Annotated in this window: 38 protein-coding genes (1 of these 38 running past the window's edge); 18 read left to right on the plus strand and 20 right to left on the minus strand. The window is 53.9% G+C overall.

Translation table 11 applies throughout. The features are described from left to right. The 9 genes from VK738_00715 to VK738_00755 form a co-directional block, all read right to left on the minus strand. On the minus strand, positions 1-646 hold a 646-nt coding region (locus VK738_00715; GenBank protein ID HTD21152.1), incomplete at its 3' end, for a hypothetical protein. Positions 647-1,446: 800 nt separating this feature from the next. After that, positions 1,447-2,460, minus strand: a complete 1,014-nt coding sequence (locus VK738_00720; GenBank protein ID HTD21153.1) for a Gfo/Idh/MocA family oxidoreductase — start codon at positions 2,458-2,460, stop codon at positions 1,447-1,449. A 34-nt stretch (positions 2,461-2,494) separates the two neighbouring features. Next, positions 2,495-3,697 (minus strand): redoxin domain-containing protein, encoded by a 1,203-nt coding sequence (locus tag VK738_00725; GenBank protein HTD21154.1) that lies wholly within the window; start codon positions 3,695-3,697, stop codon positions 2,495-2,497. Beyond that, positions 3,694-4,614 carry a sugar phosphate isomerase/epimerase gene (locus tag VK738_00730; GenBank protein ID HTD21155.1) on the minus strand — a complete coding sequence of 307 codons (921 nt, stop codon included), beginning with the start codon at positions 4,612-4,614 and terminating at the stop codon, positions 3,694-3,696. Before VK738_00730 ends, VK738_00725 begins: the two co-directional genes overlap by 4 nt. Positions 4,615-4,716: 102 nt before the next feature. Continuing rightward, positions 4,717-5,652 carry a VOC family protein gene (locus VK738_00735; protein ID HTD21156.1) on the minus strand — a complete coding sequence of 312 codons (936 nt, stop codon included), beginning with the start codon at positions 5,650-5,652 and terminating at the stop codon, positions 4,717-4,719. A 110-nt stretch (positions 5,653-5,762) separates the two neighbouring features. Beyond that, a complete protein-coding gene (locus tag VK738_00740; protein ID HTD21157.1) occupies positions 5,763-6,800 on the minus strand; it encodes a sugar phosphate isomerase/epimerase family protein in 1,038 nt (345 codons plus the stop codon). Continuing rightward, a complete protein-coding gene (locus VK738_00745; protein ID HTD21158.1) occupies positions 6,757-7,437 on the minus strand; it encodes a hypothetical protein in 681 nt (226 codons plus the stop codon). The genes VK738_00740 and VK738_00745 overlap by 44 nt, the downstream gene beginning before the upstream one ends. Positions 7,438-7,494: 57 nt before the next feature. Further along, positions 7,495-10,761 carry a TonB-dependent receptor gene (locus VK738_00750; GenBank protein HTD21159.1) on the minus strand — a complete coding sequence of 1,089 codons (3,267 nt, stop codon included), beginning with the start codon at positions 10,759-10,761 and terminating at the stop codon, positions 7,495-7,497. Between the two features lie 149 nt (positions 10,762-10,910). Next, positions 10,911-11,732: a VOC family protein gene (locus VK738_00755; GenBank protein HTD21160.1), complete on the minus strand. Its 822-nt coding sequence runs from the start codon at positions 11,730-11,732 to the stop codon at positions 10,911-10,913. Positions 11,733-11,984: 252 nt separating this feature from the next. On the opposite strand from VK738_00755, the gene VK738_00760 reads away from it, so the two are divergent. The 4 genes from VK738_00760 (at position 11,985) to VK738_00775 (ending at position 17,240) form a co-directional block, all read left to right on the plus strand. Further along, positions 11,985-13,289 carry a hypothetical protein gene (locus VK738_00760; GenBank protein HTD21161.1) on the plus strand — a complete coding sequence of 435 codons (1,305 nt, stop codon included), beginning with the start codon at positions 11,985-11,987 and terminating at the stop codon, positions 13,287-13,289. A 195-nt stretch (positions 13,290-13,484) separates the two neighbouring features. After that, positions 13,485-13,931 (plus strand): thioredoxin domain-containing protein, encoded by a 447-nt coding sequence (locus tag VK738_00765; GenBank protein HTD21162.1) that lies wholly within the window; start codon positions 13,485-13,487, stop codon positions 13,929-13,931. 262 nt (positions 13,932-14,193) lie between these two features. Continuing rightward, on the plus strand, positions 14,194-16,233 hold the full coding sequence (locus VK738_00770) for an alkaline phosphatase family protein (GenBank protein HTD21163.1): 2,040 nt from the start codon (positions 14,194-14,196) through the stop codon (positions 16,231-16,233). After that, on the plus strand, positions 16,230-17,240 hold the full coding sequence (locus tag VK738_00775) for a tetratricopeptide repeat protein (protein HTD21164.1): 1,011 nt from the start codon (positions 16,230-16,232) through the stop codon (positions 17,238-17,240). Before VK738_00770 ends, VK738_00775 begins: the two co-directional genes overlap by 4 nt. Before the next feature lie 94 nt (positions 17,241-17,334). On the opposite strand, the gene VK738_00780 is transcribed toward VK738_00775, so the two are convergent. From VK738_00780 to VK738_00790, 3 genes are all read right to left on the minus strand, one after another. Further along, on the minus strand, positions 17,335-18,927 hold the full coding sequence (locus tag VK738_00780) for a radical SAM protein (protein HTD21165.1): 1,593 nt from the start codon (positions 18,925-18,927) through the stop codon (positions 17,335-17,337). 260 nt (positions 18,928-19,187) lie between these two features. Continuing rightward, on the minus strand, positions 19,188-19,895 hold the full coding sequence (locus VK738_00785) for a hypothetical protein (protein HTD21166.1): 708 nt from the start codon (positions 19,893-19,895) through the stop codon (positions 19,188-19,190). Between the two features lie 23 nt (positions 19,896-19,918). Then, positions 19,919-24,427, minus strand: a complete 4,509-nt coding sequence (locus tag VK738_00790; GenBank protein HTD21167.1) for an alkaline phosphatase family protein — start codon at positions 24,425-24,427, stop codon at positions 19,919-19,921. Between the two features lie 319 nt (positions 24,428-24,746). Here VK738_00790 and VK738_00795 point away from each other — a divergent pair, with 319 nt between their 5' ends. Both VK738_00795 and VK738_00800 read left to right on the plus strand, forming a co-directional pair. Further along, positions 24,747-28,034 (plus strand): TonB-dependent receptor, encoded by a 3,288-nt coding sequence (locus VK738_00795; protein ID HTD21168.1) that lies wholly within the window; start codon positions 24,747-24,749, stop codon positions 28,032-28,034. A 479-nt stretch (positions 28,035-28,513) separates the two neighbouring features. After that, positions 28,514-28,912 (plus strand): hypothetical protein, encoded by a 399-nt coding sequence (locus VK738_00800; protein HTD21169.1) that lies wholly within the window; start codon positions 28,514-28,516, stop codon positions 28,910-28,912. A 120-nt stretch (positions 28,913-29,032) separates the two neighbouring features. Here VK738_00800 and VK738_00805 read toward each other — a convergent pair whose 3' ends face one another. After that, entirely contained in the window at positions 29,033-30,541 is a 1,509-nt protein-coding gene (locus VK738_00805) for an aldehyde dehydrogenase family protein (GenBank protein HTD21170.1), read from the minus strand. A 296-nt stretch (positions 30,542-30,837) separates the two neighbouring features. Here VK738_00805 and VK738_00810 point away from each other — a divergent pair, with 296 nt between their 5' ends. The 3 genes from VK738_00810 (at position 30,838) to VK738_00820 (ending at position 33,358) form a co-directional block, all read left to right on the plus strand. Then, positions 30,838-31,251: a cytidine deaminase gene (locus VK738_00810; GenBank protein HTD21171.1), complete on the plus strand. Its 414-nt coding sequence runs from the start codon at positions 30,838-30,840 to the stop codon at positions 31,249-31,251. 84 nt (positions 31,252-31,335) lie between these two features. Beyond that, a complete protein-coding gene (deoC, locus tag VK738_00815; protein ID HTD21172.1) occupies positions 31,336-32,016 on the plus strand; it encodes a deoxyribose-phosphate aldolase in 681 nt (226 codons plus the stop codon). Between the two features lie 31 nt (positions 32,017-32,047). Beyond that, positions 32,048-33,358 carry a thymidine phosphorylase gene (locus VK738_00820; protein ID HTD21173.1) on the plus strand — a complete coding sequence of 437 codons (1,311 nt, stop codon included), beginning with the start codon at positions 32,048-32,050 and terminating at the stop codon, positions 33,356-33,358. A gap of 9 nt (positions 33,359-33,367) precedes the next feature. Here the strand turns inward: VK738_00820 and VK738_00825 are convergent, their stop codons facing one another. Together VK738_00825 and VK738_00830 are read right to left on the minus strand one after the other, a co-directional pair. After that, positions 33,368-34,252, minus strand: coding sequence for a purine-nucleoside phosphorylase (locus VK738_00825; GenBank protein ID HTD21174.1), 885 nt, complete (start codon positions 34,250-34,252; stop codon positions 33,368-33,370). 77 nt (positions 34,253-34,329) lie between these two features. Beyond that, positions 34,330-34,704: a hypothetical protein gene (locus VK738_00830; protein ID HTD21175.1), complete on the minus strand. Its 375-nt coding sequence runs from the start codon at positions 34,702-34,704 to the stop codon at positions 34,330-34,332. A 103-nt stretch (positions 34,705-34,807) separates the two neighbouring features. Here VK738_00830 and VK738_00835 point away from each other — a divergent pair, with 103 nt between their 5' ends. Continuing rightward, complete coding sequence (locus VK738_00835; GenBank protein HTD21176.1) at positions 34,808-36,253, plus strand: hypothetical protein; 1,446 nt, start codon at positions 34,808-34,810, stop codon at positions 36,251-36,253. Positions 36,254-37,493: 1,240 nt separating this feature from the next. Here VK738_00835 and VK738_00840 read toward each other — a convergent pair. Next, a complete protein-coding gene (locus VK738_00840) occupies positions 37,494-40,742 on the minus strand; it encodes a TonB-dependent receptor (GenBank protein ID HTD21177.1) in 3,249 nt (1,082 codons plus the stop codon). Positions 40,743-41,379: 637 nt separating this feature from the next. Between VK738_00840 and VK738_00845 the strand changes: the two genes are divergently transcribed. From VK738_00845 to chrA, 3 genes are all read left to right on the plus strand, one after another. Beyond that, positions 41,380-42,609 (plus strand): nucleoside transporter C-terminal domain-containing protein, encoded by a 1,230-nt coding sequence (locus tag VK738_00845; GenBank protein ID HTD21178.1) that lies wholly within the window; start codon positions 41,380-41,382, stop codon positions 42,607-42,609. A 320-nt stretch (positions 42,610-42,929) separates the two neighbouring features. After that, entirely contained in the window at positions 42,930-44,360 is a 1,431-nt protein-coding gene (locus VK738_00850) for a multicopper oxidase domain-containing protein (protein ID HTD21179.1), read from the plus strand. A 7-nt stretch (positions 44,361-44,367) separates the two neighbouring features. After that, the gene (gene chrA, locus VK738_00855) at positions 44,368-45,546 is read left to right on the plus strand and encodes a chromate efflux transporter (protein HTD21180.1); all 1,179 of its coding nucleotides are present in this window, start codon (positions 44,368-44,370) and stop codon (positions 45,544-45,546) included. Between the two features lie 60 nt (positions 45,547-45,606). On the opposite strand, the gene galA is transcribed toward chrA, so the two are convergent. After that, on the minus strand, positions 45,607-47,940 hold the full coding sequence (gene galA, locus VK738_00860) for a beta-galactosidase GalA (protein ID HTD21181.1): 2,334 nt from the start codon (positions 47,938-47,940) through the stop codon (positions 45,607-45,609). A 340-nt stretch (positions 47,941-48,280) separates the two neighbouring features. Between galA and VK738_00865 the strand changes: the two genes are divergently transcribed. From VK738_00865 to VK738_00875, 3 genes are all read left to right on the plus strand, one after another. After that, entirely contained in the window at positions 48,281-49,339 is a 1,059-nt protein-coding gene (locus VK738_00865) for an aldose epimerase family protein (GenBank protein HTD21182.1), read from the plus strand. Between the two features lie 514 nt (positions 49,340-49,853). Further along, complete coding sequence (locus tag VK738_00870) at positions 49,854-50,282, plus strand: hypothetical protein (protein ID HTD21183.1); 429 nt, start codon at positions 49,854-49,856, stop codon at positions 50,280-50,282. Positions 50,283-50,376: 94 nt separating this feature from the next. After that, positions 50,377-51,762 carry a hypothetical protein gene (locus tag VK738_00875; protein HTD21184.1) on the plus strand — a complete coding sequence of 462 codons (1,386 nt, stop codon included), beginning with the start codon at positions 50,377-50,379 and terminating at the stop codon, positions 51,760-51,762. A 327-nt stretch (positions 51,763-52,089) separates the two neighbouring features. On the opposite strand, the gene VK738_00880 is transcribed toward VK738_00875, so the two are convergent. Both VK738_00880 and VK738_00885 read right to left on the minus strand, forming a co-directional pair. After that, positions 52,090-52,635: a cupin domain-containing protein gene (locus VK738_00880; GenBank protein ID HTD21185.1), complete on the minus strand. Its 546-nt coding sequence runs from the start codon at positions 52,633-52,635 to the stop codon at positions 52,090-52,092. Between the two features lie 104 nt (positions 52,636-52,739). Then, positions 52,740-53,630: a LysR family transcriptional regulator gene (locus VK738_00885; protein ID HTD21186.1), complete on the minus strand. Its 891-nt coding sequence runs from the start codon at positions 53,628-53,630 to the stop codon at positions 52,740-52,742. A 385-nt stretch (positions 53,631-54,015) separates the two neighbouring features. Here VK738_00885 and VK738_00890 point away from each other — a divergent pair, with 385 nt between their 5' ends. Continuing rightward, a complete protein-coding gene (locus VK738_00890; GenBank protein ID HTD21187.1) occupies positions 54,016-56,319 on the plus strand; it encodes a TIM-barrel domain-containing protein in 2,304 nt (767 codons plus the stop codon). Here VK738_00890 and VK738_00895 read toward each other — a convergent pair. Further along, complete coding sequence (locus VK738_00895) at positions 56,313-56,498, minus strand: hypothetical protein (protein HTD21188.1); 186 nt, start codon at positions 56,496-56,498, stop codon at positions 56,313-56,315. The genes VK738_00890 and VK738_00895 overlap by 7 nt on opposite strands. Positions 56,499-56,906: 408 nt before the next feature. Between VK738_00895 and VK738_00900 the strand changes: the two genes are divergently transcribed. Continuing rightward, a protein-coding gene (locus VK738_00900) for a phosphoenolpyruvate carboxylase (GenBank protein HTD21189.1) crosses the window boundary here: on the plus strand, positions 56,907-57,671 show its 5' end (the start). The gene runs 1,983 nt beyond the window's last position; the window shows 765 of its 2,748 coding nt (coding positions 1-765); its start codon is at positions 56,907-56,909; its stop codon lies off the right edge, out of view.

The raw sequence follows: 57,671 nt of genomic DNA on the forward strand, positions 1-57,671 counted from the left end.
AGCCAGTTTTTGAAGCGCGCTCTGGGCTTTCGCTTTGATTGGGTTGCCCGGCTCTTGGGTTCTCGATAGTTTTTGGCCCGGCGCTGGTCGCTGCGGGTTTCGCTTGTCTGGGTCCATCGGGATGCACCTCCGCGCCCGTTGCGTGCGCACCCGTTGGATGCCCGCCGGTTGCATGCCCGCCCGTTGGATGCGCGCCTGTTGAATGCGCGCCTGTTGAATGAAAGACCAGGCGCGGGAAAACCACATCGCCGGCGGAGCGCTGTCCCCGTTCCTCGTCGCGAACTTCTCTTCCCATGACTTGCAGCAGGACTGTGGTGAGATATCCGATGCCCATGGCGCCGCGGAAAACATCAACCTCGCCCTGGCCGAGCTGGTTCATGGCCTGGCGCAGGTAGTCGGCGATCTGCGAGGCGGTCTGCAGGGGGTTGGGCGGCAGGCAAAGCGTCTGCACCGGCTTGCGATTCCCTGCCCCGCCCGCGCCGCTGGCGGCCCTTCTCTTCTCTTGCAGTGCGGGGTCGTGGAAAAAACAATACTCGCTGCCTGTCCGGGGATGGGCCTTGCACTCCGCTCCGTCATTGCGTTTGTGGCAGCAACCGCGTTGCTGGCTGGAGTCCGTCTTCACTCCAAAAAGCTGGGTGATCTTCATAGATATTCCTCCCGTGTCCCTTTAAGAGATACCTGAGGATAATGATGGCATGGAATTGGCGAAAATCAGCAGAATGATATCAGAATGATATCATTTGTGGATTGGGTCATTGGGTCATTGAGTCATCGGGTCATCGGATCATTTTAGGGCTGTCATCCTGAGCGGAGCCGCGCTTCGCGGCGAAGTCGAAGGACCCCGAGAATATATCGGTCGCCCTTGCAGCCGAAAGGCATTCTCTAAAGAAATGTTGCGTCCGGGCATGGGTCATCGGATCATTTTAGGGCTGTCATCCTGAGCGGAGCCGCGCTTCGCGGCGAAGTCGAAGGACCCCGAGAATATTCCGGTCGCCCTTGCCGCATCAAGGCATTCTCTGAAGAACGTCAGCGGGTTTAATTTCCTTGGAGCCGGGGTGCCCCACTCGCGCGTCAGCGCGTGTGGGATGGTCGCGTTCGCTGGGTATCAGGATGACAACCCAAAAGATCTGCGTTGATCCGCGTTCATCAGCGGCGGAAAAGAAGATTTTCTAGAGTGATATCACTCTGATATCAAAAAGCCCGTTCTCCGAGGATTGTGGTTCATAATTGCGTGACGGCATTCAGCATGCCGCGTTGGTTTGAGGTCTTTGAAAATTCGCAAAACAGTCCCAGTTTGCCGACCCACGGCACGCCGGAACAGGTTTTGGGCCGTAGACGCAGGTCTGGAGGACTACTCCCTGCGGTCTTATCCTCCCCGTATGTCATTGAACATTAGTGGCTTATCGCCGCATGGACTACTCAAAGTAATGGGGGAGAGGGGAAGCACTACTCAAAAGGTACAGGCCGGCCAGAAAGTCGGTAAATCTCTTCAATCACAGCCAGGCTGCGCCGGCCGTCAGTGCCGTCGCAGCGCGGCTTTCCGTCCTCTCGAATGGCGCGAATGAAATCTTCAATGGCGCGTTGATGTCCGCGGACGTCGCTCACCAGGGGTGAAGAGGCGCTTGGGTTCTGGTCGCGCATGTTTTCGCTGATCAAGCCCTCAGGTTTTTTCCGCAGATCGGCGCTTACGATGCTGTCGTGTTCAAGAATGACGGTACCTTCAGAGCCTGTAATCTCCACGCGGCGAGGATATCCCGGATAGGCGGCCGTCGTGGCCTGCAGCACTCCCAGCGCACCACTGGAAAATTCGAGCAGAGCAAGAGCGGTATCTTCGGTCTCGATCTCATGCAGCATGGTTCGAGTGTTGGCTTTTATGTTTTTGATGTCTCCCATGAGCCAGAGCAGCAAGTCAACCGTGTGCACGCCTTGATTCATCAGTGCGCCTCCACCGTCGAGCGCCCAGGTCCCACGCCAGCGCGAGTCGCGGTAATACTCCGGAGGCCGGTACCACTTCACGCGCGCATCCGCCAGCAACGGCCGGCCTAATGCGCCGTCTTGAATGAATTGCCGAAGCCGGCAAATATCCGGCTTGAAGCGGTCCTGAAAGATTACCCCTAGCTTCACTTCCGCTTTCCTGCATTCAGCAATCAGCGCATCGGCGCGCTCGGTGCTGATATCAATGGGTTTTTCCACCAGCACATGCAATCCGTGATGCGCTGCCGCAATTCCCTGGCTGGCATGCAAACCCGAGGGGCCGCCAATGATCACCATCTCCATGGAAGGGTGCCCAAGAAATGTTTCGAAGTCGCTGTAAGCTGTGGCGCCCCAGTCGCGGCTCAGCTGATCAACTTTGTTCTTGTTCGCGCCATAGACGGCTGTGACTTCTACTCCAGCAATTGCGCGCGCGGCGCGGGCATGTGTATTGCTGATGTTCCCACCGCCGATCAAACCGATCTTCATCTATTAAGCGTACCTCGGCCTTCTGCAGTGCCCGTTAGAAAGTGCTGTTCCAATAAGCCTGCTGCCCAATGTAGCGGTCGTCCGGCAGGTTCTTGAGGATTGCACGCCGTACCTCCACGGCGTTTATGGCGCCCTGGGTTTTGAAAAGAACTTCGCCATTTGCGCCGATCAGTACCGTATAGGGAACGCCGCCGCTCCAACCGGTTCCGAACGCGGATACCGCGTCAGCCGAGTCGGTGCCGGCAAACAACAAGTTCCGGTTGATGGCGTGGTGCTCTTCCAGGAATGACTGCACGAACTTCTTCTCGTCTGGGTTGTTGATGCTGACTGTAACGATATCCACCGCGCGCTTCTTGTACTGACGAACCATCTTCTGCAGCTCGGGAAATTCCACGGCACAAGGTTCGCACCACGTGGCCCAGAAGTTCACCAGCAACAGTTTGCCGGTGCCGATGTTCGCCCGCAACGCCTTGATCTGATCAACCGAGGCCATCTCGACGTTCACCGGCTCCCGCTCAGATTCACCGATTTCTGCCTGTGCTCCCGCCTCTTTGTAAGCCCACTTGGTGGAGCAGCCCACAGCCGGAGCGCTGGTTACCGCCACCGGCTTTCCGGAAAGCAACGCCTCGATGGCATCTCTGGTCTCGTGCTTGGTCGCCAACTCTTCACGGGTACTGTTATCAATGCGGCCTTCGTACTGCAAGGTTCGCTGCGCGTCGAACACAAATGCGTGCGGGGTAGCCGTGGGTCCGTACTTCAGCGCGACCGCCTGGTTAACGCCGTCGGATAAATAAGGATAGTTGAAGTTGCGGTACTGGGCGCGAAGCTTCATATCTTCAAGCGAATCTCCCAGGTCGGTGTGGCCCATCTCGCTCAAGTGCACTGCCTTGGGATCGTTGGGATTGATAGCAACCAGCGCCACGCCGCGGTCACGATAGTCGGCCGCAAGCTGCTTGATCCGCTTTTCATACATCTGGGCCACCGGGCAATGATCACAGGTGAACACGATGACGAGCACCTTGCTGGAGGCGTAGTCGCTCAGCTTATGCATCTTGCCATCCGTGCCCGGCAGATTGAAATCCGGCGCTTGTGCTCCGATCTTGAGAATCGCGGGAACGTCTCCGCTCTCGTGCACGGGCTTGTCCTGTGCCTGCCCCACCACACTCAGGAGGAGTGCAAACGCAACCAGGCCGGCAATCTTTACGCCATAGACCGCAATTTTGAACGGCGACTTCATACTGTCAATCCCAGCCTCTCTTCAAGATACTTCTTGCTGATCAGCGCCGACTCTTTCGGCGTTCTGGATTTATCGGGCTCATGGTCCAGCTCGACCACCGCCCAGCCGCGGAACTTGATTTTGTGCAGAGCAGCAAACACGGCAGGCAGGTCTACTTTGCCGCGTCCAAGCTCAAGGAAGTTCTCAGCATTTCTTGGATCTGCGGAATTTGGCCCCGGCTCACCCAAATCCTTGATATGAAGAAAGAGCAGCCGGTCGCGATACTTCTCAATTACCTTGGCTGGATCGCCTCCGCCCGCCTGGTAATGCGCAATATCCATCTCTAATTTCACGTAGCGTGGATCGCTCGAATCCATCAACCGATCGAGACCTTCCGGGCGCTCGCTGACCGAGTTCATATGATTGTGATATCCCAGCGTGATGCCCAAATCGGCGGTACGCTTGCCGATCTCGGTTATCAAGCGGCCCAACTGCTTGTAGTCAGCGGCCGTAATGGCCTGGCTTTTTGGCTCTTGGTCAAGGACCTGAAGGTAAAGCCCTCCTACATCGTGCAAAAACTTTGCATTCGCAGCGTGCAAGGCAATATCCTGTGCCTCCAATGCCGGATCAACATGCACTTCGCCGCTGGAAAGTGCAACCATGGTGAGCTGGTGTTGCTGCAGCAGGTCGCGCAACTCGGCGGACTGGAAATCTCTTATGGCGTTGGCCCGGAGCTGGATGCCGCGATAACCGAGCGAAGAGATGTCGTCTATGGCCTGTCTTTCTTTGTCGCCCCAGGTGATGGCGGCATATCCAATACGGATATCCGGTGGCGCAGCGCTGATGGCTTTGTACGCGGGAATTGACGATGCGACAGTCGCAGCAGCCGCGATGCCCAGGCTGCCGATAAATTCACGACGCGAGACTTTGAATCCCATGAATCTCTCCTATAGATGTTTGCTGGGACGAAATAACCCGTAGTCAGTTTCAGGCAAACCAAACTGCCTGGATTTAAGGATAGACCACACTCTATCATCTACCTATTCCGGTGGCGGCGCCGTGGAAGGAGGCACCGGCTTTCCGCTGGCAGTATTTGGCTCCATCAACTCGATGCGGGTTCCATCCGGATCAAATAAGTTCGCCTGACGCTTCCCGTTCACCCCAGTCCTGATCTCAATCTTCTGGCCATAGTTCTTGCGCGCCGGACTCGCTTCCAAGGCAGCCACCGCCTTCTCGATATCGGGTGTCATCAGGCAAACATGGTTCTTCACTCCCGTCTCTCTAGCATCGGGCGGATTGGAGTAGAGCATGAGTTCGAGGTAATCATTTCCATCCGGGACGCGCATATTGACCCAGCTCAATATCTTGCCCGAAGAGCTGCCCCTCCAGAACTCCTGGAAGCCGAGAATGTCGCCGTAAAACTTCTGCGACAGATCAAGATGACGCACCGTCACGCCCACATGCGGCATGTGAGTGGAAATGCGCGTCTCGGGCAGGTGCTTTCCCTTTTCGCGCCTGGTCCAGCTATCGGGCTCGTATTGCACGATCTCTACCGTGTGCCCGTCGGGATCGGTAATATTAAAGTTGGAATTGCCAATCTTGCCTTTGCCAACTTTTTCAGGCACCTTGATGCCCTTGGAGGCGAGATACGTACGCATGCCTTCCGCCGAATCAGTAAAGAAAGAGATGTGATTCAGGTGGACTCCATCCTGCTTGGGGTCTTCTGCAAACAGTTCCAGGTATTGGTCTTCGTTAATTTTGATAAATGCTATGCGGTCGGTGCCGTCGTCACGTTTCAACGTATAAGGCTCTTCAAACCCAAGAAAATCCTTATAGAATGCACGAGCCTTCTGCAAATCGCTGACGTATAGCGCCATGTGAGAAATACCGAGAACGTGCGGACGCTTTACCTCATCGGCCGCCCGCAGGGTGGTAAGAAGAATTGATACAAATAGAAAAATTGCTATTCGGTTCATTAAGTTGAAGCCCCCTGGTTTGATATAGCAGTTTCATGGTCATGCATTCGCTCTCCCAGCGCCTGAAGCTGGGGCCCACTTTCGCTCCATCATGGTTAGTAAACAGCTTGTCAGGCTGTCTCTGCAATCGCCTGCCGGAGTTCAGCAAGGAACTTCGGCACCACCGTAAAAGGATCATAATCCTTTCCCTTTGCGGAGAGTGTTTCAATCGGAAGATAGCCGCGGTAGCCCGACGAGCGGACAATGCGGATAAATCTTTTCAGATCAAGCGGCACATCGCTTTCCGCGCCAAACGCGCTTTGCTTCACCTGCCAGTTCACGGCATAGGGTGCTACTTTGGCCATGTCGGCGTATGGGTCCTTCGATTTGAAGTAGCCGGTATCCACGATGGCACCGCACCACTCGGAGTCGACCAGGTTGATGAGCTTCAAAAGATGATCACCCGTTTTGAGAAAGTCTCCGTGATTCTGCACCCCAATGATTACGCCATATTTCTTGCCGTGTGCCGCACACTCTCGCAGGTCGGCCGCTATCCAGTCTGCAACCTGGTCCCAAGTGTAACCTTTGGCCACCTGCTCCCAGCTCAAGTTTTTCATCTGGGTATCAGCAAATACGCGCAGCACCGGAGCACCCATGCGCGACGCGACCTCGACCCATTGCTTGATGTGCTCTACATCGGCGGCCCGCTTGGCTTTGTCGGGCAGGGTAAAGTTGTTGCGGACGCCCGACCCGCTGATGCCGATGCCAAATTCGAAGGCTTTGCGTTTGAGGTCGTTCACATAGTCATCGCTGGGCACATCGGGATATCCCGGGAAAAAATACCCGGTGGCATCGAATCCGTCAAAATTATACTTGGCGCAGAAGTCAACGAGTTCGAATAAGTCGATCCCCGAACCGTGGCGTTTGACCTTGTCATTCAGCATTTTGCTGAAGGAATATGCATTGAGCGAAACCTTGAGCATAGACCCGCCCAGCCTCTTGATTGGCTGCGTCTCGGCGAGAGCGGAAAGCCCACCGAGGCCGAGGCCTGCGGCAGCCGCGAGCGGAAGCACGCTCGCACTTTTGAGAAAGTCCCTACGATTGTGATTGAGTTTCATGATGTGATTATTTTTGTGCCATTGCAGTGGAGAGCTGTTGTATATCTGCATCGATCTTCTTCTGCTGCTCCGGCGTCAGCGGCGGAGCATTGTCGCGGCGAGCAGCTTGCTTAACCTGCAATGTCATCGCTCGTTGTTCCTCCGACGACAAGGCCGAGTAATTGGATATCGCCTGGCTCAGCAACTCTTCTGCGTCAAACGGGTCGGTGCTGGCCTCAGCTTTCTTGCCTCCACCGTTTTTTGAGCCACTCTTCCTATCACCCTGCAGCGCATCGCTCGTGCCCTTGGTCACGGCTTCTATTTCGGCATCCATTTTCTTTTGCTGATCGGGCGTGAGCAAGGGCCGAATCTGGCGACGCGCGGAGACTTTAATCTTCAGCATCATGGCTTGTTTCTCTTCTGGTGTAAATGCTGCGAAGCGGAGTAGAGGCTTGCTCACCGACTCTTCACTGTGCAGGAGCGGCTCGATCTTGAGTTCCTGTTCGCAAGTCAGGCCAAATGCCGCTGTCATTCTTTCCAGGAGCGAGTGTTTCCCCGGAGGCAGACCTTCGCAAGCCGGCGCAGGTTGCGGAGCCGGTGCAGCCTGCGCCGTTTGTGGTGCAGCGTGTACAACAGCAAGAGGGTTGTTGAGCAAGACCGCAAATGTGCACAATGCCAGCATCAAGACAGACAAACCTGTGGTTCTCATCTGTCCAAGGCATCGGTTTCTATAAGTCGTCATCGTCATCATTCTCCTTGGTTATTTTCAAAATCTGTAGATCAGGGCCAATTGCATGACGCGCGCAGCATTGGCCTTGGTAATGCTGCCGCCGGCAGCGGTATCAATTGAAGTGTTGGGAAGCTGGAAGTTCGTATGGTTCGTGAGGTTGAACGCTTCCCAGCGGAACTGCAATCTGCCGTACTCACTGATGCTGAAATTCCTGGATACCGATAGATTGATGGCAAGAGAGCCGGGGCCATCGAGAATGTTCCGCCCAGAGTTGCCGTAACGAAAAGCAGTGAGCGGAACGATCTGAAAGGCGGCAAGATTGAACCACGCCAGGTGAGATGGGTTGGACAGGGTGCCGCTGGCGATACGGTCGGGGCGAGTGGGTTGGCCCTTGTCTACTGAGAAGCCTTGCGTTTGCACAGGCGTGAAGGGTTGGCCGCTGTACGCTGTCCCAGTGCCGGCAAGTTGCCAGCCGCGCACGAAAATATTTCTGGTAAAGGGAAGCTGGTAGATGACGCTGGTGCTGAAGACATGGCGGATGTCGAAGTCCGAGCGTCCTCGTTCGCTTCTCAGATTCAGCGAGTCCTGGGCAAAGCCTTTGAAGCCGCCATCCCCCGCGTAGTTCAGGCCTGAGTTTTCATCGATGGATTTACCGTAGGTGTAGTTGGCGCGGAAAGACAGGCCATTGTGAGACTGTTTGCGCAAAGTCACAGTGCCCGCGTTGTAATTGGAAGTGGCCCCGAAAGAGTAAAACTCGATATCACCATAGAAATTTGAAAACGGACGGGGACAAGCAGGACAGGTGCCGTCGGCCAACGCCAACTGTGGATTTTGGTTCCGCAACTGCTGATTGATGTCGTATTTTCGCCCTAAATGCGTCCCTTTCGATCCGGTGTAACCTGCCTCGATGGCCACGCCTTTACCCAATTCGCGTTCGATGGTGAAGTTCCAGCTTTGCAGGTAAGGCTCGGGCGCGTTCACGGCAAACCCGGTTGGGGTAAGTATGCCCTGATCCTTGGCCAGCGCGGACGGAAACGGATTGGAAAGGGTTATCTGACCGGGATTGCTGGTTGATCCTGTAAAGGTTTGGCTAACGGAAAACGGAAAGCCGCCGGAGATATCGGTGCGGATAGCGCTCAATCTCGACCCGGTATAGAAGATGCCATAACCGCCCCGTACTACAGTTTGGTTGTTATTGAACGGCCGCCAGGCAAAGCCTATGCGTGGCGCCACGGCCTTATAGTCGGTGTGAACTGTGGACTTCGGCAGTCCAAAGTCGCTCGCCACTCCCACCTGGCCGGTAAGTCCCACGCCGGCAAGGATGGAAGCCAGGTTGGGCACGGTCGCAGCGCTGCCCAGGATCACCTTTCCCGTAGCGGGAACATAGTTTGAAAATTGCCCGTCTTTTTCATAAGGCGCAACTGGGACTTCATACCGCACACCCAGGTTGAGAGTCAGGCTGGGAAGGACTTTGTAGTCGTCCTGAACGTAGATCGCATAGTTGTTGCTGAAAATATGGTTGGTTACCGTGCCGGTTTTCAGAGTGGTGGTATCGGGAAGGCCGAGAAGAAAATCCGCAAACGGGACGCCGCTAAATGTCTTCTTGAACGAGAAGACACCGTTGAATCCGTCGTTAGTCGGCTGGAAGTAACCCACGCGCAAGATCTCGCCGCCGATTTTGATAGTGTGCTTTCCCTTGTTCCAGGTCACCACATCACTTAAGTCGTAACTATTGACGGTAAACCGGATCGGATTGAAATGGCTGTCGCCCACGGTGGCGAAACCCGTGATGCTGAAACTGGGGAAGCCTTCCAGGGCCGGGTTATTGGTGGTTCCGGGGATCCCAAGCTGCGCCGCAAAGTTGGTTCCGGCATCAGCGCTGACCTGATGGCTGGTACTGCGCGTGAGTCCTACATGGAACTCATTGATCAGAGTTGGGGTAAAAATTCGCGTCTCGGAAATGCCGTAGATTGCGTCGCCGCGGCGCGTGGTACTGCCGAAAGTCCCCAGCGGAGAGCCAGAAGTAGGATTAATAGAGTCTGAAGAGCGATGGATTACATGCACAGAAAGATTGTCTTTCTCGCCCAGTCTCTGGTCTACCTTAAGCACAAAGTTGTCGTAATTATCGACGTTGTTGTTATTCGCGATGTAATTGCTGCCTCCGTTGAGAAGAGGGTCAAGGTTGGGAAGAGGATAGAGGTTCAGCAACGCCTGCGATACCGGACTGATGCATGTGGCCGGAATCTGGCTGCCGGTAAAGGTCTTGCAGGACCCGCTTTTGAACGGAGACTTCAGCGTCCCCTTGGATTGCGAAAAATTTCCCTGGCGCTCGAGCAGAGTGGGCACAACGGTGATGGAAGGAGAGCCTTGTACCTGCCGCTGGCTTTCCCAGCTCACCATGAAAAACGTGCGGTCATGACCGTTGTACAGCTTGGGAATCACCACCGGACCGGTGAGTGTGCCTCCGAACTGGTTGCGACGGAGTTTGTTCTTGGTCGTCAAGTCGAAGAAATTGCGTGCATCGAACATATCGTTGCGCACAAACTCAAAGAGCGAAGCGTGAAGCCGGTTGCCCCCCGACTTGAGCAGCATGTTGACCACGCCCCCGGCCAGGCGTCCGTATTCCGCCGAGTATCCGGAGGTCTGAAACTTGAATTCCTGCAGGGCATCGAGCGGCGGGCTGACCTGCACGCCGGCATCGCGGGCACTCTGGTCGTTGAACCCGTCAATGATGACGTTGCTGGCGTCGGCGCGGGCGCCATTCGTAACATAGGCCGAGCCCTTGGCTCCTTGTTCGCCGGGCTGAACTCCCGGAACGGTGAAGGCCAAATCGTTGAAATCCCTTCCATTCAACGGGATCTCCGCGATCTCCTGCGGCGCAACAACATCGCCCTTAGAAGAGGTCTCGGTGTTGATGAGAGGCACTTGGGCATTGACTTCAATAGTCTGCGAGACTGCCCCTAGTTCCAGAGGAGCATCAAGGCGCGCCGTTTGGTCGGCTTTCAATTCCAGGTTAGCCTCACGTAGTTGCTTGAAGCCGGCCTTGTCAATGGTTACTTCATAGACCCCGGGTAACAGGTTGGAAACGGTGTATTCTCCGCCACTCCCGCTTCGCGCGGTGCGAACCTGGTTGGTGTTCACGTTGCGTATCTTGATTTCAGCGTCAAGAATTGACGCGTGCGAGGTGTCTGTAACTCGACCCACCAGGGTCGCTGTGGGCTCCTGCGCCATCCCTATGCCAGCCAGCATGAAGGTGAGAAGCGCTACGAACAGCAAGGCAACTGTCTTAGTATTAGTCCTCATTTTTCCTCCTCCAGCACCCTGTACTGCCGGTTTTCCTAACCGGTCTATATTTTTCGGGGGTTTTCAGCGGAGAGGGTGCTGTTAACCACGACCTCCGCCTTCCCTTCTTGCGCGTACTCGATTCTGTTGCTTATTTATCCTTTCCGTCCTCAATTCTCTTTGGGTGGCTCCATCAGCTCAACCCGATTTCCATCCAAGTCATATAGTTCAGCTACATGCTTACCATTTCCTAGAACGTGGTTCTCAATCTCACGAAAACTCTTGGCCGCGGGCTCGGCCGAAAGCATCGCGGTGACCTTGGGCACGTCGGGTACAGAAAGGCAGATGTGATCTTTAACGTGATAACGATCAATCGTGGCTAGTTTCCGTTCGAAGCCGAGCTCAAAGCGGTCGGGCCCTGCGCCTATCTTCATCTTCGTATTGTCTCCCGTTCCTTCAAACCCAAAAGCGTCGCCGTAAAACTTGGCGGCCACGTCGCGGTCGCCGATCAGGAGCCCAACGTGATCAATGTGAGTTGAAATGCGCGACTCCGGCATGAATTTGCCTTTGCCCTTCGCCGTCAAACTATGGGGTTCATACTGGACGATCTGGATCGTGAAGCCGAACGGGTCAGTAACATCGAAGCTCAAATCACCGGCTTGGTCCTTGGTTACCGCCTCGGGGACCTTGACGCCAATGGAAGCCAGGTAGGTACGCATGCCGCTCGCATCGTCGGTCTCGAAGCCAACATCATGAAGAAAACCGTGGTTCTTGGGATCTTCAGCAATGAGTTCGACGAACTGATGATCGTTGATTTTGACGAATACCACGTGCTCAGCCCCATCTGGGTTCTTCAAGGAAAAGGCCTCTTTGAAGCCGAGAAAATCTTCGTAGTAGGCGCGGGCTTTGCTCAGATCGCTGACATAGTAGGCAATATGTGCAACGCCGAGAACACGTGGATGCTTTGCTTCCTCCGCGGCTCGAACCGTCATAACCAAGCACGGTAAAAGAAGAAAAACTGCAATTCGGTTCATTAAAGTTGAAAGTCCCTTCGTGTGTTGCGCGACATTTAATGCTGAAGGAAAAAGCCCAGCAAGTGAATTCACGGTTAAAGTCATTTGTTGTACCCGCGCCTCACAACTTCATATTTTGCAGTCACTTAGATTAGAAAACTCTTTACGTAAAGACCTGCTGAGTAATCCCCCGGTTTTTTCGTGGGATGGAATACCGCCACTTGGGATACAATGCCGCCTGCGCCAGTGCCTCGGAAAAATCCCATCAGCGCTGTTGATAGCCGGAAACTGCTAGTTGAGCGGGTCGCCTCCAGCAGCTATCTCAGCAAATCAGCCCGGCTGCGCGACATGTTTCTCTATCTGTGTGAGCGTGTGCTTGAACAATCCGCGGATGAGATTCACGAGCATGAAGTAGGACACAAAGTCTTCGGACGCCCTCCAGACTATGACACCACTGCCGACAACATAGTCCGGGTTCATGCCACCATGCTGCGTAAGCGCATTGAGCTGTATTTTGCGACTGAAGGCAGCCGTGAGCCTGTCATTATTGATATCCCCAAGGGGAACTATGCTCCCGTCTTCCACAAGCGCCCTGTCACTCCACAGCCGCAGCCGGTACCTATGCCCGCTGTTCCGGTTGAACGCCGGTTCAATTGGAAGATGTGGCTGCCTATAGCTATAGCGACGGTCTTTGCTTGCACAACCGGTTTTCTGTTCTTTCGAATTCACGCCCTGACGCAAGGTAATAACGCGATACCGGCAAACCAGGTGGCTGTCCGGCAATTCTGGTCTCAAATTTTTCGCCCCGATAAACCGGCGGACATCGTTCTCGATGATGCAGCGCTCGGTTTTTTTCAGGAGTTCACACCGCATCAGGTTACGCTTTCAGAGTATTTTGATCGCAGTTATCTGCAGTCCGTTGACCAGAGTGCCGCTACCGCTAAGCTGGACCGCAATTTCACAGGACCATTGATTTTGAAGCGGCAGTCAAGTTACGCGGATACTGCGCTCCTCTGGAAGCTTGCCCAGACCGCTGCCGCATTGCGAAGCGACGCCAAGCTCCACTTTGCCCGCGACTACTCGTTCCGTGAAGTGAAAGCTGACAATGTTATTCTTCTCGGCAATAGCCGGTCCAACCCATGGATCGAGCCCTTCGAGAGTCATCTGGCGTTGCGCTGGAAGTTCGACAATTCGCTTAGCGCTTATTACCCCGTAGATACCGCTGTGGCTGACCAGGAAAAATTCCATATCATCACACAAACCAGTGAGCCGCATGAAGGCTACGCTACAGTTTCGCTTCTTCCGAATTTGGGCGGTACCGGCAAGGTGCTGATTATCTCTGGAACCGGGGGCGCCGCCGTGGGTGCTGCCCTGGATTTTCTTTCCGACGAACCGTCTGTATCACAACTCCGTTCTCGTCTGCCTCAAAGCAGGGCTGCTGATTTTCCATATTTTGAAGCTCTGCTGAGAGTAAAGAGCCGGAGCAGTTCACCGAGGGACACAACCATCGTCGTCTGCCGTCCGCCGCAACTATAAAAACAAAGAACTGGGAGTATCTGGTGCTGGGAGAAAATAAATTAAGAAAGCCCTTAACAGATAAGTCGTTATCTGAAGGGGGCCGTGATCAGTTCATCGTGTGATGAAGTGAATCACTCGGGCGATCAATTCTTTGGTTTCGCACTGAAATACAATCGGGTTGACTATCGAAAGGTCTGCAGGAGGTATGGGAAAATGCCTTTAGTCCGAATTTGTAAGGATTGCGGGCAAAAAAACCGAATTCCGGCGAGGCATCTGGCTGATACCGGACGCTGCGGCGCTTGCAAGGCCCCCTTACCGCCGGCAGACGAACCTCTGGAAGTTGATCCTGAACTATTCAACGAAATAGTCCAAAATGCTCGCGTCCCGGTGTTGGTGGATTTCTGGGCTGCTTGGTGCGGTCCTTGCCTGAGAGCTGCACCCGAGGTTGCCCGCACCGCCGCAGATATGGCTGGTCATGCCGTGGTCGTAAAAGTTGATACAGAACGTTATCCCGAACTCGCCGCCCGCTTCAATGTTCGTGGCATTCCGAATTTTGTGGTTTTGTACGGCGGCCGTTTGATGGTGCAGCAAGCTGGCCTGGTTGACCACACCCAGATGGAGGGCTGGTTGCGATCTGCCAGCCCTGCCTCGGCGATTTAGCTGCCCATGCACAGAGAACATTGCACCAGTTTCCTGATTTGGGATATTAATGCGCCGTAGCCAATTACAATCGGTTGATCCCGCAACGGTGTGCGTATACATTCCATCGCGATTCGAAGCTGATACCAGCAGATGATTACTGCAGAATTACAGAAATATTAAAGATTCATGAAAACTGACTGGCACATGTATCAGGAAATCTGCAAGCAATTACAATTGGCGTGGCATTTATTTTGCCGATAACCCCATCCTAAGGTGGAATGTGAAAATAAGAACCGCAATCGCTGGAATCACTGTCGCAATAGAGTTATTGATCTGCGCGTTGTTTGCCGGGGCCCAGATCCAGGACGCCTCTCCATCATCCCCAGTCGAACCAGCAGCCCCGCATAATTTCGTGCTCTTTATCGCCGACGGATTGCGCCACGATGCAGTCAATCCAGACGCAGCGCCTGCGATGTTCAGCTTGCGTCAGCATGGAGTTGATTTTGTTAATAGTCATGCTTTGTATCCTACTTTTACAACTCCAAACGCTTCGGCGTTCGCCACAGGACACGGATTGGGTGACACTGGTGACTTTGGCAATGCTTTGTACGTCGGACACGCTATCGGCAAGGATGTCTCATCGGGAACTCTTACTCCTTTCATTGAGAACAACCTGTTTTTGGCCAAGCTGAATGACTACTACGGCGGCAACTATCTCGGAGAGCCGACTCTAGTGGATTTGGCCCGCGCAAACGGCTACGCAGTTGCGGTGGTTGGCAAACATGGCCCCACGGCAATCCAGGACATCTCTGAGATTCGGGCGATCATCAACGATTTCCAGCCAACATCGGCAACGATTATTGACGACACCACCAGTCCGCAAGGAATACCGCTTCCGCCTGACATTAAAATCGAAATGAACGCTTCCGGATTAAGTGGGACTGCCCCTGACCGCAGCAATGGCCAGCAGGAGCCCAGTTCCCGCGGCAACAATGGACGCCCTGGCACCCTCGTCGCGAATTTTAATCAGCAACAGTATTTCGCGAACGTCGCCACACAAGCGGTCTTACCTGCTTTCAAGAAAGAGCTGAAGCCGTTCTTCCTTATTTTCTGGTCACGTGATCCTGATGGCACGCAGCACAATCAAGGAGACAGCCTCGATCAACTGTATCCGGGAATTAACGGCCCAACGTCACGAACCGCGATTCGTAACGCCGACAACGATCTCTGGCAGATTGTTGATTATCTGAAAGCCAATAATCTTGACCGCAACACAGATATCATTGTGGTTGCCGACCACGGTTTTTCGACAATCAGCAAGAGAGAAATATCCCGCACGGGCGCACCAACCAAGAGCTATGCTGCCAGCAAAACCTACCTTGATGTAAAAGAAGGATACTTGCCATCTGGCTTCCTGGCCATTGATCTCGCACACGCCTTGAAGAAGCCACTGTATGACCCGGATGCCACGCCCTTCGTCTCTGAAACCGGCAATTACTACCAAAAGATCAGCATCTGCGATTGTGATGACTCTAAATTCCTGCAGCACCCTTCATCTGGGAACGGCGTCATCGGAGGAAGCGGCAGGATGCCGGGCCCCAACGAGATCACCGATGCAGAGATCGTGGTCGCCGCCAATGGCGGCACCGATCTCATTTACCTGCCGCAGGAACGCGGCGAAAAAGCTGAAGCCAACAAACAACTCGCCCAGAGCATCAGCCAGTTCCTTGTGCAGCAGGATTATGTAGATGGCATCTTTGTACGCGATGACTTAGGCGACCTTCCCGGGACACTGCCTCTCAGTGCGATCGGCCTCATGGGGGCCACCAAGCTGCCTAAGCCTGCTCTTGTTGTGAGCTTCAAGAATTTCTCACTGAGTCTCGACTCTCTCCTCACCCGCGTGGAGATCTCCGATTCTTCGCTTCAGGAAGGACAAGGCATGCACGGCAGCTTCAGCCGGGCGGATACTTTTAACAACATGATAGCGTTTGGTCCCGACTTCAAGTCCGAGTACGTAGACCGGGCGCCGGCCAGTAATGCAGATATTGCTGTAACCATCGCTGCAGTCATGAAATGGAAGTTCCCAGAAGGCAACGGAACCCTTCGCGGACGCGTTCTCAGCGAAGCCATCAAAGGTGGCCCAGACACGCTTACATTTACCCAGCCGCCTCCAAGAAAGTCCTCTCAGCCCGGTGCAAATGGATTGGGGACCGTACTGCATTATCAGGTGCTTGGAGAATACACTTACTACGATCAAGCCTGTCTGGTGAACACAGCGCCTGCGAACCCGCTTGAAGACAAGCAGCTCGACTGCCAATGAGCACTGAAGATCAACTATTGACGCATCCGAAGCCTTGCTCCTCATTACATTGGCGAGGTATGCGTTTGTCTTTCTTAACGTTTCCCATCTTAGGATTAGCTGTTTTCGGATTATGTATTTTCGCTTCGGCATTGTCTTTTTGCCAGGAAAAAGAAAGACGTGATTGCCCATCCGATCACGATCAATTTATGAAAATCCAGCAAGACGCCGAACAGAACAAACCTGATGCACAAACGATTCTGGCCTCTTGCTATGAATTAGGACGTAATGTAGAGCCGAATGGAAAAGAGGCAATCCGCTGGCTCACGCAGGCTGCTGAACTTGGATATGCGCCGGCGGAATACGAATTAGGCCGCACCTACCTCTACGGACGCGGGATTCCTGCTGACTACCAATTAGCGCTGCTCTGGGAAAAGAAGGCCGCCGAGCAGGGCGAACGCGAAGCCCAGCGAGATTTGGCGTTCATGTACGAAAGAGGGCTGGGCGTTGAGCAAAACGCTGAACAGGCTGTCCTGTGGAATCGAAAAGCCGCGGAGCAAGGTGAGCCGGCAGCGCAACTCCATCTGGCAGAGGCGCTGGAAAGCAACAGTGAGAACAAAGCCGAGACATTAAGTTGGTACCGGAAAGCTGCACGGCAGAATAGGCCCGAGGCGCAGCTTCGGCTCGCTCAAATGTATGCTGAAGGTAATGGCGCCCCACAAAACTATGCGGCCGCCATGTATTGGTACAACAAGGCGGCTGAGGGCGGCCAGTCCCAGGCAATGTATGAAATGGGCAAGCTCTACCTGGCAGGAAATCACGTGCAGCGCAATACGGAAGCTGCTTTTATCTGGTTTCAGGTTGGCGCTCGGTTCGGATCGCAAGAGAGCCGGATTGAAGCAGCGAAGCTGCAACCAACTTTAAGCAAGAAGCAAAAACTGGCTGCTGATTCGCGTATCAGCAATTGGATCAGCCATCACTCGGGTGCGCAAAAGGAAGAAGATGAGGAAGAAAGAGAGAAACACTAGATGCTATCTTCAGTCCTGCGGTTCACGAGCTGGCGATTGAATACTGGGATTATTGGTTAAAATCGGCACCTCCAGAGCGGCAAAGTCGCGCGGCTCAGCGTTGTTCTCCGCGATTCAAACGGGACGAGTTGGCCGCCGCCTGGAGTTGTACGAACTTGTTCAACGGACTCGCACTGGTGATCCTTCTCCGCGGCACTTCCAATTCGGGCATCGGTCTGCCCTGGAATAGACGCCGACAGGGCTTAGCCAGCCAGCGAGCCCAGCGGTTTGCTTTACTTCTCCGCGCACTGTCGGTCGTAATCCCAGTACTGGCATACATCTGCCGATAGAGTTTGGAGATGAATAGGAAGGCCAGACGCGCCCTGATCGTGGGAGTGCATCTCGAGCGTTGCCAAATGGATCCTATGCTATAGAAGCGGTCCCAAACATTCTGGGTTCGTTGCCTTAGCTCTTCAGAGCTCATGGTGGGGTGCGGCATGAACATCTTTGGTCTGAGTTCCGGCGGGATCAGCCAGTATCGGGTGAGCGGAATGCCGGAAATCGTCCGCGCATCGCCTTGCCCCTTTTCCCAGCGTTCGAAATCCACGGTGCCGGGAAAAGGTGTGAGCATCACGAACTGTGCGAAGGTCAGTCCCGCCTTGTGCGCCAAATATAATGTTGCATCGAAGGTGTCTTCGCGATCGGTTGGCAGCCCGAAAATGAACGAGCCAAGAACATGCACACCGTGGTCGCGGAAGATTTGGAGCTGGCGGGCGAGATTCTCTCCCGAGCAGTTGAAATCCTTATAGACAGCCTTTAATCCCTCTGCGGTAACAGCTTCTACGCCCACCAGCGCACCCCTGATTCGGGCAGCCCGCATAGCGTCCAAGTACCGGGGATCTTCCGCTGCCTCCATGGTGATTTGGGTAAAGAAGGTCATGTCCTTTGGCAATTCGGCGAGACGGGCCATCAACTCAAATCTCTCGTCCCGAATGGAGTGCAACTCAGCAAGTTTATGCTGATTGTTTTGCCGTTCGGCCAACCTGATGTCGGTGAGCGATACGGGGTAAAAGTTGTCATCGGCCAAGGCGACAAAACGGAAGCCTCGGCGCCGCAATTGCACGATTTCTTCAATGATGATGTCGGATGTACGCTGGCGTGGCTGCTGGCCGTCCGTGCGCCAGACGGAGCAAAACGAACAATGCTTAGGACAGCCGCGGACGGTCTGCACCGACGCCCACATATAGCTATCGGGCGGCAGCAGGTCCCATCGCGCCGGCTTGAACTCGTCTGCCTGGATTTGTCCGCCGGAATAGATTCTCTCCGGGGCGCCCTTACGGCAGTCCTCCAGCGCTCGTCCCCAGGCGATATCTCCATCGCCTGTCACCACAGCATCGGCGCACCCGTGCTCAAAGGCTTCATCTGGATAGAGACTGGCTTGAATGCCTCCAAAGATGACCCATGCCCCCCGTTCCCGTGCGATGCGCCCAATCGCGTAACCTCGCAGGGCATTGCCAGTGTGGATTCCTATGCCAACCACGTCGCCCTTTTGAACGCGCAAAGGATCCAGATGTTCTAAAGTTTCATCACAGATTTCGGGATCCCCAAAGGAGGCTGGAGTTGCGCCGGCAAGGACGTAGAGCCATCGGGGTGTTATGACCGCAGTTCCGAAGGAAGTATCGCTGGGATTGACGAGATGTATTTTCATAGGTTCGCTGAAAGAGGAGGAACGAGCGCTCAAAGCCTTGTACCAGCGGCCAGTCTATTTGGAAGCCCACGCGCATTTCTCCCTCCCGGAAGTGGAGTGTAATTCTTTGTCCTGCCGGTGACTGTTCAATTTTGCACACTTTTGAATTAATCGTGGGCTTTGCGAGGGTAACAACAGCGCGGGATCGCGCGAACCAGAGGGCGGTTCACAGACTGGCCCCGCAAGCGTATTTAGCGTTGCGGGGCCCTCGCATAAAACGCTTAGTACAAGCCGTCTATTCCGTTCGGATTCTCAGCCGTTTCAGCGTAGGCGCGCGCCGCAGCAGCTCGATGGGTTGCTGCGTCTGCATCAAACGGCACCACAACGTAGCGAAGCGCGCCGGCTGCAACATGCACGATGTTATGGTAGGCCAGGTAATCTACACCGCCTTTGGAGCCACCGATGGTGGAATTCACTCCCGGAGCGAGGTAGACCACATAAACCGTACTGTCATTGGGCGCAGGTATGGATTTGTTCGCCAGCAACTCCACCAGCTTGTGCTGGATCGCAAGATCGTTGACGGTGCTGAGAACACTGAAATCATCCACACTCGGAGCAGCTCGAAAAGCTTTGATTTGGTAGCTTTGCAGATCGTTCAAAGCTGAGCTGTTTGAGCTGGAGCTGTTGTTGGCCAGCAGGTCAGAGAGCCCTGCCTCGCGTGCCCGCACTCCACCCTCGGCCCAACGGCTGCCTAGAAAAATGCTCACCTGTTGAACAGATTTCATCATCGCTCCGCCGTGGTATTTCTTCGGGGTGGGTGAAGCAGCAGTTGGTTCTTCTTTAGGAACAGTTTGGACTTTGCCGCCGTCGTCATCAAAAACAAAATTTGGTTCAGCAGGCCGGTCAATCGCTGCGCCCGATTGCTGCGCCACCAGCCATGGGGTTGCACAGCTTGCGAAGAGAAGAATAAGAATTGCAAATCGGTTCATGGTTTTCTCCCTGTTGTGAAACCTTATTGTGTCACTTTGAGCGAAACGTCATCTACGACAAATGAAGTTTGCAGCGTACTGTCTTCCACGCCCTTAAAGAAGATCTGAATTGTCTGCCCTTTGAAAGAGCTGACGTCGAAAGTTTGCTGCTGATACCCCGCAGCCGCATTCAGGTTAGAGAACGTTGCGAGCGTTGACAGCACGGTGCCGGAAGAATTCAGCACTTGGACGTTCAGCGTATCGAAGGCTGTAGTTGTGCTGGTCTCAGCGGTATCAATGTGCAGCCAGAAGGTCAGGCTTGCGGCCGTGGCATTGGCTGGGATTGTGACTTGCTGCGCCAGGGTATCTGTGTGGGTTGTTCCATAGCCATCCAACCATGCGTCCCAGCTTCCAGTGTGCGGTGGTTCGCTGCTGGAATTGTTGATCACGCCAGTGGTGGCCGTCCAGGGTGCAGGATTCGTGGAGCCGTTCTCGAAGCCACCATTGCCGATGAGTTCCGTTATGGTGCCACCCGAGTTGGAAACAGTCACGGTTACCGTGGATGAAGTCCCAACGTTCCCCGCCGCATCGAAGGCCTTGGAAACGATGGTGTGCGAACCGTTGGCAACCGATGTCGTAGACCAGTTAAACGATAGCGATGTGGAGTTGGTGTTTGAAGCTGCTACCGTCCCATCAATCAGAATCTGTATCTGGGTAACGCCCACGTCATCGGAGGCGGTCGCGTTGATGGTAACCGCTCCCGAGACGGTAGCGCCATTAGCGGGAGCTGTGATGGAAGTGGTTGGAGGCGTCGTGTCCGGAGGCCCGGGTGTGGTGACGTTCAAGGCGAAGTCATCCACTACGAATGAGGTTTGCAAGGTGAAATCTTCTTTGCCTTGCAGGAAGATCTGGATGGTCTGGCCTTTGAAGGAACTCAAGTCAAATGTCTTCTGCTGATAGCCGCTGGCATGGTTCAAGTTGGAGTACGTTGCCAGCGTTGACAGCACTGTGCCTGAGCTATTGCGCACCTGTACGGTCAGTGTGTCAAAAGCCCGAGTCGTGCTGGTTTCAGCAGTATCAATGTGCAGGAAGAAGCTTAAAGAAGCCGCCGTTGCATTGGACGGGATGCTGACTTGCTGCATCAGCGTATCGGTCGTAGTCGAGCCATGACCGTCGAGCCAGGCGTCCCATGTGCCGGAATGAGGCGGTTCTGTGCTGGTGCTGTTAATCACCCTGTTTGTCGATTGAGTTGTAGTCACAGTCCAGGGCGCAGGATTGGAAGATCCATTTTCAAATCCCGGATTACCGAGGATCTGTGTTGTTCCGCCACCACCCGAAGCTGTAACAGTCAGTGAGACGGTTGTGGTGTGAGTCACGCCGCCACCACTCGCAGTCACCGTCACGCTGACAGTGCCAGTCGTCGCTGTGCTGCTGGCGGTAAATGTGAGCGTTGAGCTTCCGCTACCAGGAGCCGCAATCGAAGTCGGGCTAAAGCTGGCAGTTACACCTGAAGGCAAACCGGAGGCAGACAGTGACACGGCAGAGTTGAAGCCACCACTGACTGTAGTTGAAATCGAGCTAGTGCCCGAACTGCCCTGAACCACCGAGACGCTGGTGGGCGAAGCGCTGACAGTGAAGTCAGGCGTTGCGGCAGCCGTAACAGTCAGTGAGACGGTTGTAGTGTGAGTCACGCCACCGCCACTCGCCGTCACCGTCACGTTAACGGTGCCGGTCGTAGCCGTGCTGCTGGCAGTAAATGTAAGCGTCGAGCTTCCACTGCCGGGGGCCGCAATCGAAGTTGGATTGAAGCTGGCAGTCACACCCGAAGGCAAGCCAGAAGCAGAGAGTGACACAGCAGAGTTGAAGCCGCCGCTGACTGTAGTTGAAACCGTGCTGCTGCCTGAACTGCCCTGAACCACCGAGACGCTGGTAGGAGAAGCGCTGACCGTGAAGTCGGGCGTTGCGGCGGAAGTAATAGTCAACGATACAGTTGTGGTGTGAGTCACTCCACCACCACTTGCCGTCACCGTCACGCTCACAGTGCCGGTCGTCGCAGTACTGCTGGCGGTGAATGTAAGCGTCGAGCTTCCGCTGCCAGGAGCCGCAATTGAAGTTGGATTGAAGCTGGCAGTCACCCCCGAAGGCAAGCCAGAGGCCGACAGTGAAACAGCAGAATTGAAGCCGCCACTCACTGTAGTTGAAATCGTGCTGCTACCCGAGCTGCCTTGAACCACCGAGAGGCTCGCTGGCGATGCGCTTACGGTGAAATCGGCTGGCGCGTTCACAGTCAAAGAAACGGTAGTAGTGTGAGTCACACCACCTCCGCTCGCGGTGACCGTCACATTCACTGTGCCAGTCGTCGCCGTGCTGCTGGCAGTGAATGTAAGCGTCGAGCTTCCGCTGCCAGGTGCAGCTATCGAACTTGGACTGAAGCTGGCAGTTACGCCTGAAGGCAGGCCTGAGGCTGACAGTGACACGGCAGAGTTGAAACCGCCGCTGACTGTAGTCGAAACCGTGCTGCTGACCGAGCTGCCTTGAGTAACACTCACCGAAGCCGGCGACGCCGATACGCTGAAGTCGGCTGTTGCCTGCTTCCACACATCGGAGATCGGCGTGGCCGTGGCCGCGCTGCCCACGTGGGTCAGGCCGTATAAATCCTCAAGAGTGCGCAGAATATTGAAGTGATTGACGGTCTCGCTGAACTGCCCTTGCTTCACCATCGGACCGATGAAGATTGTCGGAATCTGGTTGCTGCTGGAGTTGTCGTCTTCATCCCAAGTCACAATCAGAAGGCTGTTGTGGGTCTGCGCAAACTGAACGTAACCATTAATGTGCTGTTGCAACCATGTATCGCCCTGGGCGATGGTGCCATCGTGCATGTCGTCATTGAGGTTGGGGATCACGAACGAAAGTGTTGGCAGTGTCGTGAGGTCCGTGGGAAAGCTGGTGAACGGTTGGTTCGCGCTGGTAGCAACGTTGCTGAAATTGATCCAGGGAGAATGTTTGCGAGCATAGGCCCCGGATGTGCACACCGTGGACCCCGCGGAGGGCAGGTCTTCGGAGAAGCCTGTGAAAGAAAGTCCTGCCGCTGTCAGTTCGCTGCCCAAGTTCTCTCCTGAAAAAGTATGCGGGCAGGAATCATCGGTAATGCCTTGGTTCGATCCTGAAAACAGGTCCAGGTAATTGGGCTGGCTGGGATGCTCAATGGCAAACGATTGGGTAAACAAGGCGCCCTGTTGCGCAAGGCTGTTGATATAAGGAGCCGAAGATGAACCGATGATAGACGAGAACGAATGGTTCTCCTCCATAACAATTATTACGTGATCAGGCGGAGTGATGCCCAAAACGTTTGTTTGGGGAATCGTTAAGGATATGGTCGTGGTATGAGTAACGCCGCCACCGCTAGCAGTCACGGTTATATTCGATGTCCCGATGGTTGCCGTGCTGCTGGCAGTAAATGTGAGTGTTGAGCTGCCACTGCCGGGCGCGGCGATCGAAGCCGGGTTAAAGCTGGCTGTCACGCCTGTAGGTAAGCCGGAAGCGGAGAGCGACACAGCCGAATTGAAACCACCACTGACTGATGTTGAAATAGTCGTGTTGCCCGAACCGCCCTGTGTAACCGACAAGCTGGCAGGTGATGCACTCAAGGTGAAGTTGGGTGATGCAGCAGGACTAATGGTGAGAGCCACAGTCGTAGTGTGAGTAACGCCAGCGCCGCTGGCGGTCACAATTGCGTTAACCGTGCCGGTTGTCGCTGTACCGCTGGCGGAAAATGTCAGCGTCGAGCTTCCGCTACCGGGCGCTGCGATTGAACTTGGGTTAAAGCTGGCAGTCACTCCCGAAGGCAGGCCTGAAACCGATAATGAAATCGCCGAATTGAAACCGCCGCTCACAGCAGTTGAAATGCTGGTACTGCCCGAACTGCCCTGGGTCACAGACAAGCTCGTAGGAGAAGCGCTCAGAGTGTAGTCTGGCGTTCCCGCACCCGGATTAAAAATAATGTCCAGGATCGGGTGGATTTCAATTTGGTTGGGTGCCGCGCCGGTTTGCCCGTGCGGAAAGTCGAACATTCCCACGCCTTTGATTCGTACGGGAATGTTGGCTGTTTGAAAGCTTGTGGTAGCGGTCAATCTGGCGTCAAATTCGGAGCGCGCATTTTGAATGCCGGCAAAAAATGGGCTGCCGGAGCCAACGCACGTGGGCGACGGTATCTCCGTAACCATGGTGTTGCCGGAAGCATCCTGCATGACCAGATGGTAATCGGAGTCACTTTCCAGCTTGTAAAGCGTCAAGGTAGCATCCAAGGTCCACTCAGTGGTCTCGGCCGGGGCGACGCGATTGTTTGGTGGAATCGGATTGGGCGTAGTGAACGCCCGCAGGTTGGTGACCGTTGTGCTGGTTGGAGAACTCAGGTTCACCGATCCAGCATCAGCATCCGTGCCCGTTTTGACCGACCAGCGCTCAACGCCGCATTGGGCGAGAACATTGCTGGAAGCCGAAACTACGATGAGAAGAACTGCAATCAGGAAAAATACGCGCGTACGTAGATACATCAAACCCTCCGGACAAGCTGGTTAAGATTTGACTGCAATGGCGACAGCAAACTACATGATTTGTTGCAGGCGGCTGGCCTGCATGTTAGGAGCTACTATCAATGCTCGTAGACAATATCAAATTCTGTGTTAACAGTGAATGAATTTGCATGTAAATATTTGGTAAATTTCAAAATCAGAAGAAGCTGCCGCTCTTTTCCACAGTGAGATTACGTATTAACCCAGCTTTCATTATTTTTTAACTGTCCGTTCATCGAATGCCTCTGGCTGATTATTTAGCATATCGCTTACTCATCATTAAATTTAAGGGGATGCGAACATGAGGCGGTTTTTGTTTCTTTCGTTGGTAATACTTCTTTCGAGCAGCGTGCTCTTTGCTCAATTTGACTCCGCAAGCGTCTTGGGAGCAGTGCGGGATAGCACGGGTGCTCTGGTATCGGGCGCGAACGTCACGCTCACCAATCTGGAAACTGGAATCAGCGCCCAAAGCACCACGACCGATGCTGGGCAGTACGAATTTCCCTCCGTGCGTGTTGGCCGGTACAAAATCGTTGTGGAAAAGCAAGGATTCGCCAAGGCAATCGCCGATGATGTCGTCGTCAATGTGAGTGCCCGCCAGCGGGTTGATCTTACGCTCTCACCAGCACAAGCGACAGAGTCGGTCGAAGTCAATGATGCCGTGAGTTTAGTTGAAACTGATTCCAGCCAACGCGGACAGATCGTCTCCAAAACTCAGGCTGTGGAATTGCCGCTCAATGGACGCGAATATTCGCAGCTCGTTCTGCTCACCAGCGGAGTGCGGCAATCGGCGGTAGGAACCGGCAGCGTCTCGACCAACCGCGAGGGTTCGTTCAACGTCAATGGCCTGCGCAGCACCTTCAATAACTATCTTCTCGATGGACTCGATAACAACGCCTACGGAACCAGCAACCAGGGTTTTTCCAATCAGGTGGTCCAGCCTTCGCCTGACGCACTGGCCGAATTCCAGGTAGTTACAAACAATGAAAGCGCCGAGTACGGGCGTGCCGGCGGAGCGACCATCAATGTCGCTTACGCCAGCGGCGGCAACCATATTCACGGCACGGTGTATGAGTTTCTGCGCAACAACGCTGTTAATGCTTTCCCGTTTCCCAAGCCCCCGGATGGAAGAAAGCCGCAGTTCAATCGCAACCAGTTCGGGTTTACCTTTGGCGGTCCAATCATCCAACAAAAGGCCTTCTACTTTGTGGATTACGAAGGTTTCCGGCAGAGTAGAGGAATCGTCTCTACCTCCACGATACCCACACTGGCGCAACGCTCCGGCATTCTTAACAAGAATGTTTACAATCCACTTACCGGGGTACTCTACCCAGCCGGCACACAGGTTCCAGCCAGTGCGATATCGCCCTTTGCGCAAAGCGTTTTGGCTGCGCTTCCTCAGCCTACCAATTCCGCTGCATCGAACAATTACGTCATCACTCAGCGTTTCACAAACCACACTGACAAGTACGACGCCAAGTTCGATTATCAATTCAACGAGAAGATCAATGGATTTCTGCGCTTGAGCCAGCGCAAAGCCAATCTGGTGGATAACCCTCCGATTCCCTTACCTTCAGGCGGGGCCGGCAATGGCAATACCAGAATTTTGAACCAGCAGATCGCCACCGGATTTACCTGGGCGCGCAGCGCGACACAATTACTGGAAGCCCGCTTTGGAATTTCTCGCACTCAAGGCGGAAAATTTCCGCTGGCGCTCGGTCTGCCGAGCGCGCAGAGCCTTTTTGGAATTCCCGGATTGCCCACGGACCCGCGCATCACTGGTGGCGTTCCAACCGAGTTGATCTCAGGGTTCTCCGATCTGGGTAGACAGGCGACCAATCCGCAATGGCAATATCCTCTGGTCTACAACCCCAAGATCAACTATTCGATCTTTCATAAACGGCATTCCATAAAGTTTGGATACGAATATCAGTGGATCGGGACCACGGTTCAAGACGTAAATCCGCTCTACGGACGTGACTCTTATACTGGCGGCTTCAGCCGCTACCCCACCGGAGCACAAGGCGGGCTGACTGCGATTGCAAATGGTCCTATTTATAATTTTGCCGATTTTCTCTTCGGTGCGCGCGCTCAATATGCGTTAAGCACATTTTTTATCGCCCACTTGCGCCAGCAACAGCACTACACATATATCCAGGATGATTGGAAGGTAACCGACCGGCTGACGCTCAATCTCGGGCTGCGCTATGAATACGCCACTCCCTATTACGAGAAAAACAACCATCTGACGAACTTCGATCCTGCTTCGCTCAGCATGATCTCGGCCAAAGATGGAGGCATTACCGACCGTGCCCTGGTCAATCCTGATCGCAACGACTTCGCCCCACGCTTTGGCTTTGCCTTCGCTCCGACCAATAAGATGTCAATTCGCGGAGGCTACGGCGTCAGTTACATTCATTACAACCGCGCCGGTGCTGGAAATCTGCTTCCCATCAATGGCCCGCAGGTGATCAATGCCGTGGTCAACCAAACCAACCCTCGCGCTGCGACTTTCCTGACCACCGATCAGGGCTATCCCTTGGGCATCACTGCACCCAGCAACTTTAATCCGCTCACCGCCAACATCACCTACGTTCCTAAGAACTACCGCACCAGCTACGTTCAAAGCTGGTTTCTTTCCGTGCAACGCGAACTGGCCAAAAACACCATCATTGACGTCGCCTATGTTGGCAACCATGCCGCCAAATTGCTGCTCTTTGCCAATTTCAATCAGGCCCATCCTTATAACAGCGGCACCCTCGCCCAGAACCGGCCCATTTCTGCTTTTGGCGATATCACTTACGCCTTCAATGGTGGAGATGCGAATTATCACAGCTTGCAAGTACGCTTTGAGCATCGCTATTCCGGCGGACTTACTTTACTGAACTCCTTTACTTACTCTCACGCCATTGATAATGGATCGGGATCGCTGGAGAATCCTTTCGGCAACTTCCCCGCCCCGCAGGATATCTATAATCTCAGGGCCGAGCGTGCAACCTCCGCCTATGACCAACCGCTGACCAACACCACCAGCCTGGTTTATGAACTTCCTTTCGGCCATAGCAGAAAATTTTTGAATTCATTGCCCGGCTTTGCCGATCAGGCTGTTGGCGGATGGGAGATCAGCGTTATCAATCAGGCCAATAGCGGCCAACCCATCACCATTACCTACAGCCCTTCAGCAAACGTGCAGGTCTCGGGAATTCAGCAGGACTTCCGCGGGGCCAATAACTACCGCCCCAACCTGATTCCGGGAATTCCGGTTCTCACTGGCTTCAACCCAGCGAGTGGGCTTCCCTATTTGAATAGTGCCGCCTTCGCCGTACCAACCGGCACACCCTTCGGCAATGCTGGTCGCAACATCGCCCGCGGTCCAAATTTCAACCAGTTGGACTTTGCCGCGAACAAGAATTTCCGGCTGCCCTTTGAAGGGACTTACCTGCAATTCCGCGCCGAGTTCTTTAACCTCTTCAACCACGCTAACTTCATCCCGCCACCCAGCAACATCTCGAGCGGGGGCTCATTCGGTAAGATTACCAGTGCTTATGATCCGCGTCTGATTCAATTCGGCTTGAAGCTGGGCTTTTAGAGCTGTTTTCACATCCGACTCGGAGGGCAGGTTCGAGACATGTATCAGGGCGCGAGGTCACTTGTGCCGTCGCCCACCCTATTGAAATTGGGGCTTTCGGCCCCTGCGTGCGAAACATGTTTTTTTGCGCCGCAAAGGCACTCTCTGAGAATCCCTGTTTTTCTCTGTGCCTCTGTGTCTCTGTGGTGTAACGTCCCGAAATACCCGATCAATGTCCTGCCCCTTTCCGTCCTACAGATCGTTTTTCGCTCATAACTTTTCCAGGTGCATCCCGTCTAAGTTTGGAAGAGCAGTTTTACAGAGTCGCAGCGAGTTTCGTGCCTGCAGTCAGGCAGCAGGTGGGCACGCAAAAGCGTTGCAGACTCCGCGCCAACGATGTACGCCATCCTCGGGGCAGACCTCCTGTCTTGATGGCGAGTTCAAGGCTGCCTCAAACCGGGTCCCCGCGTTTAGGGGGAAAAAAGGGAGTTAAGGTTTATATGAAGCTATTGATAATTTCCAAGAAGCTGCTGCCAGCGCTGGCCTTGCTTGTGGCTACGAGCGCGTTCGCAGCCGACAAGGCTTCGTTGCAATTGTATGAAGCGGCAACCGTAAGCGGACATAAACTGGCCCCAGGCGAATACCAGCTTAAGTGGGATGGAGCCGGCCCCAGCGTCGAGCTTAACATCTTGTCGAAAGGGAAGGTGGTAGCAACTGTACCCGCGCACTTGGTCGAGCAGAGCAATGTGGAACGTAGAAATACGTACAAGGTTCACATGAACGATGATGGCACAGCTACTCTGGTCAAGATTGATTTTGCCGGCAAGAAATATGCGCTTTCTCTCACCGACGACTCAGCCTCGGGTGAAGCAACGGCCCAGAAAGACAGCAAGCAGTGAAGTATCGAGAAACCACTTGGAGGGGCACAAACAATGTACGGCACAATGCTACAAAAAGTGCTGTCCCGCAAAGCGGAAGAGAATGCAATCCGCCCTGCGGGACTTTGTGGAACTGATTCTTCATCCTATGCGCGTACAAACCGCTTTCACTTCTGTGTATAGCTCGAGAACATCCTTACCCATTTCGCGTCCCCAGCCCGATTGCTTATACCCGCCGAAGGGCAGCGCCGCGTCGAAGATGTTGTAGCAGTTGATCCACACCGTTCCTGCTTTCAGCTCTGCGGCAAGTTGGTGCGCTTTGCTGATGTCTTTGGTCCATATCCCGGCCGCGAGTCCGTAGACCGTGTCATTGGCGGTGGCCACCACGTCATCAGCGTCTTTGAACGGAATCGCCGTAACTACGGGTCCAAAGATCTCTTCCTGTACGACTTTCATCTTCGGATTCGTGTTGACCAGCACCGTCGGCTCGACAAAATAGCCTTTATTGCCGGAACGCTTGCCGCCCGTCGTTGCCTTGGCTCCTTCCGAGAAGCCTGATTCCAGGTATCCACAAACGCGCTGTAACTGTTCGTGGGAAACCAGCGGCCCCATCTGTGTCTGTGGATCCATGCCCGCTCCGACGCGGATCTTCTTTGCCTGTTGCGATACGCCTTCGACAACGCGATCAAAAATATTGCTCTCTATGTAGAGCCGCGATCCCGCGCAGCAACACTGCCCGTGGTTAAAGAAGATTGCGCTCGCCGCACCTTTCACCGCGGTATCAACATCGGCATCGCTGAAAACGACATTGGGCGATTTGCCTCCCAATTCCAGCGAAACCTTCTTGAGATTGCCCGCAGCCGCTTGCAGCACCAGCTTGCCGACTTCGGTTGAACCTGTGAAAGCAACCTTATCAACATCCGGATGAGCAGCCAGCGCGGCCCCGGCGGTTTCACCAAACCCTGTGACGATGTTCAATACGCCGGCAGGAATCCCGGCTTGCAGCGCCATTTCACCCAGCAAGAGTGCAGAAAGCGGGGTTTGCTCTGCCGGCTTGAGTACGACAGTACAGCCGGTTGCCAAAGCTGGTCCAAGCTTCCACGCAGCCATCAATAGTGGGAAGTTCCACGGAATGATTTGAGCGACCACGCCTACCGGCTCGCGCAGAGTGTAGCTGAAATACTTTGCCCCCGGGGTATACGGCACAGAAATTGGTATGGTTGTGCCCTCTACTTTCGTGGCCCAACCCGCCATGTAACGAAACAAATCCACCGCTAATGGGACGTCTGCCGCGCGCGCCACGCCGATGGGCTTGCCGTTATCCAGCGTTTCGAGTTCTGCAAATTGCTCGAGGTTTTGCTCCATGAGGTCCGCCAGCTTCCAGATCGCGCGTCCGCGCTCGGAGGGCGTCATTTTGCGCCACGGACCATTTTCAAATGCCCGGCGCGCTGCCTTTACCGCCAGGTCTACATCTTGCTTATCCCCTTCGGCCACTTGTACCAGTGCTTCTTCGGTCGAAGGGTCGAGGGTGGCAAAAGTCTTTCCCGATGTGGCGTCAACCCACTTGCCATCAATCAGCATCTTTTTGGGTTTGGACAAGAACTGAAGGACATGCTCGTTCAACTGCGTTGCTGTAGCTGTGGCACCCATGATTGTTTACCTCCGTATGGTTTTGGTTGGGCAGGAATAACGAAATTACATTCAGATCTTTATTTTCACTAGTTGTCGCTCCGATCCAAATGCCTGGTTCAAATACCGCAAAACATATCATCGGCATGCTAAGGGAGTGTTAAAAGCGTTACCGATAATTAAGAAATACTCCGTTAACTAGTCTAATACCACTGTTGGACGAATAACAGGCGATTATGGCTTCCCTGCTTTTGCAGGTTGGCCGCGCTTGCATACGGGAGTTCAATTAGAATTGTTCTTTGCTTCCACCCAAACCTATGTCTAAGCTTGCAACCAAAGACTATGATCTGCTTCTGCAATCAGCCCGCGAGATTCTCCGGCATGCCCATGCTCCGTACTCCGGATTCAAAGTAGGGGCAGCAATCCTGACCCAAGAGGGAAAGATCTTTACCGGATGCAATGTCGAGAACGCCTCCTATGGATTGACCATCTGTGCCGAGCGATCCGCAATTTTCACAGCGGTTGCCAATTCTGCAGGAGGAAAACTGGCGCTGCGCGCAGTTGCCGTGGTCAATGAAAAGGAGGTCCCGTGCCCTCCCTGTGGAGCGTGCCGCCAGGTAATTTCCGAGTTTGGCATGGACACCATTGTGCTGTTTAAGTCCGAGGCGGGTTACCAGGAGCTGACCATCTCCGATCTGTTACCCTCAAGCTTCCAATTCCCAAAGAGTTGACTGCAACGCTCTGGCTAAAACTTAAATGCGAATGGAGAAATTCTTGAGCACTACGTGCCGATCCGAAACGAAAGGAAGAGTTTCATGCCAACTGTGAGCGATTGGCAATCAGCCGCCAAACTCATTGATCACACCCTGCTGAAACCGGAGGCAACAGCCAATCAGATCACACAGCTCTGCCAGGAAGCGCTGAAGTTTGGCTTCGCCAGTGTCTGCGTGCAACCCTGCTACGTGCCGATGGTCAGTTCTCTTCTTCAGGATTCGGCAGTGAAGGTTTGCACCGTCATCGGATTTCCTTCGGGAGCAACCCTGACCGATTGCAAACGCTTTGAAGCATTCGAGGTACTGGCGAGGGGCGCCCGCGAGCTGGATATGGTCATTAATATTGGCGCGCTGAAGTCGGGGGCCGATGCCACAGTCCAGGCGGATATCTATGCCGTTTCCGATGCTGTGCATCAAGAGCGTGCAATCCTCAAGGTGATTATTGAGACGGCGCTGCTTACGCAAGAGGAAAAAATCAAGGCCTGCGAGCTTGCCGTGGCCGCTGGCGCCGAGTTTGTGAAAACCAGCACCGGATTTGCCGGCGGCGGAGCGACCGTGGAAGATGTGGCGCTCATGCGCAAAACGGTGGGCGATCGCGCCAAGGTCAAAGCTTCAGGCGGCATTCGCACCCTGGCTGATTTTCAGGCGATGGTTTCTGCCGGCGCAGACCGAGTGGGAGCTTCCGCTTCGGTCGCGATTGTGCGCGAACTCGGGGCCCCATAGCCATCAATTCAATAGAAGAAGGTATGCATGAATGCATGTTACTGACCTGATCCGCAAGAAGCGTGATGGCGTTGAGCTACAGCCATCGGAGATAGAATTCCTCGTCATCGGCTATACCGCAGGACAGATTCCTGATTACCAGATGTCTGCCTGGCTCATGGCCGTGGTTCTGCGAGGCATGACCCGTGCTGAATTGGCGGCATTGACTTCGGTGATGCTGCACTCGGGCGAGGTCTTGGACTTATCTGAGCTTGATGGCCCTAAGGTTGATAAGCATTCCACGGGCGGCGTGGGCGACAAGACTTCTCTGGTGATTGCGCCCATTGTTGCTGCCGGTGGCGTCTTTGTCCCCATGGTCAGCGGACGTGGGCTGGGGCACACGGGCGGCACGCTCGACAAGCTCGAGTCTATTGCCGGCTTCAACGTAAATCTTTCCGCTGCCGATTTCCGGCGTGTTCTTTCCTCTTGCGGCTGTGCCCTGGCTGGGCAGACGGGCGAGATTGCACCGGCTGACAAAAAGATCTATGCCTTGCGCGACGTGACCGGCACGGTCGAGAGCCCTTACCTGATTTGTGCCTCCATCATGAGCAAGAAAATGGCGGAAGGAATTGATGCATTAGTGCTGGATGTGAAGACCGGCAACGGCGCCTTTATGAAATCAGAGCAGGATGCTGCATTCCTCGCCGAGCTGATGGTCGAAACCGGGGAACGTTTGGGGAAGAAAATCGTTGCTTTAATTACCGACATGGACCAGCCCCTCGGACAAGCCATAGGCAATTCCCTGGAAGTTGTAGAGTGCCTGGAAATCATGGATGGCGGTGGACCGGCCGACCTTCGTGAATTATGTTTATTGCTTTCGTCGCGAATGTTTCTGCTTGCCAAACGGGTTGCAACCCTGGATGAAGGAAAGAATCTTGCAGCAGAGATGATCTCTACCGGCCTGGCGCACGAAAAGTTCCGCGAGATCGTTGGACTGCAAGGGGGCAATGTCGCGGCGATTGACGACCCGACGCTGCTGCCACAGGCGGAGCACCAGATCGAGATACTGAGTCCGGCTTCCGGCTTTGTCACTTCCATGCTTTGCGAACAATTGGGAACAGCCAGCGTGCTTCTGGGTGGTGGCCGCGAACGCAAAGAAGATTCAGTTGATCCTGCGGTGGGAATGATCCTTCACAAAAAGGTGGGCGACCAGGTCGCAGCCGATGAGCCGCTCTGCACTATTTATTACAACTCGACAGCGCGTCTGGAGAGCGCGCAGCCTCTCATTGAAGAGAGCTACAAGATTGAGGATGCTCCTCCGAAAAAAGCCAGGCCGCTCATCCATCGCGTAATCGGAGAGTAACATAAATTCTCAGCGCGGATTATCCAGCTGTGCCACATCCTGTGCGATCTGAGGTATCACTGCCTGAAGCAGCGTTTTAAATTGCCCAGCCACGCGCCGTCCTGTCTCAAGTACTTCCTGGTGATTGAGTGGAGCATCAAGAACGCCCGCAGCCATGTTGGTGACGCAAGAGATGGCAAGCACCTTGATTTTCATCTGGCGGGCAACAATCGCCTCAGGAACAGTGGACATGCCCACCAAGTCGGCGCCAATTGCCCGCAGATAGTGGATTTCAGCAGGAGTCTCATAGCTTGGCCCCAACAAGGCAGCGTATACACCTTCCGGCATCTCGAAGCCGAGTTGCCGGGCGGCATCCACTGCGATCTTTCGATAGGCTTTCGAATATGCCTCGGTCATGTCAATAAACCGAGGACCGAAGCGTTCATCCTCAGGACCCACCAGAGGATTCTGCCCTAGAAGATTGATATGGTCGCGGATCACGACCAGCCGCCCCTGGCCGTACTGCAGATTAATTCCTCCGGCGGCGTTGGTGAGGATGGCCGCGCGCACGCCTAACCGTCCGAGAACGCGTATGGGGAAGGCGGCCTTCTGTGCCGAGTTCCCTTCATAAAGATGCACCCTTCCCTGCATGGTGGCGACCGGCCACTTGCCGATCTTGCCGAGGACAAGCTGACCGGCGTGGCCGACGGCGGTGGAGCGCGAGAAATGAGGGATATCGCCAAAGCTGATTTTGACAGCTTCGGTCATTTCGTCGGCGAAGGCGCCCAGTCCGGAACCGAGCACTACGGCCACTGTAGGGCGTAGTGAGGTCCGGCTGAGAATGAATTTTGCCGCCTCTTCGGCTTGGAGGAATTGGTCTGCCGGTACGTCACTACGTTGCGGGATAGCTGTCATGTTTGTTTTCCATTCTCTTTCACAGTTGTCATTCCGAACTGCTCGAGCCGTAAGGAATCTGCATTCCTGCGTTTTAGTTACTGAGTGCGCGGGATCCGGAGTTTATGGACCAGATTTTTTCCAGACTCAACGCATACGGGCTGCATATGTTCCGGCAGGCGCTTCTTATACGGACAAACCAGAAAATCGCCGTACAACTCATCATCAAACGTCGGCACAAGTTTGCGCAGGTACTCTGGCATCTCCTCTTTTTCGGTGGGGACGCTGAACATATGATGCGTTCCGATCGCCCACATCCGCGTGGAGGGGGTGCCATTGTAGAACCCAAGCCTTCCGTGCACGGTAATGCACGCCTGAGTAACACGGGGGTCGTTCTTGCACGTCCCGGCAAATGCCTGTACAAACATACCCGAAATCACCACGAGTACCGCCGCTCTTTTCACATTAGCCATGTCTCTCACTTATCTGTTTCTCTGTCGATGCAGGCTCGCTGGAGTTTTTGTAAATTGGCATTCTAAATGTTATATTGCCGCTCTACTCCAATCGAGGTCTGCCGTGCTACGTAAGAACGTTTATTTTCTCATCACACTCCTGTTTTTGACTTTCAGGCCAGCCCTGGCCCAGCGTGCGGCCACTCCAGAAGAGAAAACAGCGAAGTATTTTGATTCTGTGCGGCATCAGCCCTCTTTGCTGCAGGATTTCTTGCAGCGGATGCCAAAAGGTGGAGACCTGCACAATCATCTATCAGGTGCGGTTTATGCCGAGAGCTTTGTGCGCTGGGCGGTACAGGATGGCTTGTGTGTTGATCGCACTAGCTCATCCATCGTGCCGCCGCCGTGTGATGCCGAGAAAGGCAGGGTTCCGGCGGCTACGGCTTACCAGGATGTTGGGCTCTATACCCAACTTCTCGGGACTTTTTCCATGCGGGGATGGCGGCCGGGGCTCGAATCCGGTCACGACCATTTCTTTGCTACCTTCGGCAAGTTCGGAGCCGCCACAACAAACCATACCGCCGAGATGTTGACGGAGGTCCGGTCGCGGGCTGCGAACGAGCACCTGCAATATCTGGAGGTCATGTTCAATCCTGATGGAGGAGAGGCCGCGCGGCTGGGGGCACGCCTGGGCTGGAATGACGATCTTGCCAAGATGCGAGATCAGCTCTTGTCGGGCGGGCTGACTGATGTTGTGGCCAACGCGCGCAAGGGGCTGGATAACATTGAAGCCAAGGAGCAATCAGAGTTGCATTGCGGCGAACCACAAGCAGATGCGGGCTGCAAGGTCGAGACGCGCTATCTGTATCAGGTGGCGCGGGGGCTGGCCAAAGAGCAGGTATTTGCTCAGATACTTGCTGGGTTTGAGATGGCCTCGCAGGATCCGCGGGTGGTTGGACTGAACCTCGTCATGGCAGAAGACTGGTACGTCCCTACACATGACTTCAGCCTGCACATGGACATGCTGGATTTTCTGCACAAGCTGTATCCCAAAGTCCATATCACTTTGCACGCCGGCGAGGTGACGACCCAACTGGTGGCGCCGGAAGAAATGTTCCACATCCGCGCCTCGGTGGAGCGCGGCCATGCCGAGCGCATCGGGCATGGAGTGGACATGATGCACGAGGCTGATCCGACCGGGCTGCTGCGCGAGATGGCTAAACGGAAAATTCTAGTAGAAATTTGCCTGACCAGTAATGACGTCATCCTGGGCGTGAGTGGAGCGCGGCATCCGCTGCCGGTGTATATGCGCTTTGGAGTGCCGGTTGCCCTGGCGACGGATGACGAGGGTGTTTCCCGCTCCAGCATGACCCAGGAATACCAACGTGCGGCTGAGACCTATGACCTGGGATACAAAGATCTGAAAAAGATGGCGCGGGCAAGCCTGGCCTACAGCTTTTTGCCGGAAAGTGAGAAGGCACGCGCAGAGCGGGAGCTAGAAACGGCGTTTGCGGAGTTTGAAAGGCAGTTCTCAATTCCCGGTTCTCAGTTCTCAGAAAAGACACGGTAGACGCCGCCGCAAACAATCGCAGAGAGCCCCCCCACTACTTAAGTAGTCGGTGCAGCGCTAACTCGTACAAAATCAACTATATACGGGCCATTCAGCGTAGTGTCCAAGTAGTGGTCTGGAACGCAGTTCTCAGTTCCCGGTTCTGAGTTCTGAAAAGCAGTTCCCAGTTCACGGTTCTCAGTTCTCAGAAAAGGCGGCATAAAAGGGGGCCCGGGTACTTGCTAGCTAGTGGTTGAGAGCAGTAAAACTAGCCGGAACCCGCATAAACACTGGGTAAAACTGGTGACGGGTGGGGATACTTGCTGAATAGTGAGGCGTCGTACCCAGTACTCAGAAAGTCCCTGCTCATTCCACAGCCCAGAAAACCGAGCCCACAGCATATGGGCACGTAGTTTGGGCCGACGGTACTTGCTAGCAAGTGGTTGAGAGCAGCAAAAACTAGTCGGGACCCTTGTAAACACTGGACAAAACCGGTGTCGCGTGGAGGTACTTGCTGGGGTCAGGATAAGTATCCAGCAATCAGGTTTTCAAAGAGCTTTCGTCTCGAGCAATTTCAAAACTGCTGCACCCGCCCGGCACCGGGGCTAAAGCCCACTCAGGTTGGCGTTTCAACGTGGGCCTAAAGGCCCACTCTTCTACGGTGCAGATACAGCAATTATGGAATCACCCTAAGGGCCCTGCGGTAAACCGCTCGCCCTCGCGCTACTCTCCGCGCACTTGGCGCTGGCTTCGCGCTCGGCTTTCTCATAAGGGCTCCGCGGTGAACCGCTTTGCCCTCGCGCTGCGCTCGCGCAACTCGGCGCTCACTTCGCGCTCACCCCTAAGAGCTTTCTTCTAAGTAAGTCTCCAGGGTGGGCCTCACTTCGAGAAATGGGCTTGGCCATTCCTCAAGGATAATGATGACCTAAAATGTGCATGGGGGTACGGTTTTGATATCACAGTGATACCACTTTCTTAAAATGAGGCAACCGCAGAAGATAAAAACCTACCGCGGATTCCACGGATTGCGCGGATAAGATCTGATTATCTGAAAATCGTTAACCACAAAGGACACATGACCGAACAACCCGATCCCAAAGCAATCATAAAAGCGTCACCAGTAACGGTAGACTGCACATTCTCCTCAGATTCTTCGCTTGCGCTCAGAATGACATTTTGCAGAAGCGGACGTTTTTTATGCAGTGAGAAAGAAAAACGCGGCAGCCGAAGCTGCCGCGTTTTTTCTTAAGCTTTCAGGCAGTTAGAACTTGACGCGAATGCCGACCTGGATCTGCCTGGGAGTATATATGAAGTTGCTGTTGGTGCTGGTTATGGTTCCAAACAACGGTGCGAAGTTGTTGGCTGGGGTATCCACGTTGAAATTGAGGCAAGGAGCAGCAGCGCTGCAGGTGAATGGGCCCGTTGGGGTCTGGACCGTGCCTGTCGTGGCGATATATCCGGTGCTATTCACGCCGGTTACGTTCTGCTTATTGGCGATGTTGAAAAAGTCGCCACTCAACTCCAGCTCATATTTTTCCTGGACTTTGAAGTGCTTGGCAAAGCGTATATCAGACACCCAGGTCGTGGGCCGGCGGAAGGTGTTGCGACCAACGACGTCAATCCGTGTGTCGCCGCCGGAGCCGTTCAAGCCACTGTTAAGGCCGCCCGGAGCCGAGCCAGCAGAGGTAAGCGAGTAAGGCAATCCATTTTGGATCTGATAAATAGGGTCGAACTCCCAGTCATTGGCCAGAATTCCCAACCAGCCACCCACCTTCCAGGGTGAGGTCATGACAGCGTGGGCCACGAAGCGGTGGCGTACGTCATAGATGGAGTTGCCTTTTTCCAAGCGAATGTTGTTGGGAACCAGTAAGTCATTGGTATCGGAGAATGTGCTCTGGTTCTGGTTAAAGTCTATTGCATGCGACCAGGTGTAGCTCACTGAAAACTGCACGTGATGGCTCATGCGATGGTTGACTTGGGTGACCAAAGCGTTATAGCTGCTATTAATGCCGCTAAAGATGGTGGTCACATTGCCAAAATTAGGGTCTTTACGCTGGGTGAACAGCGGCTCGGTGATGGTGGGAGTCTTGATAGGACCACCGTTCAAGATCTTGTATGTAACGGTTCCGACAGGATTCGTACAGCCTGTCGCCCCAGTTAGATCCTGGCTGGTACAGACATTGAGGTCTGTAAAGCCTGGCAGGCTGCGTCCCATACTGCCGAGGTAGCTGACAGAGAGAACAGTGCCCCATCCCAATTCATGTTCCAGCGTCAAATCCGTCTGATGAATCTGGGGGTTTTGGAGGTTCTTAGCGAAAAAGGCGATGCTCGGCTTTGCACCGGGGCAAGTGGGTTGTGCTCCCAGGATTTGTGGAAAAGGAAGGGTACAAGGCCCAGATACGGCTGAGGTAGGACTTAATGAAAAGAATGGCTGGCCACCCGGCATGCCGGTTGCTGTCAGAGCGTTGTAGATGGTGGAGTTAATGACGCGTCCGTAGTAGATGCCATAACCGCCACGCAGAACAGTCTTTCCGTCGCCAAAGATGTCATAGGCGAAGCCGATACGCGGACCAATATTGTTCTTGTCGCTGGGCATGTGGCCGGTCAGGGGAGCCAGCGGGTTCACCAAATTGCTGAACGGGCTGGGGAACTGCTCGTATTCATAGCGCAAGCCCAAAGAGAGGCTGAGGCGAGGCAGCACCTTCCAGTCATCCTGCGCGAAAAATGCATAGTCGTTGGTATTGAACTCGAAACCCAGGGGCCCAAATGCCTGAGAGAAGCTCGAGTAGCAAGGCCGTGGCACAGCAAGCGATCCACACGTATTCTGCTTATTGAGATCGGAGAAATAGTTCAACAAGCTGCTGTAGCTGAAGCTACCGAACTGGGTACGGAGGTTTTTCGAGTGGTCATGCACATGGCCGAAGTCCATGCCAAATTTGATGTTGTGGTTGCCGTGGGTCCAGTTCACCGTATCGGCGATCTGGTTACGGGTCTCATCAGGGAACGCGGGACGCTGCAGGAACGTGGGTACGCCAAAGGTGAAGCCGTTGGTGATAGAAACTGAGGGTGGCAAACCCAGCGGATTGTTGTAGGGGACGGGCGTGGTTGTGTTGACCAGTGTCGCCACCTCGTAAGGGGAAGGACTCTGGGTAAATTCGAACTCGAAGTCGCGGCCGTACTGATAACGAAGTTCGTTCACAATATTCGATGTGAGGGTGCTGTCAAGTTTGGCGACCCCCCAAGTTTCTTTTACAAAGTCATTCCCGAAGCTGGCTTTTCCGTTTGTATTGGTAGCCTGGGTCTGAACGCCAGCGGGCGATGCCCAGCGCATGCGATTCACAGAAAACGAGGCGTGGTGCTTGGGTGTGATCTGCCAGTCAATCTTGGGGAAGAAAATGTTCTGCTCCCCGGTGCGCGGAACTGGTCCCAACATCGTGGACAATCCGATGAGGTCATTGTTGTAAATGGTTGCTGCCTGCGCTGGGGTTACTCCCAGACGCGTTCCCAGCGTAGTGAGAGTAGCTGCCGATGGTGCTGCAAAAAAGGCATTGGGATTGCTGGTTACTGCAGTACCAGGAAAGTTATGAATCTGATAGTCAAAGGCCAGAAAGAAGAACAGCTTGTCCTTTATGATTGGCCCGCCCACTCCGAAGCCCGCCATCTTGCGCCAATCCTTGGGCTTAATGTTGTGGGAGGTGAAGATACCGGTTACAGGGTCCGGAGTGGAGACTTTTGTGAAAGCATTGGCTGCAGCCCAGCCGTTATCGCGATCATAGAAATACGCTTCACCATGGAAGTCATTTCCACCGCTCTTGGTGACAGTGTTGATCACACCCCCGGCAGAGCGGCCATACTCGGCGGAATAATTTGAGGTGTTCACCTGGAACTCTTCAACCGCCGCTTTTGGCGTGGAATAAGCAATGCGTGTGCGGCCGCGCTCTTCGGAGAAGAACGCCTGATTATTGTCTCCGCCATCAATTGTGTTGTTGTTGAGGAGAGTGCTGATGCCGCGGAAGCTGACGAGGCCAAAACCATTGGAGTCGCTGACCGCGGTGGGAGTCAAAAGTGTAAAGCTGGACCACCTGCCACCGTTGATGGGCAGGTTAGAAATTTCGGTTTGGTTCAGTGTGGGTGCAAGCTCGGGTGTGTTGTAGTTGATTTGCGGCGTCTCGGATGTAACCTCAACGGTCGTCACCGTACCGGCCACAGCCAGATGAACAGGGACTGTAGTAACGCTGCCTACCTGGACCACGACCTGTGTCGCCTTGAAGGCGGCGAAACCCTGCTTATCGATAGTTACGGTATAAATACCCGATTGCAGGTGAATGACACGGAAATAGCCCGAGCTATCACTGGTTCCATTTTTTTCAGCGTTCGTCGCATCATTGTGAACCACCACCTTCGCCCCTGAAACCAGGGCCCCGGCGGTGTCGGTCACAGTGCCGTCAATGGCCCCATCAGTGGTGGACTGGGCGGCAGCGAAGCCAACCATGATGAATGTACATGTCATTGCCAGCAAGATCTGGGCCAGCAAGATCTGGCGCGCAGAAGATAAACAACCGCTAAAAATATTTAGCCTAGCCTGTTTTTGCATAGCTCTCCCCTCCTAAAAGAATTAATTGTTATTTTGTTTTTATAGGAATGCCTGCGAACTGCATTCGTCTCATGATCTTACAAAACCAAGATTAATAGCTCGTTAAAAAATCTATAAGATTAATAAGATTAATCTTCGCCTGGCCCGGTGAGTACAACCCAAGGATAAGAGCCTGGCACAAGAGATTCAAGCCTTAAAAGCGACTTTATCTTTGTGGAAAAGTGGGGTTTCCTGTGGAAAAAGGGTTCTAACCACAGAAGCACAGAGACACAGAGTTTTTATTGGGGTTTTAGTGTGAGCAGGACCTCTCGCGGCGTTTGGGATTTCGCCTAGCAGCCCAGACTTTACAACGCAGCCGGGGACGGCTGTGCCACACCAGTCTCGCGCTCATCCATGTTCTTCTCGCCCCAAACAGTTTCCTCTGGATTCTTCCTTGCCTGAGCGGTTTTTCCACAGCCTATTGACTTGGGCAGATACAATAGACGGGATTTCCCGATCAAAACTTGAAGAAGCTTTGTTTTGAAGGGGCTAGGTTGCACAATGAGGGAGCTCAATGGCGCGATTTTCTGGCTTGTTAGGCATCATTGTTCTATTGACGCTGGCGTATGTTTTTTCCACCAACCGGCGCGCGATCCGTCTCAAGACCGTACTGTGGGGCGTGACTCTACAGTTTCTTTTTGCCGTGCTTGTGATCCGCTGGACGTTCGGCCAGGCAATCATGGGCTGGGCAGGCGCCAAGGTAAATACGCTGCTTTCTTATTCGTTTGAAGGCTCGAAATTTGTCTTCGGCGAACTGGGCGTGAAGCAGTCTTCCATGGGGTTCTTTTTTGCCTTCCAGGTGTTGCCGACCATCATCTTTATATCGGCGTTTTTCGCGGTGCTCTACTACTTTGGCATCATGCAGTTGATCATCCGGGTGATGGCGAGGGCGATGACCTGGTTCATGGGAGTAAGCGGGGCGGAGTCGCTGGATGTGGCCGCTTCAATCTTCATGGGACAGACGGAGGCGCCGCTGACGATTCGTCCGCTGCTGCCGGAGTGCACCAAGTCGGAGTTGATGACCATCATGACCGCCGGAATGGCCCATGTCTCGGGCGGAATCATGGCGGCCTACATCTTGTATGGGATTGAAGCGCGGCACCTGCTGGCGGCGGTGATCATGACCGCTCCGGGGACGATTCTGGTTTCGAAGATGCTGGTGCCGGAGACGGAACAGCCCAAGACCGCAGGAACGGTCCAGATCGCTAAAGACGAGTTGCATAAAGACTCTAACCTGCTGGCGGCGATTGCCCGCGGCACGATTGACGGTGGACAGTTGGCCTTCAATGTCGCCATCATGCTGATCTCTTTTATCGCGCTCATCGCGCTGCTGAACGGGGTCATGGGCGGAATTCACAACCACTTCAGTTATTTTCCGGAGAGCATTCAGAAGGTGCTGGGGTTTATCTTCGCGCCCGTGGCTTGGCTGATCGGGATACCCTGGAAAGACTGCGGAGCAGTGGGAAATCTGCTGGGCACGCGCATGGTGATCAATGAGCTCTACGCCTATACCCTGCTGGGGGCACAAAAAGCCACGCTTGATCCGCGGTCGTTCACCATCGCGACCTTTGCGCTGTGCGGGTTTGCCAACTTCAGCTCAATCGGAATTCAGATCGGCGGCATCGGAGCGCTTGCCCCCAACAAACGGGAGCAACTGGCGAAACTCGGCTTTCGCGCCATGCTGGCGGGAACGATGGCGAATTTGATGTCTGCGGCCATCGTAGGCATTCTGATGAAGAGTTGATTTCTCTTTTAAAGCATTTTCAATGTTGCTGTACCCTCTCTTTTCTTTCCGGCGCTCCTCCCGCTTTGCGGGATGCGCGCATGCCTTCGGCAGAGCGGAGTTGTTTTTCAGTAGCTTAACGGCACAGCTAAAGCTGTGCCCCTCCGAAAGATCGAACTGAAATTGAGTTTTTCCGCAACATCTAAATCCGTGCCCTGACACAAACCTATTTTTGAAACACGCTCGAGATAACAGTTGCGGGTTCATATCTTCTATATGCTCATCTCTTCATATATAGAAGACGGCAGGTCTCGATGAGATATATTGTCCTGTGAGCCTGTATGAAGCCGGGTTGGGATGATTACTCTGTCAGTCGCCGAAACTTTCTCAGCACTGCTACTCTAGCTGCTTGCGGATTAAGCGCAAGCTCTGCCCTGCCCTATTTCGACCTTGGGAAGCCAGGGGCCACACCTGAGAAGGCCGACATCACACTCAAGATCGCGCCGGTTTCCTTTGAAATCGCTCCCAAAAAGATACTGCACACCATCGGCTACAACGGCCAAGTGCCCGGTCCGGTTTTGCGGATGAAAGAAGGTGTACCGGTTGTAGTGGACGTATACAACCATACTGACCACAGCGAGCTTGTGCACTGGCATGGGCAAACGATCTCCGTTGCAGCGGACGGATCAGCGGAAGAGGGCACCGCTGAAGTTTCGGCACAAGGGCATCGCCGATACAGTTTCACGCCCGGGCCTGCGGGCAGCCGCTGGTACCACAGCCACGCATTCGCAGGAAAGAACCTTCATCGCAGCCTGTACAGCGGCCAGTTTGGTTTTGTCTATATCGAGCCGAAGAACGATCCGGGCCGGTATGACCGCGAAGTCTTCCTGGCAATGCATCAGTGGGAGCCTTACTTCACGGCCATGGGGGAGGATATCGGCGGCGCGCCTCCGCCACCCAACAATGGTCTTGAGATCGGATATCGTTCTTTTTCTTTCAATGACAAAGCACTGGGTCACGGTGAGCCGGTGCGCGTACATGAGGGAGAGCGCGTGCTGTTTCACTTGTTGAATGCCAGCGCAACCGAGACGGTGAATGTGGCTCTGGCTTCGCATTCGTTTGAATTGGTTGCACTCGATGGTAATCCTGTACCCTCGCCGCAAACTGTCAAGACGCTGCAAGTGGGGCCGGCAGAGCGTATTGATGCCATCGTGACTATGGATTCTCCGGGCGTATGGATTATGGGTTCAATGGATGACGATGACCGCAAGCATGGTTTCGGCATCGTGGTTGAATACGCTGGACACAAAGGCAAACCGCAGTGGATACCACAGAAACAAACTCCGTGGGATTACACGATCTTTGACCGCAAACTCAACAATATCGGCATTACCGCGCCTCCCGACGGCCAATTCGATTTGGCGATCCGCAAAATCCCCGGCGGACACGGCGGCTTTAACCGCTGGATCATCAACGGCAAGTCTTATCCCAACACAGATCCACTGATGGTCCAAAATGGGAAACGCTATCGCATGGTCTTTCGCAACGAAAGCGACGATGCGCATCCGCTGCACCTGCATCGTCACAGCGTCGAGCTAACCAACATTGCCGGCAAGGCAACCAATGGGATCTTCAAAGACGTTGTCATGGTAGACCCATACAAAACGGTTGAGGTAGATTTCACTGCGAATAATCCTGGGAACTCGCTGCTACACTGCCACCAGCAACTTCACATGGATTTCGGCTTTATGACCCTGGTCAAATACGCATGACTACTGCATGAGCCACACAGGAACGACGACGAATCCCGGCTCCAGTATTGCCACAGCCCAACAGCCATCCTTGGGCGAGCTGGCACTGGTTTTTCTGAAGCTCGGAACAACCGCATTCGGCGGGCCGGCAGCACATATCGCGATGATGGAAGAGGAGTTCGTTCGCCGCCGTGGCTGGCTCACGCAGCAGGAATTTCTCGATCGTTTGGGCGCGGCCAATCTTATCCCTGGTCCCAGCTCGACTGAAATGGCGATACACATCGGTCTCGCCAAGCGAGGATGGCGAGGGTTCCTGGTTGCAGGTTGCTGCTTTATCATTCCCGCTGCGCTGCTTGTAGGCTTCATTGCTGCAGCGTATGTTCGCTTTGGTTCCATGCCGCGGGTCGGCGGCATTCTCTATGCCGTGAAACCGGTCGTGATTGCTGTGGTCGCGCAAGCCTTCTGGAACCTGGCAAAGCCTGCCGTCAAAAACACTTGGCTCGGAATTATTGGCGCGCTTTCCGCTGCGGCTTACATTTTTCATGCTCATGAACTGCTCATACTTTTGCTCGCGGGGATTGCTGCCACCATCCCGCTTTGGCGGAATCTTGGCCGCAGCGCTTCGGTTTTTTCATTTAGTTTTCCGCTTGCATCCCTGGGAATGAATTTGGCGCTGCCCAACAATGCCCTGCCCTTTAGTTTGTTGCGGCTGTTTCTTACCTTTGCCAAGATAGGTTCAGTATTATTCGGCAGTGGCTATGTGCTGCTGGCGTTTCTGCGCTCTGACTTCGTAGACCGGCTCCACTGGTTGACGGAAAAACAGTTGCTGGATTCGGTGGCCGTTGGCCAGGTTACACCCGGTCCAGTCTTCACTACCGCGACCTTCATCGGCTATCTGGTGGGTGGAGTTCCCGGGGCCATCGTAGCTACGCTTGCCATCTTTCTTCCGGCTTTCTTTTTTGTTGCCGCCAGCGGACCGTTGATCTCGCGTATTCGCAAGTCGCCAGTGGCCTCTCGATTTCTTGATGGCGTCATCGTGGGCTCTCTCGCACTGATGGGTGTAGTCGCGTGGCAACTTGGCAGAGCTGCCATCGTGGATGTCACTACTATTATTATTGCTTTGGTGAGCGCCGCTCTACTGTTTCGTTTTCGGATCAACTCCGCCTGGCTGGTACTTGCGGCGGGATTGATTGGATGGAGCTTGTGAAGACCCTATCCTTAATTAATTTAAGGATAGGGTGCGTTTTTGTGTCTCGAGGAATTCTCATCACGGAACCGAGGGACGCGGCGTAGCCGTTTTGGATTCAATTGTCGCTTCTGCCGGCTCTAACGACGGCGCAGTGGCCCGCAAAGTGATAGCTCCGGCTTGCCTGGTGGATTGCACGATGATCTGAGCGAGGCCATTGAAGGCCTTGCGTTGGGAGGCCTTGTCGGGTTCGTGGCTGCTGGGGTTTCCATTCCCTACTCCCAGGATGCGGGCATTGGGGCTAACTTCAAAGCTGACCTCGTTATCAGCTACTGGAACCAAGCGGCCTTTTGCGTCAACGATTGAAACCGTCACCATGGAGACATCTTCACCATCGGCATCAATCGTGCTACGGTCAGGCGTGAGCTTGATGGCAGCGGGCTCGCCGGTGGTTTCTACTTTTTCGGTGATCGTCTGCTTGCCGTTCTTGAAACATTTAGCTAATAAGGTGCCGGGGGAATACTTTACTTTCCATACCAGGTGAGAGTTCGGGGTCATGGTCTGCTTCCCGAGGCTTTTGCCGTTGAGAAACAACTCTATCTGCTCGCAGTTGCTTTGGCACCAGACTTCGATTTCCTGGCCTTCTTTTCCGCTCCAGTTCCAGTGCGGCAAGATGTGCAGAGTCGGCTTCTCGGTCCACCAGGCCTGATAGTAATAAAAATCGTCTTTGGGGAATCCGCATGTGTCGAGAATCCCAAAATGGGAGCTGATACATGGCCACGCGTACGGAGTGGGCTCGCCGCGATAATCGAAGCCTGTCCAGACGAATGCTCCCTCGATAAAGGGCCGCGCTGAATAGAAGGTCCACCAGTCCTCGGCGGTTGCACCCCAGCGCGGGGCATTCAAGTCATAAGCACTCATGTAGCCTGCGGTTTTGTCATTGGCATAGATGCCGCGCGTGCTGAGTGTGCTGGCTTCTTCGGTGCCGATGATAGGCTGGTCGGGAAAAGTCTTGTGGAAGGCATCGTAGTCGCCGGCATGTTTGTAGTTGCATCCCTGAACGTCAACTACTGACGAGAACCCTTTGCCCCAAGCGCCGTTCATGGCCACGGTCACGGGGCGAGTGGGGTCGAGGTCTTTTACTACATTCTTCATAGTGCGGGCGATGCGGGCGCCCACATCTGTACCCTGAATTCCTCCCTCCTCATTGCCGAGCGACCACATGAAAACACTGGGATGATTGCGGTCGCGCAAGATTAACCGCCGCAATTCATCCAGAATTTCGGGGCTGCTGCCCATCAAGCGATGCTCATCCAATACGAGCATCCCCAAGCGGTCGCAGGCCTCGAGCAATTCTGGTGTGGGATCGTTATGCGAGCTGCGATAGGCGTTGCCCCCCATTTCTTTCAGCTTTTCAATGCGGAAATACTGCACTCGATTAGGTAACGCTGAACCCAGCCCGGCGTGGTCCTGATGATTGCTGGTGCCCTTGATTTCTACGTGCTTGCCATTCAGGAAGAATCCTTTGTCGGGATCGAAGCTGATGGTGCGAATGCCGAATGAGGTTTCATACTTATCTACTTCGTCATTGTTTTGCTTGACAGTCGTCAGCAGACGATAAAGGTGGGGCTCCTCGAGTGACCACAGCTTAGGATCGTGAACTACGATCTGTTGCGCCGACTCGCGTTCTTCTCCAGCGCGGAGAGTAATTTCAGACGGTTCGCCGCTCGCTACCACTTTGCCGTTTTCATCCTGGATGGTTGAGAGCACGGTGCAAACTGTGTCTTTCCCGCTTTCGTTGACTACGCGGGTCCGCGCCGTCACGGCGGCCTGGCCCTCTTTCACTTCCGAGGTGACGAATGTGCCCCAATGGGCAACGTGCACCGGACTGGTTTTCACCAGCCACACGTGACGATAGATTCCGGCGCCTTCATAAAACCATCCTTCGAACTGGGTGGCATCAACCCGCACGGAAACGACGTTGCTGCCTCCATAGTTGAGGTAATCTGTAACGTCGTACCAGAAGCTGGTGTATCCGCTGGTGTTGGTGCCCAAGAGATGGCCGTTGATCCATACGCGGCAATCGCGAAACACACCATCAAACTCAAGCCACAGCCGGCGGCCTTCGTCCGTTTTGGGAACGTCAAACGCCCGGCGATACCAGCCAATGCTGTTTTCCGGAAACGCGCGGCCCACCGGTTTGAAGCCGTGATTTTTATCGGAATTCTGATCGAAGGGCAGCTCCACCACCCAATCATGTGGCAAATCAACGGTGCGCCAGGCGCTGTCGTCAAATTTAGGCGCCGCTGCACCGCGAGCGCGGCCTGCTTTGGTGAGGTCGGACCCAGCCCCAAAATCGAAATCCAATTTGGGATCGCTGGCGTGACCCAGATGAAATCGCCATCCGGAATCCATCAAGAGCCGCTCTCTTACGGACGTGCTCTGACACTGGGCGAAGATCGCCGAGAGCAGACACACGGCTATGGTCAGCCATTGGATTATGTTTTTCGTCTTTAATTTGGATTCTAATTTGGATTTGCGATTTGATTCACGATTTGAAACGCAAGAAAAGATATCATGCGGGGTGGTTGGCATCCGTACATAATAAAGGCATACCCTCTCGTCGACTAGTAGAGATAGGAGTCGCACGTCATTTTTCGCAGTGCGAAAATCATCTCGGAATTGATCACGGCGCTGCTTATCTTTACTATATTAGGTCTTTGCGCAGACACGATTTTCACAAGGAATATCCCAGGTGATCGAGAAGCAAGCTTTTGGAACCACCCTTGACGGACTGCCGGTTGATCTCTACACAATAACGAATTCACAGGGCGTGGAGGTGCGTGCGAGCAATTATGGCGGCGTCATCACTTCCCTGCTGGTGCCCGACAAAAATGGAAAGCCCGATAACGTTGTTCTCGGCTTCGATAGCCTGGAAGAATATTTCATCAACGGTCCCTGGTTCGGCGCAATCATTGGACGTTATGCCAACCGTATTGCCAATGGCAAATTCACTCTCGACGGGATTGAGTACTCCCTGGCCATCAACAACGGACCGAATGCCTCGCATGGCGGCATCAAGGGGTTCAGCAAAGCTCTTTGGCAGGCTGAGCCATTTCAAGACCTACATGAAGCGGGCGTTATCTTCTTATATTTAAGCAAAGACGGAGAAGAAGGATATCCCGGCAACTTGAGCGCAAAGGTCACTTACACGCTCACAGACCGGAATGAACTTATCTTCGACTATGAGGCCACGACGGACAAAGCTACTCCCCTGAATTTTACGCAGCACACCTATTTCAACCTCGCCGGAGACGGAAAACGAGACGTGCTGGAACACGAACTCACGCTTAACGCCGACCGCTTCACCCCGATTAATAAGACCATGGTTCCTACAGGTGAACTTTGTTCTGTTCAAGGAACACCTATGGATTTCAGCAAGCCCACGACGATTGGCGCGCGGATCCACGAGAATTACGAGCAACTGGTGTTGGCACGCGGTTACGACCACAACTTCGTGATCAATGGAAAAAGCGACGATTTTAAATTTGCGGCGCGGGTTTATGAACCAACCAGTGGACGAGCGCTCGAAGCCTACACCACTGAACCCGGAGTTCACCTCTATTCTGCTAATTTTCTAGACGGGACCATCAAGAGAAAACAGGGCTACGTTTATCAGCAACGCTACGGCTTTTGCCTTGAGACGCAGCATTTTCCGGATTCACCCAATCACCCGAATTTTCCCACAACAATTCTGAGACCGGGCCAAGCCTACAATTCGCGCACGGTGTACAAATTCTCAACGCAGAAATAGTCAAAAACCACAAATGCGGGCCACGTTGAGTTTTCCTAAAAACATCCTCCACTGATTACGTTGACGAACGTGCACTAGTTGGGGATTATCAAATCCTTCTCCAGGGATTTAAGGGGGTCGGCTTTTAGATGCCTACCCCCTTTTTACTCAATTAACCATTGAGGGTACCGTCTCCTACGGTGACTTAACATCCCTGCTTATATTAAAGAAACAAAAGAGTTTCGCCATTTCTTAACATCTTGTAACCGTTCGGCTACTTCCGAAATCCTGGGCTTTGACTCATCCTGTGGTTGATGTGCAGGAAGGCTTTGAGACTTTGAGGCCATTGGTGTGCGGACCAATAGCCCAAAAAGGATGCGGTCTTATTGTCGCCAGACGGTAAGACCGCATTCGTTTAAACCAGTGATGCAGTCCAGCAAACCAGGGGAGGATGTGATGAGGAAAGGATTTATTTTCATACATCCTGCACGCCCTGATTTGCGTATTTCGACAGACGCGAGATAGCATAGTTGAGATGGTCCGCAAGACGATTTCGCTGATTGTGATCCTGTCGCTTTCACAGGCGTTTGCTTTTGCGGCAATTTGCGACATGCGCTGCCAAATCATGCAGACAGACATGAGCCATGCCAAAACCGCTGCATCCCATGAGCACCATCATCCGGCGGGCCACATGCATGCCAACCATGCGATGCATGAGCACGCAGATGTGCACTGCGCAAACACCACATCATCCTGTCACCTGGACGTAGGCACCGGCTGCGCAACTACCTGCATTTCTGTGTCAAAGGCGGGCAAAAGCTTCGTTTCAACTCCGAACCCCGTGCTTGCTGCTTCCCTGGAAAAGACCGACGAAGCTGCGACCGACTCCGCACAATTTTCGGAATCTATACCTTTGCCTCTACTGACGAGGCCTGCCTCAAGCTTTACCGTCCTAAGAATTTGACCCCGAAAAACTCTGCTGAATCGCTCGCACTCTACGTGTGCGTGTAAACGATCTGATGTTTTCGCTTTCGGCGATCGAGTTTTTCAAGGGACTCATGCATTTTATTTCGAGAAAGTTTTCGCTCGGCCTGCTTTTATTGGCCTTTTACGCAACGCTGCGTGCGCAGGAGACGCATGGCGACATGCAAACCCAGACCCCATCGCAACAGCATCCTGCAATGCCCGATATGGACATGGAACACATGAAGCATGGCAAAACCATGGAAATGAATATGGGTGAAACACCCACCACGTTCATCGAAGAAATTGAAAGTCATTCGTCTTCCGGGAGCGATGCCCAGCCCAATTCAACGCCAACATCGATGCTTATGAGTATGAAAGGCAATTGGATGCTCATGTTGCACGGCGTGGCTTTTCTCAGTGAGCAACAGCAAAGCGGCGAGCGCGGGGGCGACAAATTCTTCTCCACCAACTGGGTCATGCCCATGGCCCAGCGAAAATTCGGGAAGAGTACGCTCACTCTGCGGGCCATGTTGAGCTTTGAGCCGGCAACGGTCACAAAGCGGTACTATCCGGAATTGTTTCAGCAAGGGGAAACCGCCTTCAGCAAACCCATTGTAGATGGACAGCATCCCCACAATTTCCTCATGGAAGTTGCTGCGCTGTATGACCTACGATTGGGAGAGAAGAGCCTGCTTTCTTTTTATGCTGCTCCTGTGGGTGATCCAGCGATGGGGCCGACAGCCTATCCGCATCGCGCGTCCGCGTCTGAAAATCCACTAGCTGCGCTTGGGCATCACCTCCAGGATTCCACACACATCGCCGATGATGTTCTTACTTTGGGTATTACCCATAGCGCCGTGCGCCTGGAAGTCTCCGGCTTCCACGGCAGAGAGCCTGATGAAAACCGCTGGAAACTGGACTCAGGCAAAATTAATTCCTGGTCCACCCGGCTGACAGTCAATCCCGGGCAGAATTGGAGCGGCCAATATTCGTTTGCCCATCTGGCCAGTCCTGAGGCCCTGCATCCTAAAGAAGATGTTGACCGCATGACCGCGTCGGTAACCTACAACCACCCCATTAAAAATGGGAACTGGGCAACGCTGCTGTTGTGGGGACGCAATCGAAGCCGTCCGACAGGCCTGGTTTGGAACGGCTATCTCGCCGAATCCACTTTGCAATTCAGTACGAGGAATTACGTGTGGGCGCGTTTTGAGAATGTGGACCGCACCAGTGAATTGCTGTTGAAGAACAGCTTTGAACCAGCGAGTTTCGAGGAAAGCATTATCGGACGCGTACAGGCATCAACCCTTGGTTACGACCGGGATATTGATCTGGTTCCGCATCTTGCAACTGCAATTGGAGGCCGAGTCACCTTCTATGGCGTGCCAGATACGTTGAAGCCGATTTACGGCTCGCATCCGGTAGGGGTTGTTCTTTTTGTTCGAATACGCCCGTTTGGAAAAAAGGGTAATCCCTGAGAATCAAGGCCGCAGTTTGATCGTCTTCGAAAAATCTCGATCGGCCATTTTGCTGGAGGGCATGGCCGATCGAGAAGCCAACATTGGGCTAAAAGGGTTCACATTCTTGTTCTCGGGAGAACAAGAACGGCATCCTGAAACTGCCTTACTGTCCACGGAATTGCACGAGGAGATTGCGGACAGCATCCCAATTTCCTGAGGGACAATAGGCTTTCCCCACTAGCTAGTCAAGCACGAAATTCTAAAACGTTACTTTAGGATAACTAAACGGCCGCAATCCTCCGGCACTCCAGGCACGGCATCTTCGATCAAGCTACGCGATTGCTTCTACTGCTGGGGTGCAGCAGCAGGATAAGGATGGTCCTCTGCTTGCCGTATCTTCACGACAAAATAGAAGAATGTCGGGGGCACCTGAACGCTTTTGAACCAGTGCGGCGTACCGGGAGGTATTACGATCACGTCTCCCTTGGTGAGCAGGTGCGCTTCGCCGCCGTCAATAGCAGACCCACGGACCTCTTCCGGCGCCGTTACTTTCGGGTCAATAATTTTGCCGCCAGTGATAAAGGTTGCAGTCCCGTCGACAATATAAAAAACGTCGGTGTCCCTGGTATGAAGTTCCGCTTTACCGGGCGTATCGTGCTTGCCACCGATGACCTTGTAGTTGCGGCCGTCTCCGGGAACAAGTGTGCCCCCCTTGTCGAATGCTGCTTTGACATCGGCGCTGGGGAAATATCTCACTTCCTCGGTCGCAGATGGGGCCGGAGTCGCAGCCGGGGCAGGCGCCTTGGGGTCTGTGGTTTGCGAACAGCCTATGGCTCCCAGGCCGAAGATAGCAAGGGAAACCACGACAATTTCAAAAAGAAACTTTCTCATATCAGGTATTCCTCCGGGTAAAAGCTATCGCGCCGCAGCTCGTTCTGGCAAGGCGGCAAATATGGGAAAAATTCAACTGCATACGCGTTGGTCCTTCATGTGGCTCATTTCTCAGTCAGTGTAGTCTGAAGGAAACTCGCAATGGATTGCGTCAGCTTACGTGGATAATCGGTCTTCGCCATGGCAAGCGCCTGTTTTCTCATCAGGCGGTATCCCCCGACGCGCTGGATATGGAAAAACCTGCTTTGACCACGCAGCGCGTGTTCCGGAAGTATGGAACACCCGAAACCGGATTCGACCAAGCGCTTGATGGCTTCGGTATCGTCAGCCTCCATCACGACGTGCGGCGTCAAACCGATTTCATCGAAAAAGCGGTCAATGACCGATCTCATATTACTCCGCTTGGGATAAAGCAGAAACGGAACGGTGGCCAGCTCAGAGGGACGGATGGTCGTGATGTGCCCCCCGCGAACACGCGTGGTAGATGGACGTATGAAAAGCAATTCTTCTTCAAAAAGCGGGGTTATCCTGATGTTCTCTTCCGGAAATGGGAGAGAGATAAGTCCGAGATCAAAGCGACGGTCGAGCAAACCATGAACAATTTCTTCAGTCACTCCGACAGAAACCCGAATTTCGGTCTTTGGATACTGTTTCCGCAACAACCGAAGTGGCCGGCCAAGACGATAAATTAAGGTCGTAACCCCGGTGGCAAAGTTGAAGGGGCGCGTATCGGTTGAGGGATCGTTCTCGAAATCGTGCTGCAACTGGACCATTTGCTTGATCACGGCCCGGGCATGTTCGGTCAGGCGGAATGCAGCCGGCGTGGGCAGCAGCCGCTTGCCTGACCGCACAAACAGTTCCGTGCGAAGTTCAGAAGCCAGGTTATGGAGTTGAAGACTGATAGCACCGGGTGACAGGTGGACCTTTTCAGCCGCCCGGGTCACACTTGAAGAATCCATCACTGCGAGGAAAAGCTCGAGTTGGCGAATATCCATTTCCTTCTCCCAATCATCATCTCATATGCCGGCAAAATCTCCACCGGCTGGCTGCAAGAACCGGCGCCGACACAGCAGTGACCCAAAGCCCGTTAAAAAGCCTGCCCCGCGAAACTATACCTTGAGACGGTTTGTTGCGATGTCTAGCTTACCAATCGTTAAGCCTAACTAAACAAAACTTTTAGATTTTCGGGCTTGACTCTTTTGACACTAAGCACCTATGGTGCCTCAACCGAAACCTCTAGACCGGTTTTACAGATGTAAAACCGGTCTAGTTTTTGCCTGTGTACTCGATCTCGTAATATTCTGATTCATGCTAAAAACAGCACCAGCACCCCCTTGCTGGATTAACTAATATCTAATGGCATCGAAAGGATTCTGAGGGATGAATAATAGGTCCGGATATTTATACGTAGCCATACTGATTGCATCTTCTTTTTTTGTATTGTCGGGTCCCAAGAGCTGGGCTGCGGCAGAAACGCTGGACTCCTCTGCGTTGCGAATTGAATTGAATACCAGTCCTTATTCTTTTCGTATTCTCGAAAAATCTACCGGGGAGGTACTGCTTTCACACAGCAGCACGGCCTTCACCGCAGACCATCACGTTGTGACCCAGGCAACCGACGTCACAAAACAGCCGAAAAGTCTGCAGGCTGCGCTGGTGTTGGCAGGAACCGACAAAAAAGCGCATCTGACGTTCACCTTTTCCAAGCCTGAAGTGGTTCAAGTCAAGCTGGCATACGACGACAATACTTCCGGTGAGACTTACGAAGAGTTCAACGACCAGAACGAACACTATTACGGTATTTGGGAATACCCTTTTGCCGGCAGCATTGATAACCGCGGTACCGACCAGGACTTTCTCGGCTTCCGCCATGGGCCTGACGTCAACTACGACAGCGCGCGAGCGCCTTTTTACATGACATCAAAGAAATATGCGCTGTACGTTGAGTCTACCGCCCAGGGACATTACACAATTGCCAAAGATGGCAAGACCGGGTTTTCTTTCCTGGAGCCGCAACTGACCTACGATGTCATCTATGGGCCTTCCTACTCGGACATGCTCAATCGCTACGTGGAGCTGGCGGGTGGTGCATTCATGCCTCCGACCTGGGCCTTTGGAACCATCTGGTGGAGAGATGACAACCACGAAGACTTGGGTAACTCCAAGAACGCACAAGAGCTGGTCATGGATGATGCCGATCATTTGCGCAGTCTGCACATCCCCGCCAGCGCGATCTGGCTCGACCGTCCCTTCGGAACCGGCCAGATGGGCTGGGGCAATATGGATTTCGACCCGTCGTTCCCCGATCCTCCCAAGATGATCAGCGACCTGAAAGACCGCGGCATGTTTCTGCTGATATGGATCGCAAACCGGAGTTGGAACCAGCTTTATAAAGAGGGAACGGAAAAAGGCTATCTCTTCCCGGGAATCGAAGAAAAGGTAGGACCGGCCGGCGATGAGCGCCGTCCAGAGGTCAACCAATGGTTGAAGGACAAGCTGAATGCGTATGTTCGTCTGGGCATTAAGGGTTACAAGATTGATCGGGGTGAAGAAGAGGAGCTGCCGCACTCGTTTGAAAACCTGAACGCTATTCTTTATCCAAAGTTGGCGGCTGAAGGACTGGCAGACGCATACGGAAAGGACTACTTCATATTCACACGAAACGTCAATGATACCGCCCGAAAGTACACTGCGGTTTGGAACGGCGATACGCGCGCCACTTTTCCGGGGTTGGCGGTTTCGGTCAAGACGGGACAGCGTAGCGGCGCCATCAATTTCCCAATGTGGGGTTCCGATACCGGCGGTTATATTAACCGTCCTGCTCCCACCAAAGAGCTGTTTGCTCGCTGGTTGGAATTCAGCGCCTACAGCTCAATGATGGAGGTGATGATCGGCCCGAAGCGAACCATCTGGTATGACTACGATCCGGAGCTGGTAGACATCACCAGGAAATACACTACCGCGCATCACGATCTCATCCCATACACGCGGTCTTATATGTATCAGGCCACGCAGACAGGCATGCCCATCATGCGGTCGCTCATCTTTGCTTATCCCTCCGATACGAAACTGTACGACACCTGGGATGAGTACCTGTATGGAGCGGATCTGCTGGTAGCTCCAGTCACAACGGAAGGGGCCACCAGCCGCAATGTCTACCTTCCTGACGGAATCTGGATGGACTACAACGATAAGACCACGCTCTACAAAGGAGCCTCAGCGATCACAGCGAAAGCCCCTCTGGGGACGATTCCCGTTTTCGTGCGTGAAGGCGCAATCATTCCCCGAGGCGATATCTTGAAAGCGAACAACAGTTGGGATGCAAACTGGAGTCCGAAGCTGCGTATCGAGGTCTTCCCCTCAAATACATCTGCCAGCCAGTTCGATTACTTTACGGGAGACGCCGCGAAGACAATCTCTGTCGCTCCTAAAAACAAAGGCATCGAAATCAGCTTTGCCGATTTAGGAGTCAATGGCGACCTGGAGGTGTATTGCAACAGCGTCAAAGGCGTGGTGCGCAACGGCGTCACGCTGCATGAAGGCACAGACTACAAATATGACGCGCACGCACAGAAGCTAACCATCCCCTTCAAGGGCGCCACTACACTGGCAATCCAGGGGGCCCAGGGGTTATTCATTGCGAGCAACTGCCAGTCAACGGGGGATACCTGTTCTCTTTATTGATCACCCTCGGCCGGTTTTTTCTGCTCGGCCGCGTGTGCTTCAATTTGCTCTCGTAACGAACCTGCCCGGCCTGCGGTTTCATCCGCGGGCCGGCCTTGTTTGAGCTGTTCAATCTGCTGGCGCAGGCGCTGTGCCCTTTTGGCCTGTTCTTTCCTGGAACGCAAGAACTTATCTGCCATACCAGACCCCCAATATGGAAGGAAAAAGATAACTTCCAGACTGTTACTATTTTAGCTTCTTAATGTGGTCTCGCAGTCTTTTTGCGCGTCCCGCGCTACTCTCGGCAAACGGAGAGATTGCCGCGGCACTCGGTGTTGCAGGCTTGACAGAAATAACAGTTTTGCTCCAGCTTTTTCATTTCAGGAAAGTTGCAGGGTGTTTCCCCGAATCATGTGTCCGCGATGAACGCATAACTCTCCACTAACTTCAACTTCACGGCCGTCGTGCTAACATTCTAGGGAGAAGATTCTGTTGAGATGTCTGATCTGCCCCAACATTAATAATATTTCTTTAAAGGATGATGAGTTTTTGCAGTCAGCGTGGCCTGAATCAGTATTCCTCTATCTACTATGACAAGAACACAACCCTTGTGGAAATGCGAAAGTCAGACTGCACGTCTTGCAGAGTTGACCGCGCGAAGCGGTGAAATCAAAGAAGCGCCGCTTCGCCGCGATGTGCGATCACTCGGCATAATTTTGGGCAGAGTGATCAAGGAGCAACGCGGAGAGCAACAGTTCCAGGCAGTGGAACAGCTTCGCGAGTTGCTCATCAAACATCGCCAGCAAAAGAATTCTGCGGCTGGACCTCCTCTGATTCATCAGGCGCGGCAGCTTATCGAAAAGATGAGCCTGGCCGATGCTTATTACACCACCAAGGCATTTTCGATTTATTTTGAACTTACGAACCTGGCAGAGACGAACCATCGCGGACGCCGTCGGCAGGCGGCCCAGGCCGATCCGGAAAGACCTCCCTTACCAGGCTCCTTCAGCGGGACCCTGCGCCGAATCCGTAATGACGATATCAGCGAAGGCCAGGCTTTGGAGTATCTCCGGCAGGTGCGCGTTATTCCGGTATTCACGGCGCATCCGACGGAGGTGGCGCGGCGGACCGTGCTCTCTACCCGTCGTCGCATTGCGCAGCAATTGGCGCTATTGGACCGGCTTCCCTTGAGCGACGCTGAAGCCAGTAAACACGAGCACATCATCACCGCTGAGATTTCCCTGCTTTGGCAGACGGATGAAGTCCGCTTGCGGCAACAGACCGTCGCCGATGAGATCAAAATGGGGCTCGATTACTATCTGATCTCCATTCTCGATACCATTCCCGGTCTTTACGAAGAGATAGCTGAAGCT

The sequence above is a fragment of the Terriglobales bacterium genome (assembly GCA_035487355.1).
GTDB lineage: Bacteria > Acidobacteriota > Terriglobia > Terriglobales > Acidobacteriaceae > QIAW01.

Bases quoted from the DNA above. Each gene is read 5' to 3' on its own strand.
- VK738_00720 (HTD21153.1), bottom strand. From the start codon at position 2,460: ATGAAGATCGGTTTGATCGGCGGTGGGAACATCAGCAATACACATGCC.
- VK738_00725 (HTD21154.1), bottom strand. From the start codon at position 3,697: ATGAAGTCGCCGTTCAAAATTGCGGTCTATGGCGTAAAGATTGCCGGC.
- VK738_00730 (HTD21155.1), bottom strand. From the start codon at position 4,614: ATGGGATTCAAAGTCTCGCGTCGTGAATTTATCGGCAGCCTGGGCATC.
- VK738_00735 (HTD21156.1), bottom strand. From the start codon at position 5,652: ATGAACCGAATAGCAATTTTTCTATTTGTATCAATTCTTCTTACCACC.
- VK738_00740 (HTD21157.1), bottom strand. From the start codon at position 6,800: ATGCAGATATACAACAGCTCTCCACTGCAATGGCACAAAAATAATCAC.
- VK738_00745 (HTD21158.1), bottom strand. From the start codon at position 7,437: ATGAGAACCACAGGTTTGTCTGTCTTGATGCTGGCATTGTGCACATTT.
- VK738_00750 (HTD21159.1), bottom strand. From the start codon at position 10,761: ATGAGGACTAATACTAAGACAGTTGCCTTGCTGTTCGTAGCGCTTCTC.
- VK738_00755 (HTD21160.1), bottom strand. From the start codon at position 11,732: ATGACGGTTCGAGCCGCGGAGGAAGCAAAGCATCCACGTGTTCTCGGC.
- VK738_00760 (HTD21161.1), top strand. From the start codon at position 11,985: ATGCCGCCTGCGCCAGTGCCTCGGAAAAATCCCATCAGCGCTGTTGAT.
- VK738_00765 (HTD21162.1), top strand. From the start codon at position 13,485: ATGCCTTTAGTCCGAATTTGTAAGGATTGCGGGCAAAAAAACCGAATT.
- VK738_00775 (HTD21164.1), top strand. From the start codon at position 16,230: ATGAGCACTGAAGATCAACTATTGACGCATCCGAAGCCTTGCTCCTCA.
- VK738_00780 (HTD21165.1), bottom strand. From the start codon at position 18,927: ATGAAAATACATCTCGTCAATCCCAGCGATACTTCCTTCGGAACTGCG.
- VK738_00785 (HTD21166.1), bottom strand. From the start codon at position 19,895: ATGAACCGATTTGCAATTCTTATTCTTCTCTTCGCAAGCTGTGCAACC.
- VK738_00790 (HTD21167.1), bottom strand. From the start codon at position 24,427: ATGTATCTACGTACGCGCGTATTTTTCCTGATTGCAGTTCTTCTCATC.
- VK738_00795 (HTD21168.1), top strand. From the start codon at position 24,747: ATGAGGCGGTTTTTGTTTCTTTCGTTGGTAATACTTCTTTCGAGCAGC.
- VK738_00800 (HTD21169.1), top strand. From the start codon at position 28,514: ATGAAGCTATTGATAATTTCCAAGAAGCTGCTGCCAGCGCTGGCCTTG.
- VK738_00805 (HTD21170.1), bottom strand. From the start codon at position 30,541: ATGGGTGCCACAGCTACAGCAACGCAGTTGAACGAGCATGTCCTTCAG.
- VK738_00810 (HTD21171.1), top strand. From the start codon at position 30,838: ATGTCTAAGCTTGCAACCAAAGACTATGATCTGCTTCTGCAATCAGCC.
- deoC (HTD21172.1), top strand. From the start codon at position 31,336: ATGCCAACTGTGAGCGATTGGCAATCAGCCGCCAAACTCATTGATCAC.
- VK738_00820 (HTD21173.1), top strand. From the start codon at position 32,048: ATGCATGTTACTGACCTGATCCGCAAGAAGCGTGATGGCGTTGAGCTA.
- VK738_00825 (HTD21174.1), bottom strand. From the start codon at position 34,252: ATGACAGCTATCCCGCAACGTAGTGACGTACCGGCAGACCAATTCCTC.
- VK738_00830 (HTD21175.1), bottom strand. From the start codon at position 34,704: ATGGCTAATGTGAAAAGAGCGGCGGTACTCGTGGTGATTTCGGGTATG.
- VK738_00840 (HTD21177.1), bottom strand. From the start codon at position 40,742: ATGACATGTACATTCATCATGGTTGGCTTCGCTGCCGCCCAGTCCACC.
- VK738_00845 (HTD21178.1), top strand. From the start codon at position 41,380: ATGGCGCGATTTTCTGGCTTGTTAGGCATCATTGTTCTATTGACGCTG.
- VK738_00850 (HTD21179.1), top strand. From the start codon at position 42,930: ATGAAGCCGGGTTGGGATGATTACTCTGTCAGTCGCCGAAACTTTCTC.
- chrA (HTD21180.1), top strand. From the start codon at position 44,368: ATGAGCCACACAGGAACGACGACGAATCCCGGCTCCAGTATTGCCACA.
- galA (HTD21181.1), bottom strand. From the start codon at position 47,940: ATGGATTCCGGATGGCGATTTCATCTGGGTCACGCCAGCGATCCCAAA.
- VK738_00870 (HTD21183.1), top strand. From the start codon at position 49,854: ATGGTCCGCAAGACGATTTCGCTGATTGTGATCCTGTCGCTTTCACAG.
- VK738_00875 (HTD21184.1), top strand. From the start codon at position 50,377: ATGCATTTTATTTCGAGAAAGTTTTCGCTCGGCCTGCTTTTATTGGCC.
- VK738_00880 (HTD21185.1), bottom strand. From the start codon at position 52,635: ATGAGAAAGTTTCTTTTTGAAATTGTCGTGGTTTCCCTTGCTATCTTC.
- VK738_00885 (HTD21186.1), bottom strand. From the start codon at position 53,630: ATGGATATTCGCCAACTCGAGCTTTTCCTCGCAGTGATGGATTCTTCA.
- VK738_00890 (HTD21187.1), top strand. From the start codon at position 54,016: ATGAATAATAGGTCCGGATATTTATACGTAGCCATACTGATTGCATCT.
- VK738_00895 (HTD21188.1), bottom strand. From the start codon at position 56,498: ATGGCAGATAAGTTCTTGCGTTCCAGGAAAGAACAGGCCAAAAGGGCA.